Here is a 57,671-nt window from a genome sequence, read left to right as displayed (position 1 = left end):
CCGATGCTGCCAATGCTGCCCAGAGCCGCAATGGCGCAACCTTCGACGTGCAGAGCGCTGCCGACGAAACCGGTCTGCCAATGCTGGTCGTGCGCGGTCCGTTCAACCAGGTCTGGCAGCGTCTGCCTGCAACCCTTGAGCGCGTTGGCATGAAAGTGACCGACAGCACCCGTTCAACCGGTAGTATGGCGGTGACCTATAAACCGCTGTCTGACAGCAGCTGGGAAGAGCTGGGCGCACGCGATCCGGGTCTGTCATCTGGCGACTACAAGCTTCAGGTCGGCGATCTGGACAACCGTAGCAGCCTGCAGTTCATCGATCCGAAAGGTCACACCCTGACCCAGTCGCAGAACGATGCGCTGGTCGCTGTTTTCCAGGCGGCATTCAGCAAATAAAATTGAGGGCTGGTGAATCCAGCCCTTTTTATTTTCGTGCTACGCAAACGTGTGCGTGGCATAATATCGCCAGTTTTGTACAAAAATCATCACACCAGGAGTAATGAAGATGCAGAAGCAAGCTGAGTTGTATCGTGGCAAAGCGAAAACCGTATACAGCACGGAAAACCCGGATCTGTTGGTGCTCGAGTTCCGCAATGATACGTCAGCAGGAGATGGCGCGCGCATTGAACAGTTCGATCGTAAAGGGATGGTGAACAACAAGTTCAACCACTTCATTATGAGCAAGCTGGAAGAAGCGGGTATCCCGACGCAGATGGAAGCGTTGCTGTCCGACACCGAATGTCTGGTGAAAAAGCTGGATATGGTACCGGTTGAATGTGTCGTCCGTAACCGCGCCGCAGGCTCTCTGGTGAAGCGTCTGGGTATTGAAGAGGGCATCGAACTCAGCCCGCCGCTGTTCGACCTGTTCCTGAAAAACGACGCCATGCACGATCCGATGGTCAACGAATCTTACTGCGAAACCTTCGGCTGGGTGAGCAAAGAGAACCTGGCGCGCATGCAGGAGCTGACTTTTAAAGCGAACGACGTGCTGAAAAAGCTGTTTGATGATGCGGGTCTGATCCTGGTCGACTTCAAACTGGAATTCGGATTGTATAAAGGTGAGGTGGTTCTGGGTGATGAATTCTCCCCGGACGGCAGCCGCCTGTGGGATAAAGAGACGCTGGATAAAATGGACAAAGACCGCTTCCGCCAAAGCCTGGGCGGCGTGATCGAAGCGTACGAAGCCGTTGCCCACCGTCTGGGCGTTAAACTCGACTAATCCCGCCTTATCGCCAGGGGAACGGCCGTTCCTCTGGCATCTCACCCTTGTTTGCAGTGGTAATCTTGCCCCGAACCGCCTACGATCATATTTATTATTATGATGATATTTTCGAGGTGGTTATGCGCTGGCAAGGGCGTCGTGAAAGTGACAATGTGGATGACAGACGTAGCAGCGGGGGCCCGTCAATGGGCGGTCCGGGTTTTCGGTTGCCGGGAGGCAAGGGCGGCATCATTATTCTGCTGGTGGTTGTGGTGGCGGGCTACTACGGCGTCGACCTGAGCGGGTTGCTGACCGGGCAACCGGTGCAGCAGCAGCAGTATCAGTCGCCGCGCTCCATCAGTCCGAACGAAGATGAAGCCGCGAAGTTTACCTCGGTGATCCTCGCCACGACGGAAGATACCTGGGGCCAGCTGTTCGATAAAATGGGCCGGACCTACCAGCAGCCGAAGCTGGTGATGTACCGCGGTGCCACGCGTACCGGCTGCGGGACCGGACAATCGGTGATGGGGCCGTTCTACTGTCCTGCCGATTCTACCGTCTATATCGATCTCTCCTTCTACGATGACATGAAACGTAAGCTGGGCGCCGATGGCGACTTTGCCCAGGGCTACGTCATTGCCCATGAAGTGGGCCATCACGTGCAGAAACTGCTCGGTATCGAACCGAAAGTGCGTCAGCTGCAGCAGAACGCCAGCGAGAAAGAGGTCAATGCGCTGTCGGTGCGTATGGAGCTGCAGGCCGACTGCTTTGCCGGCGTCTGGGGCCACAATATGCAGCAGGAAGGGGTGCTGGAAGCGGGCGATCTGGAAGAGGCCCTTAATGCTGCTAACGCCATTGGCGATGACCGTTTGCAACAGCAAAGCCAGGGCCACGTCGTACCGGACAGCTTTACACACGGGACTTCGGAACAGCGCTACAGCTGGTTCAAAAAAGGTTTTGACGGCGGCGATCCGGCACAATGCAACACCTTCGGTAAGGCCATGTAATTCTCGATGTCAGGGATGAATTTATCAGGATTGTCTGAACAACTGGCGCGGGAAGGGCACCGGCGGCTGCTGGTGCTGAGCGGGGACGAGACCTGGACGCAGCAGCAGGCGCTGCTGCTGAAAGAACACTGTCCCGGCGACTGGCTGTGGATTGGCGATGATGCCCCCCAGCTCCCGTCATGTTCACCCCAGGCGCTGAACCAGCTCCTGGGCCGCGAGTTTCTCCACGCCATCTTCGATGCCCGCTACGGCTTTGACGTCTCGGCCTTTGCGGCTGCGAGTGGCACCTTGCGGGCCGGGAGTATACTGGTGTTACTCACGCCCGCTCTGGCGCAGTGGCCGCAGCAAGCCGACCGGGATTCGCTGCGCTGGAGCGACCGGCCAGAACCGATCCCTACACCACGCTTTATTGAACATTTCTGCCGCCATATCACGCGCGATCCGCAGGTCATACGCTGGCAGCAGGGCGCGCCATTTCCCCTTTTGCACCCTGTATCTGCGCCCGACTGGCACCCTGCCAGCGGGGAGCCGCAGCGCGAGCAGGCCGCGCTCCTCGACCAGCTGACAACGATGCCCGCAGGCGTCGCTGCCGTGACCGCAGCGCGCGGGCGCGGAAAGTCAGCGCTGGCGGGCATGCTGCTGCAACGTATTGCAGGCCGCGCCATTGTGACGGCCCCCGCCAGAGCGGCGACGGAAGTCATCGCCCGTTTCGGTGGCGACCGCTATCACTTTATGGCCCCTGACGCGCTGCTGGTCTCGGACGAGCGTGCCGACTGGCTGATCGTCGATGAGGCAGCAGCGATCCCCGGCCCGCTGCTGGCGCGGCTGGTGACGCGCTTCCCCCCGGGTGCTGCTGACCACCACGGTGCAGGGCTATGAGGGCACCGGCAGAGGATTCCTGCTGAAATTCTGCGCCCGTTTTGCCGGGCTGCGTTACTTCACCCTGAGCGAGCCGGTGCGCTGGGCGGCGGGCTGCCCGCTGGAGCGCATCATCGCCGAGGTGCTGCTGTTTGATGACGAACCTGACGAGCGCCTCCCTCAGGGGAAGATCGTCTGTACACCGCTGGAGCAGGAGGCCTGGAGCCGCAACCCTGAAACCCCGGCGGCGGTCTACAAACTGCTCTGCGCCGCCCACTACCGGACCTCACCCCTCGACCTGCGGCGCATGATGGACGCCCCCGGGCAGCATTTTGCCGTTGCCCGTACGGACGATGCCGTCTGCGGCGCGCTGTGGCTGGTGGAGGAGGGCGGTCTGAGCCCAGCGCTCAGCCAGGCGGTATGGGCGGGCTACCGTCGTCCGCGCGGCAATCTGGTGGCGCAGTCGCTGGCGGCTCACGGCGGCTCACCGCTGGCCGCCACCCTTACCGCCCGGCGGGTGACGCGCGTTGCCGTCCATCCCGCCCGCCAGCGCGAAGGCATTGGCAGGGCGCTGGTTGCCAATGCCCGCCAGCAGGTCAATATCGACTACCTTTCCGTCAGCTTCGGCTACACCGACGAACTCTGGCGCTTCTGGCAGCGCTGTGGCTTTGTGCTGGTGCGCATGGGCAGCCATCGCGAGGCCAGCAGCGGCTGCTACACGGCGATGGCGATGCTGCCGCTCAGCGCGGCGGGAGAGGCGCTGTGCCAGCGTGAGCATCAGCGCCTCTGTCGCGATGCGGCGGTGATTGAACGCTGGAACGGTGAAAAGATCCCGGTGGCCCCCACAGGTGAGGCTACCCTTAATGATGATGACTGGCTGGATCTGGCCGGGTTTGCTTTTGCCCACCGCCCCTTAACGGCGGCGGTGGCCAGTCTGACGCGGCTGTTGCAGGCGACGAATCTGCCGCTAACAGGACTGCGGGGCAAAGTTGAGCAGGGGCTGGATGATAACGTCCTGAGCCGTGCGTTGGGTCTCAGCGGACGTAAAGCCCTGCTGAGCCATCTGCGCACCGAGACGGACCAGGCGCTGGCGCAGCTGGACAGCGAACATTGCCAGAGGCTGAAGCACACCGTTTTGCAATGGCAATTTTTTCAATGACTTCATCAGTAAACTGGCATGTTCATTCTGCCTGTCAGGCGTAGAATCCCGCTTATCAATCAAGGAGACTGCCATGAAACATGACCATTTTGTTGTCCAGAGCCCCGTTCATCCGGCTAAACAGCTGCTGCTGCTGTTTCATGGCGTCGGCGATAACCCGGTCAATATGGGGCAGATTGGCAGCTGGTTTGCGCCGCTGTTTCCCGATGCGCTGGTGGTGAGCGTGGGCGGCGTTGAGCCCTGCGGTCCGAATGGCCGCCAGTGGTTCTCGGTGCAGGGCGTGACCGAAGAGAACCGTCAGGAACGCGTGGATGCAATCATGCCGACCTTTGTCGACACGGTGCGTTACTGGCAGCAGCAAAGCGGTGTTGGCGCCAATGCGACTGCGCTGATCGGCTTTTCTCAGGGCGCGATCATGGCGCTGGAGAGCGTGAAGGCTGAGCCGGGGTTAGCCTCGCGGGTGATTGCGTTTAATGGCCGCTATGCGACCTTGCCTGAGCGGGCGACGACCGAGACCACTATCCACCTGATCCACGGCGGGGAAGATCATGTGATTGAGCTGTCCCATGCTGTTGCCGGACAGGAAGCGCTGATCCGCGCGGGCAGCGATGTGACGCTGGATATTGTCGACGATCTGGGACACGCCATTGACGATCGCAGTATGCAGTTCGCGCTGGATCACCTGCGTTTTACCGTGCCGAAGCACTACTTTGATGAAGCATTGAGCGGCGGCAAGCCGAACGACGACGATATTGTTGAGTTTTTCTGAGGGGGGGCTCTTCGTTCCACCAGGAAGAATTTTCGGTTATTTCTTTGTACTTGAAGCAATAAAATAATTCAGGTGAATGATTAACTGACAGCGATTCCCTGGTCCGGCTGAAAATCGCCGAAGCGTTTCCGGAAGGCCGGGGCGAGGCGCAGGGACGCGCCGAGAGGGCATAGCCTGCAAGGATGCAGGCTGGTGCCCGACCCGAAAGCCTGAAGGAATAAGCTGAGGGCACCGCAAAGCGGCGATTTTCTTGCCGGTAGCCCGGGTTGCCAGGGTGGTGGCGATTGAGCCACCCTGGCACGTTCACCGGTTCCGTTGTAACCGAGAAGCACGGCTCTGGAAGTGAACGGAATTACCACCAGTGCGGTATGTTCCCCCCTCACCCCAGCCCTCTTCCTCAAGGGAGAGGGAGAATCCGTAACATAGACAGAGGTTAAACCATTACTTCTTCTGGTCCTTCTTCGGCCAGTCGTCTTCATCGTCCCACTTGTCGTTGAAGTCACGATGTGGAGGGAGTTCAGGTTTGTTGGCGAGGAATTTCTTATGGTCAACGCGCTTGAGATCCTTGATCACGTTCAGCAGCACGCCTACCAGAAACACCAGTACCAGGATCCACCAATATTTAGCCAGCCAGTCCATTTGCTTATCCTTCTTTGGGGCAACCGTCAGGCGACGAGCTGCTCCATGATACGTTGATACATACGGGCCAGCAGTTGCAAATCAGCTGCATTCACGCATTCATTGATTTTATGAATCGTGGCATTCACTGGCCCAAGTTCCACCACCTGCGCACCCATACGGGCAATAAAGCGTCCGTCGGATGTGCCGCCCGTGGTCAGCAGTTGCGGTTTAATTTCATTATAGTGCGCGATAGCGTTAACTACCGCATCCACCAGCTTACCGCGCCCGGTCAGGAACGGCTGGCCGGAAATCCACCAGTCAACGCTGTAGCGCAGCTGGTGTTTCTCCAGCAGCGCCGCGACGCGGGCTTTGATCATTTCGTCGGTCAGCTCGGTGCTGAAGCGGAAGTTGAACTGCACAAACAGATCGCCCGGGATGACGTTGTTGCTGCCGGTGCCGGCCTGGATATTGGCAATCTGCATGCTGGTTGGCGGGAAATAGTCGTTGCCCTTGTCCCACTCGATCCCCACCAGCTCGTTGAGCATCGGCGCGGCGCGGTGCACCGGATTATCAGCCAGATGCGGATAAGCTACGTGACCCTGGACGCCATGAATGGTCAGGTTACAGGTCATGGAGCCGCGACGGCCATTTTTGACCACGTCACCCACCACCTCGGTACTGGACGGTTCGCCCACCAGGCAGTAATCCAGGCGTTCGTTACGCGCCATCAGCGTTTCTACTACCTTCACGGTGCCGTTTTTGGCGCTGGCCTCTTCGTCGGAGGTGATCAAAAACGCCAGGCGGCCTTTATGGTTAGGGTATTGCGCCACGAAACGTTCAGCGGCAACCACCATTGCTGCCAGAGAACCTTTCATGTCCGCCGCGCCGCGACCAAACAGCATGCCGTCGCGGATCGTCGGTTCGAAAGGAGGATTGATCCAGCGGTCAGCGTCACCGGCTGGCACCACATCAGTATGTCCGGCAAACGCCAGCGTTTCGCCCTGACCACGCCAGGCCCAGAAATTTTGCGTATCGCCAAAATCCATAGGTTCGACGGTAAAACCAATCGCCCGCAGGCGTTCGATCATCAGCGCCTGACAACCCGCATCGTCCGGGCTCAGGGAGGGGCGGCGAATAAGCTGCTGAGTCAGCTCAATGACCGGGCATGACATAGACTACACCTCAATAAAATAGGTTTGGTATTGGTTTTCGTTGAAACCCAGCAGCATAGGCTTACCGGGCGCCCAGAGCAATGGGCGTTTGATGATTGCTGGCATTTCAACCATTAAGGCGGCGGCGCTGTGCGCATTGTTGATGCTGGCGCGCAGCGTCTCGTCCAGTTTGCGCCAGGTGGTGCCGCGGGTGTTCAGCAGGGCTTCCCAGCCCAGCTCAGCGATGAATTTCTGCATTAAATCTGCATCAAGTCCGTCGGCGCGATAGTCGTGAAAACGGTAGTCGACGTTGTTTGCCTCCAGCCAGCGGCGTGCCTTTTTGATGGTGTCGCAATTTTTGATGCCGTACAGGACGATCATGGTGAATCCTTTTGTCTTAACAGAGAGCAATTGCTCAGTAATTTCGATGTTTAAGCGATTGCGAAAATATAACACATTTGTTTTATTACTTAATTTTATATTCAGGCCTGGCATAAATAATGTACAGCGCATGAATATTATTTCATCTTTAACGCATAGAAGTCCAGGTGCTAAAAAGTCGTGTAAGAACAGTCGCTAATTAAATTTTTCATCCTTAACCAGGGTTATTTCAAAATATTGCAGTTGGTCACATAAAATTTATCGGACTGGACCCATATTATCTACAAGCCAGTCGTACCAACGGGGGTAGAGCAGTATCACTGATTAAAAAGTCTTCACAATGATGATATATTCTCGTAGAATGGCCATAATAATAAGAGAGGTAGTTATGATTGAACGTGAACTGGGGAACTGGAAAGATTTTATCGAAGGCATGCTTCGTAAATGACATTCAGGAAGAAATGCAAGAGCACTTAATTAGCTAAATAACAATAATGTGAAAATAAACACATAAAAAAGGCGGCCGGTAAGGACGCCTTTTTCATTTTCAATATCTTATTTCTGTCGTTCCTTTAACGGGAAACGTCGGCGGATCAGCACAAAGAACAGTGGAACAAAGTAAATGGCAAGGATGGTCGCGGAGATCATCCCGCCCATGACCCCGGTTCCCACCGCGTGCTGGCTGCTCGATCCCGCGCCAGAGCTGGTCGCCATCGGCAGCACGCCGAAGACAAATGCCAGCGAGGTCATCAGGATCGGACGCATGCGCTGGCGACAGGCATCAAGGGTCGCAGCCATCAGCTCCTGGCCTTTCTCATTCATCTCGTTAGCAAACTCGACAATCAGAATGGCGTTCTTCGCGGACAGACCAATGACCGTTAACAGTCCGACCTGGAAGTAGACGTCATTCTCCAGCCCGCGCATCCAGGTCGCGAGCAGGGCGCCAATCACCCCCAGCGGCACCACCAACATCACCGAGAACGGCACCGACCAGCTCTCATACAGGGCGGCCAGACAGAGGAACACCACCAGCAGCGACAGGGCGTATAGCGCTGGTGCCTGAGCACCGGAGAGGCGCTCCTGATAGGACATCGCCGTCCACTCGAGGCCAAACCCGGCAGGCAGTTGCTGCACCAGGCTTTCCATCACATCCATCGCGGTACCGGTACTGACTCCAGGCGCGGCCTCACCGACAATCTCTACCGCTGAATAGCCGTTGTAGCGTTCCATACGCGGGGAACCGGTCTCCCAGCGCGAGGTGGCGAAGGCCGAGAAGGGCACCATGCCGCCGTCTTTGTTGCGCACGTACCACATGTTGATATCGTCCGGCAGCATGCGGTATTTAGCCGCCGCCTGCACGTAGACCTTTTTCACGCGGCCCCGATCCATAAAGTCGTTCACGTAGCTCGAACCCCATGCGGTTTGCAGGGTATCGTTGATATCGTCAATATCCACGCCGAGCGCCTGCGCCTTGCGCTGGTCGATATCAATCTGCAGCTGCGGGCTGTCATCCAGGCCGTTGTGGCGCACGCGGGTGAGGGAAGGATCTTCTCCGGCCAGCTCCAGCAGGCGGTCGCGGGCGGCCATCAGGGCATCATGCCCGGCCCCGGCGTGATCCTGCAGTTCCATATCAAAGCCCGCCGAACTGCCGAGCCCGCTGATGGCCGGTGGGCTGCTGGCGAAGACCCGCGCCTCTTTAATATGGCTGAAGGCTTTAGTGGCGCGTTCGATAATGGCAAACGAGCTGCCGGTTTTGGCATCGCGCTCGTCCCAGTCTTTCAGGCGCACGAACATACGCGCCACGTTCTGCCCGTTACCGCCCGGGCCAGAGCCCACGGTGGCAAAGACCGACAGCACGGTATCTTTCTCTTTGGTGAAGAAATACTGCTCGACCTGCTGGACCACCTTCAGGGTCTGCTGCTGGGTTGAGCCGCTGGGCAACTGCACCGAGGTGATAAACATGCCCCGGTCTTCCAGCGGCAGGAACGAGGTCGGCAGACGCAGGAACAGGAACACCATGCCGCCCAGCAGCAGAACGTAGATCAGCATCCAGCGCAGGCTGCGCTGCAGGATCCGCCCGACGCCCGCCTCATAGCGCGCGGCGTTGCGGTTAAACATGCGGTTGAACCAGCCGAAGAACCCTTTCTGGCCATGCTGTTCGCCCTTATGCAGCGGTTTAAGCAGGGTGGCGCACAGCGCCGGGGTGAGGATCATCGCCACCAGCACCGACAGCACCATGGCTGAGACGATGGTGATGGAGAACTGGCGGTAGATCGCGCCGGTGGTGCCGCCAAAGAAGGCCATCGGCACGAACACCGCCGACAGCACCATGGCGATGCCCACCAGCGCCCCCTGGATCTGCTTCATTGATTTTCGCGTCGCTTCGCGCGGAGAGAGCCCCTCTTCGCTCATGATACGTTCGACGTTCTCCACCACCACGATGGCGTCATCCACCAGCAGGCCTATCGCCAGCACCATCGCAAACATGGTGAGGGTGTTAATGCTATAGCCAAAGGCGTAGAGCACCGTGAAGGTGCCCATCAGCACCACCGGTACGGCGATGGTCGGGATCAGCGTGGCGCGGAAATTTTGCAGGAACAGGTACATCACCAGGAACACCAGGGCGATGGCTTCCAGCAGGGTTTTCACCACATCCTCGATCGAGGCCTTCACGAAGGAGGTGGTTTCGTAGGCGACTTTATACTCCAGCCCGTGGGGGAAGTACTGCGACAGTTCATCGAGGCGTTTGATGACCTGTTCAGCCGTGGCCATCTCGTTGGCACCGGAAGCCAGTTTAACCCCCAGCCCGGAGGCCTGCTTACCGTTGAAGCGGCTCAGGTAATCGTATTTCTCCGCGCCCATCTCGACGGTGGCGACATCGCCCAGCCGCACTTCCGACCCGTCCTGGTTGACGCGCAGGGTGATATCGCGGAACTGCTGCGGGGTCTGCAACAGCGACTGGGAGTTGATGGTGGCGTTCAGCGCCTGTTTATCGATGGACGGCGTACCGCCCAGCTGGCCGACCGCAATTTGTGCGTTTTGTGATTCGATGGCGTCGGTGACGTCTTTCGCCGTCATCTGGAAACTGTTCAGCTTCGCCGGATCGAGCCAGATACGCATCGAGTATTGCGAGCCGTAGGCGTCGATATCCCCCACGCCGTTGATGCGGCTCAGCGGATCCTGAATGTTACTGGCGACATAGTCGGCGATATCCTGCTTATCCATCGAGCCGTCGTTGGAGACAAAGGCGATGGTCAGAATGTTGGTGTCCCCGGTCTTACGCACCGTTACGCCCTGATTCTGTACCGCCTGCGGCAGCTTACGCAGCGCGGACTGCAGCTGGTTCTGCACCTGCTGCACCGCTTCATCCGGGTCGCTCCCTGCGGTAAAGCTCAGCGTGACCGTCGCCTGGCCGGTGGCGCTGCTCTGGGAGGACATATACATCAGGTTGTCGAGGCCGGTCATGTTCTGCTCGATTACCTGAGTGACGGTGTTCTCCAGGGTTTGTGCAGAGGCCCCCGGATAGTTCGCCGTGATCCGCACGTTAGGCGGGGCCAGATCCGGGTACTGCTCAACAGGAAGGGAAAAAATGGCCAGCGTGCCGGTGAGACACAACAGAATTGCCAGCACCCAGGCAAAAATGGGGCGATCGATGAAAAAATTCGCCATTAAAATAAGACCTCGTTTTGCTGCGCGTCGTCATTGTACATTGCCCGCATAACTCTAGCGGCAAGGCGGATGTCAAACGTGGAGAAATAAAGGAGATAATGTAAATTATCATGCGCTTTATTCGCGTCGTTGCCCCGGGGGTTGCGGTGAGTATTGCCCATCCCCATGGCTGAGCGGTGACATTCCCCCTGATTTTACCGTTATTTACCCTCGGTAGCGGCTGACGAGCGGAAACAGACGCTGACCTGCGTCCCACCGCCGGGCGGCTGCGAGAAGTGCAGGGTGCCCCCCCAGCCGGTCGGCGCGCTCGCGCATGATATTCAGACCGTAATGACCCGGCGGCTCGCTGGCGTCGCCGATCCCGATGCCGTCGTCGCGAATGCTTACCCTATGGCTGCCGTCCGGGGCGGTCACGCAGCTGACCTGAATGTCGCTGGCCTGGGCGTGCTTGATGGCGTTCAGCACCGCCTCGCGCACAATCTGCAGCAGGTGGACCTGCATCTGGGCATCCAGTGCCAGGGAGGAGAGCTGACAGTCAAGGCTCAGCGTTGCGCCGGTCTGCTTCTGGAGATCGTCCAGCGTCTCCTGCAGCGCGGCGGGCAGGTTGGCCTGATTCAGCGTCAGGCGGAAGGTGGTAAGCAGCTCGCGCAGCTGGCGATAGGCGGCATTCAGCGCCCGGGAGAAGTCGGTAATGATGGTCTGCGCCGCCTCGTTCTCCTCCGGCACCGCACGTTTAAGCAGCGTCAGCTGGATGCGCAGATACGACAGCACCTGCGCCAGCGAGTCGTGCAGCTCCCGGGCGATGGTGGCGCGCTCCTCCATCAGCAGCAGCTGGTGGTAGTGCTTCTGCGCCTGGTTGGAGAACAGGCCACGCCCGAGCATGGTCGCCACGCTTTTCATCAGCGGGATCGGGACGACGCGCTGCTCGCTTTGCCAGCGCAGCTCACCGAAGCGGGTCTCCAGCATAATGACCGGCAGCACCTGCGTCTCAAGGTGGTCGGCAACCTCGCCCTCCTGCATTTTCCAGCCGTCGCTGGTATGCAGCGCCAGCCAGCCGATCCCGGTGTATTCGCGCACGGTTTGCAGGATATGACGGAAACAGTGGCTGTCGATCTTGCTGGTGTTCATCTCCTGCGAACAGGTAAACAGCATCTCCAGCTGCTGATGGGCCTCGTGCAGATGGTGCGTCTTCTCTTCAACCGAAATTTCCAGCGAGCGATAGAGGGTGTGCAGCTCGGTCGCCATATGGTTAAAGGTGCGGGAAAGCAGGCCGAGCTCGTTCGGCAGATCGGTATCCGGCACCGGGGTGTCAAACCGGCCCTGCTCGATGTGCAGGCTGGAGGCGACCAGATGATTGAGCGGGGCGACCACCTGCCGGCGGATCCGCCGCAGCGTGCTGAGCGCCAGCAGGATGATGCCGATCGCCCCGGCAAAAGAGATGGCGAACACCAGCTGGATTTTATGTTCGGCGTAATGCTGCAGGGAGAGGACAAAGGCGTCGATACGCGCCACATACTCATCCATATGGTTCTGATACCAGGCGTAATCGCCCTGATCGAGCTTCTCGCTTACACCCTGCCATGCCAGCTGTAGCTGGTGATAATGCTGTTGTACCTCATCCGGCACGTACCAGCTTTTCAGGGTGAGCAGCGCGGGGGCATTCAGCGTTTGCTGCCAGGCCTGGCGATGGGGCAGCAGATCGGCGCTGCCCCGCTGCATATCGTAACCCAGGCGATAGCTCTGCATCCGCAATGACCCCGCCAGGTTGATCGCTTCGGCATCGCGCTGGCTGCTGGCGAGGGTAAAGAGCGCGATGGCGCTGGTCAGCAGCGACAGGGCAATGATGGCGAAAAAGGCCCGGGCAAGACTGCGTGAAACCGGTTGTTTAACTATCACAAATCGCTTCCTGAGCTAATACGAAACAGACCTGAACAACGTTTCCGCGGAGGGAATGAAACGTAGTTTCATCAGGAATGAAATTAATTGATCTGACACAGGTTCAGGCGAAATAGTTCGCGTTTCTGGGCAATTGAACATTGCCTGAACCCGTTGCGGTGGGTAAATACGTTATTCATACAAAGAATAAGGTTATTCAGCCCAGCAGGGGAACCGTGATGAATCATTTTATTATGGCTAATAGCCAACAGTGCATTGGATGTCGTGCCTGCGAAGTAGCGTGCGTCATGGCGCATCATAATGAACAGCATGCCCTCAGCGCGCGCCATTTTACCCCTCGTATCACCGTGGTGAAAGAGGGCAATAAACACAGCGCCGTGACCTGTCACCACTGTGAAAACGCCCCCTGCATCCGGAGCTGTCCGAACGGCGCCATCAGTCAGACGGGCGACAGCGTGCAGGTTGAAGCGAAGAAATGTATCGGGTGTAAAGCCTGCGTGGTGGCCTGCCCGTTTGGCACCATGGAGATCGTCACCACGACTGCCCAGAAGTGCGATCTGTGCCTGGATCGCCCCGAGGGCCCGGCCTGCGTGGCGAACTGCCCGGCGGATGCCTTATCAAGGGTCACGGCCGATACCCTGAACCAGCTGGCCCGCACGCGGCGGGTGCGCACGGCGCGTCATGAGGCGCAGCCGTGGCAGACCGGGGCGGCGCTCGCTCCCCGGGAGGTCAGCAAACGCGAGCGGATGTTTGCCCTGGCCGCGCGCGGCGAGCCGGATAAACTGGCGCCCGAAGCGCGGGCGGGTAATTTCGACGAAATCTATCTGCCGTTGCGCCCGGCGCAGGCCCAGCGTGAGGCCGACCGCTGCCTGACCTGCGGGGAGCATTCAGTGTGCGAATGGACCTGCCCGCTGCACAACCACATTCCCCAGTGGATTGAGTGCGTCAAGGCCGGGGATATCGACGCCGCGGTGGAGTTATCCCATCAGACCAACTGCCTGCCGGAGGTAACCGGCCGGGTCTGTCCTCAGGACAAACTGTGCGAAGGGGCCTGCACGGTACGCGACATGGCCGGTTCGGTGACCATCGGCAATATCGAACGCTATATCTCCGACCAGGCGCTGGCCAAAGGCTGGCGGCCCGATCTGAGCCAGGTCACGCCCGTCAATAAGCGGGTCGCTATTATCGGGGCCGGCCCCGCCGGGCTGGCCTGCGCCGATGCGTTAATCCGCCGCGGCGTCAGCGTCACGGTCTTCGATCGTCACCCGGAAATCGGCGGCCTGCTCACCTTCGGCATTCCGGCCTTTAAGCTGGATAAATCCCTGCTGGCCCGCCGTCGGGAGATCTTCACGGCGATGGGCATCCGCTTCGAGCTGAACTGCGAGGTGGGTAAAGATATCCCGCTGGCGCAGCTGCTCAGCGAGTACGATGCCCTGTTTGTTGGCGTGGGCACCTATCGTTCGATGAAGGCGGGCATTCCTCATGAAGATGCGCCCGGGGTTTACGATGCCCTGCCGTTCCTGGTGGGCAACACCCGGCAGCTGATGGGGCTGGCACCCTCGGTGGAGGAGCCCTTTGTTGATACCGCCGGGCTGAACGTGGTGGTGCTTGGCGGCGGCGATACGGCGATGGACTGCGTGCGCACCGCGCTGCGTCACGGGGCCGCGAACGTCACCTGCGCCTACCGCCGGGATGAAGCCAACATGCCGGGCTCGAAAAAAGAGGTCAAAAATGCCCGGGAAGAGGGGGGCCGCATTTGAATTTAACGTGCAGCCGGTGGAGCTGACCCTCGACGAGACCGGGCGGGTTAACGGCATCCGCCTGCTGCGCACCCGGCTGGGCGAGCCGGATGCCCAGGGCCGCCGCCGTCCGGTGCCTGTCGAGGGCAGTGAGTTTGTTATGCCTGCCGACGCGGTGATCATGGCCTTTGGCTTCAACCCGCATGCCATGCCCTGGCTACAGGCGCAGGGGGTGGAGGTGGATGACTGGGGACGGATCGCCGCCAGCGTTGAGACGCGCTACCGCTATCAGACCAGCAACCCGCAGATCTTTGCCGGTGGCGATGCCGTGCGCGGTGCCGATCTGGTGGTCACGGCGATGGCGGAAGGACGGCATGCCGCCCAGGGCATCGCGGACTGGCTTGGGGTCGAGGCACCCGCCGCGCATTAACCTGACGGACGACAACGCGGGCTTCTCAGCGTAGTATGACCAGCATGATTTGCGCTACGGAGCCCGTATAAACTTGAAAATTGAACTGATTAAAGACAAGTGCCTCTCGGATAACTATTTCATTCTGCGCAACCTGACGTACGATTTGACGCGGCGTAACGGCGAAGTGGTGCGCCACAAACGTGAAGTCTACGATCGGGGTAACGGCGCCACTGTCCTGCTCTATAACCCTGAGAAGCAGAGCGTGGTGCTGATCCGCCAGTTCCGCATCGCCACCTGGGTAAACGGCAATCCCGACGGACGACTGATTGAAACCTGTGCCGGACTGCTGGATGACGATGAGCCGGAAGTCTGCATTCGCAAAGAGGCGATTGAAGAGACCGGTTTTGTCGTCGGTAACGCGCGCAAGGTGTTTGAGCTGTACATGTCTCCCGGCGGCGTAACGGAAATTGTCCATTTCTTCGTGGCGGAATACAGTGACGCCCAGCGCGCGGGCAAGGGCGGCGGGATTGAGGACGAAGAGATCGAGGTACTGGAGCTGCCCTTTAGCGAAGCGTTGGCGATGGTACAATCGGGTGAAATACGGGACGGCAAAACGGTGATACTTTTACAGTATTTGCGCAGCTCCGGGTTAATGGATTGATCTTATTATTCTTAATAAGATGTATTTCATATAAATCTATCCGATAAATCTGATTGAGTAACCCCGGCCTGAGCAGGAAGATACGGTCTGTTTGTCTGTCTTTGCTTCCGGGATCCTGCTATTCATGCGTCACAGCCTTTTTCTTATCTTTATGCTCAGCGTGCTGCCCGCGGCTCTGGTTCAGGCGGCACCTGCACAACAGTCGTTTACTGACTGGCAGGTGACCTGCAACAACCAGAACTTTTGTATCGCGCGTAATACCGGTGAGCATAACGGGCTGGTGATGACGCTGAGCCGCAGCGCCGGGGCGAAAACCGATGCGGTACTGCGCATCGATCTCGGCGGGCTGGCCACGCCCGATCCCAAACAGCCGGCCATCGCGCCTCGCCTGTTGCTCGACGGCGAGCCGCTGCAGCTGGCTCCCCCGCACTGGCAGGTGACTCCCTGGCGTCTGACCACCGATCATCCCGCGACTATTACCGCCCTGCTGACCACCCTTCAGCAGAAAAAGGCCATCACCCTTGCGGATGGCAAGCAGGTTATCTCCCTTGATGGACTGAAAGAGGCGCTGCAGTTTATCGACGCCCAGCAAAAGCGTGGTGGAAGTGAAACCGCGTGGATCAACAAAGGGGCGCAGCCGCCGCTGAGCGTACCCCCCGCGCCGGCGCTGAAAGAGGTGGCCGTGGTCAACCCGACCCCGACGCCGTTAACCCGCGATGAACGCAGCGATCTGACCGACTATGGCACCTGGCGTATCAATAACAGCCAGTGTTCGCTCGACCCGGCGCGTCGTGAGGTGCGGGTCACCGCTTTAACCGATGACAAAGCGCTGCTGATGATCAGCTGCGAGGCCGGGGCCTATAACACCGTCGATCTGGCCTGGCTGGTGTCGCGTAAGAAGCCGTTTGCCTCCCATGCGGTGCGCCTGCGCCTGCCGTTTGTGCCGTCGAGCGACAGCAGCGAGATGGAGCTTATGAACGCCAGCTTCGATGAGAAGAGCCGCGAGCTGACCACCCTTGCGCTGGGGCGCGGTATTGCCGATTGCGGGATCCAGACCCGCTGGCGTTTTACCGGCCAGCGTTTCCGCCTGGTGCGTTATGCGGAAGAGCCGAGCTGCGATAACTGGCATGGCCCCGATTCCTGGCCGACCTTGTGGATCACGAGGTAAAAGCAGTCCTCCCTCTCCCTGTGGGAGAGGACATCAGGCCGCACAGCCTTATATATGCCGGGTGGCGCTGCGCTTACCCGGCCTACAAAACCAAAAAACGGCAACCGAATGGTTGCCGTTTTGTTTTGACCTGGTAGGCCCGTGCAAGCGTAGCGCCGCCGGGCAATGCACTTACAGCAGGGCCTGCGCCTTCTCCACCACGTTCTCAACCGTAAAGCCGAAGAACGGGAACAGCTTCTCGGCAGGCGCCGATTCACCATAGCCGGTCATCCCGACAATTTTCCCCTTCAGCCCGACGTATTTGTACCAGTAGTCCGCGATTCCCGCTTCGACCGCCACGCGCGCCGTCACGTCCGACGGCAGCACCGACTCGCGGTACGCCTCATCCTGCGCATCAAAGATATCCGTTGAAGGCAGAGACACCACCCGCACCGCATGACCTTCCGCAGTCAGCTTCTCCGCCGCCTTGACGGTGATCTCCATCTCCGACCCGGTAGCAATCAGAATAATATCCGGCTTGCCGCCGCTGTCTTTAAGGATGTAGCCTCCGCGGGCAATATTTTTCACCTGCTCCGGGGTACGCTCGATCTGCGCCAGGTTCTGGCGGGAGAGGATCAGCGCCGTCGGGCCGTTATGACGCTCTATCGCCAGCTTCCAGCCCACCGCCGCTTCGACCTGATCGCACGGCCGCCAGGTGCTGAAGTTTGGCGTCAGACGCAGGCTGGCCAGCTGTTCCACCGCCTGGTGAGTCGGACCATCTTCCCCCAGACCGATGGAGTCGTGGGTATAGACCATGATCTGCCGGGCCTTCATCAGCGCCGCCATACGCGCGGCGTTACGCGCATATTCGACAAACATCAGGAAGGTGGCGGTGTAAGGCACAAACCCGCCGTGATGGGCGATACCGTTGGCAATGGCGGTCATGCCGAACTCACGCACCCCGTAGTGGATGTAGTTCCCGGCGATATCTTCCTTGAGCGAGGTTGAGCCCGACCAGATGGTCAGGTTGCTCGGGGCCAGATCCGCCGAGCCGCCCAGCAGCTCCGGCAGGATCGGACCAATGGCGTTGAGGGTATTCTGCGAGGCCTTACGGGTGGCGATCTTCGCCGGGTTGGCCTGCAGGTTCTCAATCAGCGTCTGCGTGGCCTCTTCCCAGTTCTCGGGCAGGCCGCCGCTCATGCGACGGCTGAACTCGGCCGCCAGCTCCGGGTGTGCTTTCTGATAGGCGGCAAATTTGTCGTTCCAGGCCGCCTGCGCTTTTTCGCCCTCTTCGCGGGCATCCCAGGCTTTGTAGATCTCTTTCGGGATCTCAAAGGCCGGGTATTTCCAGCCCAGCTTCTGCCGGGTCAGGGCCACTTCCTCTTCACCCAGCGCCGCGCCGTGCGACTCTTCCTTGCCGGCTTTGTTCGGGGAACCGAATCCGATGACCGTGCGACAAATTATCAGCGACGGTTTATCGGTCACGCTTTGCGCTTCCTGAATGGCCGCTTTCAGCGCCTCGGGATCGTGGCCGTCAATCTCATGCACCACGTGCCAGTGGTAGGCCTCAAAGCGTTTAGCCGTGTCGTCAGTGAACCAGCCCTCGGTCTCGCCGTCGATGGAAATACCGTTGTGATCGTAGAAACCAATCAGCTTGCCCAGCCCCAGCGTGCCCGCCAGAGAGCAAACCTCATGGGAGATCCCCTCCATCAGACAGCCGTCGCCCATAAAGACATACGTGAAGTGATCGACAATCTCGTGATCCGGCCGGTTAAACTGCGCCGCCAGCGTGCGCTCGGCAATTGCCAGCCCGACCGCGTTCGCCAGCCCCTGACCCAGCGGGCCGGTGGTGGTCTCCACCCCAGGGGTATAACCCAGCTCCGGGTGGCCCGGGGTTTTGGAGTGCAGCTGGCGGAAGTTTTTCAGCTCCTCAAGCGGCAGGTTATAGCCGGAAAGGTGCAGCAGGCTGTAAAGCAGCATCGACGCGTGACCGTTGGAGAGAATAAAGCGGTCGCGGTCGTACCACGTCGGATCGTTAGGGTTGTGCTTCAGGAAATCATTCCACAACACTTCTGCGATATCGGCCATACCCATTGGTGCGCCTGGATGACCGGAATTGGCTTTTTGCACGGCATCCATGCTGAGGGCGCGAATGGCATTGGCTAACTCTTTACGGGACATAGTTCACTCCATGGCAAGGTTACAGTTTGGCGGCGAGCAGATCTTCGAGTTTGCGTTGGTCGACCGCGAAAAGACGGATCCCTTCTGACAGCTTATCGACCGCCATGGCGTCCTGATTATGCTCCCAGCGGAATTCGGCTTCGGTCATTGGTTTTGGTTTTGGCAATACGGTTGAGGAAGGCACCAGGCGGCGGATCACCTCTTCCTCTTTCTCCTGCAGCTCCTGCAGCAGGTTAGGGGAGATGGTCAGGCGGTCGCAGCCGGTGAGGGCAAGGATCTGCTCGGTGCGGCGGAAGCTGGCCCCCATCACGATGGTCTCGTAGCGGTGCTGCTTATAGTAATCGTAGATATTGCGAACGGATTTCACGCCCGGATCTTCCTCTACCACGTAGGGGTCCATCGGCTGGCGGGCCTGGTACCAGTCGTAAATACGCCCGACGAAGGGTGATACCAGGAACACCCCGGCCTCGGCGCAGGCGCGTGCCTGAGCAAAGGAGAACAGCAGCGTCAGGTTGCAGTTAATCCCCTCTTTTTCCAGCACCTCGGCGGCGCGGATCCCCTCCCAGGTGGAGGCCAGCTTGATCAGAATGCGCGATTTCTCGACATCCTGCTCCTCGTAGAGCTTCACCAGATGGCGCGCTTTAGCGATGCTTTTCTCCTGGTCAAAGGAGAGGCGTGCGTCCACTTCGGTAGAGACCCGTCCCGGAATGCTTTTCAGAATTTCGCTACCAATATTGACCGCCAGCTTATCGCTGGCCTCAGCAACCTGTTGCTCTTTGGTTTTCCCCCGCCCTTTACCGTACGCAATGGCGTCGTCAATCAGGTGCGAGAAGTGTGACAGCCCGGCGGCTTTCAGCAGCAGCGACGGGTTGGTGGTCGCATCCTGTGGCTGGTAGTGGCGGATGGATTCGATATCACCGCTGTCAGCCACGACCGTGGTGAATTGTTTGATGCCGTCTAGTTGGTTCATAAATAATTACTCCTTGGAAATAAAAGAGTTGGTGGAGTGTGTTAGATCACACTTCTGCGAAATTCGCGATGTACTTAACAAAAAAGCATAGCAGACGGACATGGTCTTGCTTTGATGGGCAGGTAACATGATTGTTATAAATTGATAACAATTTTTGTTTTTTGATGGTCAGAGTTTGGCAGCCTTCAAAGTTTGAACGGCGGGCAGCAGCGATACTATCCGCCACCCTGGGTGAGCTCAGACCATAACAACATCACCCATTTTGAACGATACGTGAAAGGAACATTACAATGGACGAGCAGTTAAGACAGAGTGCCCTCGATTTTCATGAATTCCCCGTACCAGGCAAAATTCAGGTCTCTCCCACCAAGCCTCTCGCCACCCAGCGCGACCTGGCGTTAGCCTATTCGCCGGGCGTTGCTGCCCCGTGCCTCGAAATCGAAAAAGATCCGCTGGCGGCCTACAAATACACCGCCCGCGGCAACCTGGTGGCGGTGATCTCCAACGGCACCGCGGTGCTGGGGCTGGGCAATATCGGAGCGCTGGCCGGGAAACCGGTGATGGAAGGTAAGGGCGTGCTGTTCAAGAAGTTCGCCGGCATCGACGTGTTTGATATTGAAGTGGACGAGCTGGACCCGGACAAATTCATCAACGTGGTGGCCGCGCTGGAGCCGACCTTTGGCGGCATCAACCTCGAAGACATCAAAGCCCCGGAATGTTTCTATATCGAGCAGAAACTCCGTGAACGCATGAACATTCCGGTGTTCCACGACGACCAGCACGGGACGGCGATCATCAGCACCGCCGCCATTCTGAACGGCCTGCGGGTGGTGGAGAAGAACCTCTCTGACGTACGCATGGTGGTCTCCGGCGCGGGCGCGGCAGCCATCGCCTGTATGAACCTGCTGGTGGCGCTGGGGATGCAGAAGCACAACATCGTGGTCTGCGACTCCAAAGGCGTGATTTACAAAGGCCGCGAAGCCAATATGGCGGAGACCAAAGCCGCCTACGCCGTGGACGACGACGGCAAGCGCAGCCTGGCGGATGTGATGGACGGCGCGGATATCTTCCTCGGCTGTTCGGGCCCGAAAGTGCTGAACGAAGAGATGGTGATGAAGATGGCGCGCGCGCCGCTGATCCTCGCCCTGGCGAACCCGGAGCCGGAAATTCTGCCGCCGCTGGCGAAAGCGGTCCGCCCGGATGCCATTATCTGTACCGGCCGTTCCGATTACCCGAACCAGGTGAACAACGTGCTCTGCTTCCCGTTCATCTTCCGCGGGGCGCTGGACGTTGGCGCCACCGCCATTAATGAAGAGATGAAGCTGGCGGCGGTGCACGCCATTGCCGAGCTGGCCCACGCGGAGCAGAGCGAAGTGGTGGCCTCGGCCTATGGCGATCAGGATCTGAGCTTCGGCCCGGACTACATCATTCCAAAACCGTTCGATCCGCGTCTGATTGTCAAAATCGCCCCGGCTGTCGCCAAAGCGGCGATGGACTCCGGCGTGGCGACGCGTCCGATCGCCGACTTTGATGCCTATGTCGATAAGCTGACCGAATTCGTCTACAAAACCAACCTGTTCATGAAGCCGATCTTCTCCCAGGCGCGTACGGACGCCAAACGCGTGGTGATGGCAGAAGGGGAAGAGGCTCGCGTCCTGCACGCCACTCAGGAGCTGGTGAGCCTGGGGCTGGCGAAGCCGATCCTGATTGGTCGTCCGAGCGTGATCGAGATGCGTATCCAGAAGCTGGGGCTGCAGATCAAGCCGGGCGTGGACTTTGAGATCGTCAACAATGAATCCGATCCGCGCTTCAAGGAGTACTGGAGCGAGTACTACGCCATCATGAAGCGCCGGGGGATCACCCAGGAGCAGGCCCAGCGGGCGGTAATCAGCAACACCACGGTGATTGGGGCGATCATGGTCCACCGTGGTGAAGCCGACGCGCTGATCTGCGGCACCATCGGTGATTATCACGAGCACTTCAGCGTGGTGCAGGAGATCTTCGGCTATCGCGACAACGTGCATACCGCCGGGGCGATGAACGCGCTGCTGCTGCCAAGCGGCAACACCTTTATTGCCGATACCTACGTCAACGACGACCCGACCCCGGAGCAGCTGGCGGAGATCACGGTGATGGCCGCAGAAACGGTGCGTCGTTTCGGTATCGAGCCGAAGGTGGCCCTGCTGTCGCATTCCAACTTTGGCTCCTCCAAATCGGCGGCCGCCTGCAAAATGCGTCAGACCCTGGAGCTGGTGCGCGAGCGCGCGCCTGAGCTGATGATCGACGGGGAGATGCACGGCGACGCCGCGCTGGTGGAGAGCATCCGTAACGAGCGGATGCCGGACAGCCCGCTGAAAGGCTCAGCTAACGTGCTGATCATGCCGAACGTTGAAGCGGCGCGTATCAGCTACAACCTGCTGCGGGTCTCCAGTTCGGAAGGGGTGACCGTCGGGCCAGTACTGATGGGGGTGGCGAAACCGGTGCATGTGTTAACCCCGATTGCCTCCGTGCGCCGGATTGTGAACATGGTGGCGCTGGCGGTGGTTGAGGCGCAGACGCAGCCTCTGTAGTAGGGATTTGTCGGGTGGCGCGTTCGCTTACCCGACCTACGGGACTCGTAGGCCGGATAAGCGCAGCGCCATCCGGCATTTAAACCCAATCGCGAACCTGAATAAACTCACGCAAGGCAGCCTCCGGGCTGCCTTCTTTTGGTTCGTAGCTGTACTCCCAGCGCACCAGCGGCGGCATCGACATTAAAATCGACTCCGTGCGCCCGCCGGTCTGCAGGCCGAATAGCGTGCCGCGATCCCACACCAGATTGAACTCCACGTAACGCCCCCGGCGATAGAGCTGGAACTCGCGCTCGCGCACGCCGTAATCGTGGTTTTTACGCCGCTCGACGATTGGCAGGTAGGCATCGGTATAGCCGTTGCCCACCGCCTGCATAAAGCTGAAGGCGGTATCAAAATCCGGGGTGTTCAGATCGTCGAAGAACAGGCCGCCAATGCCGCGCTGCTCGTCGCGGTGCTTCAGATAAAAGTACTCGTCGCACCACTTCTTGTATTTCGGGTAAACGTCCTCGCCAAAGGGCAGGCACAGGTCGTGCGCGGTCTGGTGCCAGTGGACAGCGTCTTCTTCAAACCCGTAGAAAGGGGTTAAATCGAAGCCGCCGCCAAACCACCACACCGGGTCGGCACCCGGTTTTTCAGCGATAAAAAAGCGCACGTTGGCATGGCTGGTCGGCACGTATGGATTATGCGGATGCACCACCAGCGAGACCCCCATCGCTTCGAAGCTACGACCCGCCAGCTCCGGGCGGTGCGCGGTAGCCGAGGCGGGCATGGCATCGCCGTGGACGTGGGAGAAGTTGACCCCGGCCTGCTCGAATACGCCGCCGTTGCGCAGCACGCGGCTGCGCCCACCGCCACCGGCTTCGCGCTGCCACTCATCCTGCTGAAACTCACCGCCGTCGACGGCGCTCAGCTGCTGGCAAATCGTGTCCTGCAGCTGCAGAAGAAAGGTTTTGACCGTTTGCGCGTTAGGTTTCATCAGCGTTTCCTGGCGTGGGCTTTTTGATTATCGAACCAGTTAAAGTAACTGATGATCCCTGAGGCAATCGCGTTAGCGATTTTCTGCCGGAACGCGGTGGTTCCCAGCAGGCGCTCTTCGTTCGGGTTGGTAATAAAGGAAGTTTCCACCAGCACCGACGGAATGGACGGCGATTTCAGCACCACGAACGCCGCCTGTTCCGTCCCTTTACTGTGCAGTTTATGCACCGGTTTAATTTTTTTCAGAATGTGCGACCCGAGGGTCAGGCTGTTCTTGATGGTGTCGGTCTGCACCAGGTCAAACAGCACCTGCTGGAGCAGATGATCTTTGGCGGTGGCCTTCTTGCCGGCCACTTCATCGGCACGGTTCTCGCGATCCGAGAGGTATTTTGCCATCGCGCTACTCGCGCCGCGGTTGGAGAGGGCAAACACCGAGGCACCTGCGGCGTCCGGGTTGGTAAAACCGTCGGCGTGGATCGACATAAAGAGATCGGCGCCGTGCTGGTGGGCAATCTCCACCCGGTCGTACAGCGGAATAAAAGTGTCGCCGGAGCGGGTCAGGCGGGCGTCAATGCCGTTGCTGCGTAAAATCGACCGGACGTTTTTTGCAATCGCCAGTACAACATGCTTTTCTTTAGAGCCGTTGCGGCCAATGGCACCAGTATCGATGCCGCCGTGACCCGGATCGAGCATCACGATGCGCTTTGCGCCGGGTTTTTTGGTTTTCGGCTTGCTGTGGCCGTTGCTGGTTTTAAGCGTGCTCTCTTCTTTTGCCTGGGCCTGCTTTGCGATGCCCGTTAACGTTAAGGCCGCCAGCCCCGCTTTGAGAACCTGACGACGCGATGTGAGTGTTTTTAATGGTTTGAATGTGCTCATGCGGCCTGAAGTGTAAAAAATGAGTGTCCTGGTGTTATATCGTATCGTCTTTTCCGTTACGACAGTCCATGTGGCGAATTGTTTTACTTTTCATTTCAATACGTGACAAAGTGCCATTATGCCAAATTTTCAGGCGTTTTTCGCTGGATATTGGCGAAAGAGGGCGTTCGCGTCATAATCACTGTTTTTAAACCCAAAAAGGCGGTTAATACCATGGAGATACGCGTTTTTCGCCAGGCAGACTTCGAAGAGGTGATCACCCTTTGGGAGCGCTGCGATCTACTGCGACCGTGGAACGATCCGGAGATGGACATCGAGCGCAAGCTCAATCATGACGTCAGTCTGTTTCTGGTTGCGGAAGTGAATGGTGAAGTGGTGGGCACGGTGATGGGCGGCTACGACGGGCATCGCGGCTCGGCGTACTACCTGGGCGTCCACCCGGAGTTTCGCGGGCGTGGCATTGCCAACGCGCTGCTCAATCGTCTGGAAAAGAAACTCATCGCCCGCGGCTGCCCGAAAATTCAGATCATGGTGCGGGAAGATAATGACATGGTGCTGGGCATGTACGAGCGTCTCAACTATGAACATGCCGACGTGCTGACGCTGGGCAAACGCCTGATAGAAGATGAAGAGTATTGATTTTCACCCCGGTGATTACGACAGCCACGGCCGGGTTCGCCTGCCGTTTCTGTTCTGGTGCGTGCTGCTGCTCCAGGCGCGCACCTGGGTATTGTTTGTGCTGGCCGGGGCCTCCCGCGATCAGGGCAATACCCTGCTGAATCTGTTTTACCCCGACCATGATAACTTCTGGCTCGGGCTGCTGCCGGGGATCCCGGCGGTGCTGGCCTTTTTACTGAGCGGGCGGCGTCATCTCGTGCCGCGCCTGTGGCGCGCGCTGCGCTGGCTGCTGATCCTCGCCCAGATCGTACTGCTGGGCTGGCAACCCCTGCTGTGGCTGAACGGTGAGGCCGTGAGTGGGATCGGGATTGCGCTGCTGGTGGCCGATATCGTGGCGCTGCTGTGGCTGCTGACCCATCCCCGTCTGCGCGCCTGTTTTACGCCAGAGAAAGATTAAACGGCACTTTTTAGCGATGCTGTACTCCAACAAGCGTCAAATTAACCAGAAAGGAACTCCCGATGAAATCGCTGCGTTTACTGTTATGCGCGCTTCCCGTTGTCCTGACGGGCTGTTCAACGCTCTCCGCCGTGAACTGGTCTGCGGCTTACCCCTGGAACTGGTTCGGGTCGTCCACCGAAGTGACCGAGCAGGGCGTGGGCAATCTCACCGCCGCCACGCCGCTGGAACAGAGCGCTATCGAATCGGCGCTGGGCGGTGATTACCGTCTGCGCAGCGGCATGAAAACGCAAAACGGCACCATCGTGCACTACTTTGAAGCGCTGAAAGATGACCAGCTGGCGCTGGTGATTAACGGTGATAAATCCAGCGTCGGGCGCATTGAGGTGCTGGACCCCGGGATCGAAACTGAAAAAGGGGTAAAGGTCGGTACGCCGTTCAGCGACCTGTATCAGAAAGCCTACGGCAACTGCGTCAGCGTGCCGGGTGACGACAGCGTAACGGTGGAGTGTAAGGCCGACGGCAGCCAGCATATCAGCTACCAGTTCAGCGGATCCTGGAGCGGCCCGGACGGGTTAATGCCGTCCGACGACACGCTGAAGAACTGGAAAATCAGCAAAATTATCTGGCAGCAGTAAATTGCGCCTGGACAAGCCGCCTCGCTGAAAAAGCGGGTATAATCGCCGCCAACAATGCCACGACGTCGTGGCATCTTTTTTTTCAGGAGGAGCGATGTCTCAGGTTCAGAGTGGCATTTTGCCAGAACATTGCCGCGCGGCGATTTGGATCGAAGCCAATGTCAAAGGGGATATCGATTCCCTGCGTGCGGCCAGCAAAGTTTTTATCGATAAACTGGCCACCTTCCAGGTCAAATTCCCGGACGCCCATTGCGGCGCGGTGGTGGCCTTTGGTCACGACGTCTGGCGTCAGCTGAGCGGCGGGGAAGGGGCCGAAGAGCTGAAGGATTTTGTCCCTTATGGCAAAGGTCTGGCTCCGGCCACCCAGTACGACGTGCTGATCCACATTCTCTCCCTGCGTCACGACGTGAACTTCTCCATTGCCCAGGCCGCGATGGCCGCCTTTGGCGACTGCGTTGAGGTTAAAGAAGAGATCCACGGTTTCCGCTGGGTGGAAGAGCGCGATCTGAGCGGCTTCGTTGACGGTACCGAAAACCCGGCAGGGGATGAAGTGCGTCGTGACGTGGCGGTGATCAAAGAGGGCGTGGACGCGGGCGGCAGCTACGTGTTCGTTCAGCGCTGGGAGCACAACCTCAAACAGCTTAACCGCATGAGCGTTCACGATCAGGAGATGATGATTGGCCGCACCAAAGAGGCCAACGAGGAGATCGACGGCGACGACCGCCCGGCCACGTCTCACCTGAGCCGTGTGGATCTGAAAGAGGACGGCAAAGGGCTGAAGATTGTGCGCCAGAGCCTGCCGTACGGCACCGCCAGCGGTACGCACGGTCTCTACTTCTGCGCCTACTGCGCGCGTCTGTATAACATCGAACAGCAGCTGCTGAGCATGTTCGGGGATACCGACGGCAAACGTGACGCCATGCTGCGCTTCACGAAACCGGTGACCGGCGGCTACTATTTTGCGCCGTCCGTTGAGCGTCTGCTGGCACTGTAATTGCCTTTCTCCCTCTCCCTGTGGGAGAGGGGTGGGGTGACGGCATCAGGCCGCACCCTTATTCCCTTTTCTGCTTGCAAATCACCAAACGGTATATAAAACCGTTACTCCTTTAGTACTCGTTATAAATATGATGACCCTAAGAAAATCTTCACAACGCTTAGGGTGCGCAATGGCCGTTACTGTACTGAAAAAAGGATCTCTGATGCTGGCAGCTTCAGTGTTGCTGGTCGCTCAGGCGCAGGCAACCGAGCTGCTGAACAGCTCTTACGACGTCTCCCGCGAGCTGTTTGCCGCCCTGAACCCGCCGTTTGAACAGCAGTGGGCAAAAGACAATAACGGCGACAAGCTGACCATCAAACAGTCTCACGCCGGTTCCTCCAAACAGGCGCTGGCGATCCTGCAGGGGCTGAAAGCGGATGTGGTGACCTACAACCAGATTACCGATGTGCAGATCCTGCACGACAAAGGCAAGCTGATCCCGGCCGACTGGCAGAGCCGCCTGCCGAACAGCAGTTCGCCGTTCTACTCCACCATGGGCTTCCTGGTACGTAAGGGCAATCCGAAGAACATTCACGACTGGAACGACCTTGTGCGTTCTGACGTTAAGCTGATTTTCCCGAACCCGAAAACCTCCGGCAACGCCCGCTATACCTACCTGGCAGCCTGGGGCGCAGCGGACAAAGCTGACGGTGACGATAAAGCGAAAACCGAACAGTTCATGACCCAGTTCCTGAAAAACGTCGAAGTGTTTGATACCGGCGGCCGCGGTGCGACCACCACCTTCGCGGAGCGCGGTCTGGGCGATGTGCTGATCAGCTTTGAATCCGAAGTGAACAATATCCGTAAACAGTATGAAGCCCAGGGCTTTGAAGTGGTTATCCCGAAAACCAACGTGCTGGCGGAGTTCCCGGTCGCCTGGGTGGATAAAAACGTCGAAGCCAACGGAACAGAGAAAGCAGCGAAAGCCTATCTGAACTATCTCTACAGCCCGCAGGCGCAGACCGTGATCACCGATTACTACTATCGCGTGAATAACCCGGACGTGATGAACAAGCTGAAAGACAAGTTCCCGCAGACCGAGCTGTTCCGCGTGGAAGACCATTTTGGCTCCTGGCCTGAGGTGATGAAAACGCACTTTGCCAGCGGCGGTGAGTTAGACAAACTGTTGGCGGCGGGGCGTAAGTAATGTTTGCAGTTTCCTCCAGACGTGTGCTGCCGGGCTTTACCTTAAGTCTCGGAACCAGCCTGCTGTTCGTCTGTCTGATTTTGTTATTACCGCTCAGCGCGCTGGTGGTCCAGCTCTCTGAGATGAGCTGGTCCCAGTACTGGGAAGTGATCAGCAACCCGCAGGTGGTGGCGGCCTATAAGGTGACGCTGCTGTCGGCCTTTGTCGCCTCCATCTTCAACGGCGTGTTCGGCCTGCTGATGGCGTGGATCTTAACCCGCTACCGCTTCCCGGGCCGCACGCTGCTGGATGCGCTGATGGACCTGCCGTTTGCGCTGCCTACCGCGGTGGCCGGTTTAACCCTGGCCTCGCTGTTCTCGGTGAACGGCTTTTACGGCGAGTGGCTGGCGAAGTTTGATATCAAAGTGACCTACACCTGGCTCGGCATTGCCGTGGCGATGGCCTTTACCAGCATCCCGTTTGTGGTGCGTACCGTGCAGCCGGTGCTGGAGGAGTTAGGTCCGGAATACGAAGAAGCGGCAGAAACTCTCGGCGCGACGCGCTGGCAGAGCTTCCGCAAAGTGGTCATGCCGGAACTCTCTCCGGCGCTGCTGGCGGGGGTGGCGCTGTCGTTCACCCGTAGCCTCGGCGAGTTCGGTGCGGTCATCTTTATCGCTGGTAATATCGCGTGGAAAACGGAAGTCACCTCGCTGATGATTTTTATCCGTTTACAGGAGTTTGATTATCCGGCGGCGAGCGCCATTGCCTCGGTGATCCTCGCAGCGTCGCTGCTGCTGCTGTTCTCAATTAACACTCTGCAAAGTCGCTTTGGTCGACGCGTGGTAGGTCACTGATGGCGGAAATCACTCAATTGAAACGCTACGACGCGCCCCGCATTAACTGGGGAAAATGGCTGCTGATTGGCACCGGCGTGCTGGTATCGGCCTTCATTCTGGTCGTGCCGATGCTGTACATCTTTGTCCAGGCGTTCAGCAAGGGGATTATGCCCGCGCTGCAAAACCTGGCCGACCCGGACATGCTGCATGCAATCTGGCTGACGGTCATGATCGCACTCATTACCGTGCCGGTGAACCTGGTGTTTGGCATCCTGCTGGCCTGGCTGGTGACGCGCTTTGACTTCCCGGGTCGGCAGCTGCTGCTGACCCTGCTGGATATTCCGTTTGCGGTGTCGCCGGTGGTGGCCGGTCTGGTCTATCTGCTGTTCTACGGCTCCAACGGTCCGCTGGGCGGCTGGCTGGATGAACATAACTTACAGATCATGTTCGCCTGGCCGGGCATGGTGCTGGTGACGGTCTTTGTGACCTGTCCGTTTGTGGTGCGTGAGCTGGTGCCGGTGATGCTCAGCCAGGGCAGCCATGAGGACGAAGCGGCGGTACTGTTGGGCGCCTCGGGCTGGCAGATGTTCCGCCGCGTGACCCTGCCAAACATCCGCTGGGCGCTGCTGTATGGTGTGGTGCTGACCAACGCCCGTGCGATTGGTGAGTTTGGCGCGGTGTCGGTGGTTTCCGGCTCGATCCGCGGCGAAACCCTGTCGCTGCCGTTACAAATTGAATTGCTGGAGCAGGACTATAACTCCGTCGGTTCCTTTACCGCCGCAGCCCTGCTGACGCTGATGGCTATTTTGACCCTGTTTTTAAAGAGTATGGTGCAGTGGCGTTTAGAGAATCAGGCCAAACGCCAGCATCAGGAGGGAAATCATGAGCATTGAGATTGCCAATATTAAGAAGTCCTTTGGTCGCACCCAGGTGCTGAACGATATCTCGCTGGATATCCCTTCCGGACAAATGGTGGCGCTGCTGGGGCCCTCTGGCTCCGGTAAAACCACGCTGCTGCGTATTATCGCCGGCCTGGAGCATCAGACCAGCGGGCATATCCGTTTCCACGGCACCGACGTCAGCCGCCTGCACGCGCGCGATCGTAAGGTGGGCTTTGTGTTCCAGCATTACGCCCTGTTCCGCCATATGACGGTGTTCGACAACATCGCCTTCGGCCTGACGGTGCTGCCGCGTCGTGAACGTCCGGACGCTGCCACCATCAAAGCGAAAGTGACTAAGCTGCTGGAGATGGTGCAGCTGGCGCACCTGGCGGACCGTTATCCGGCCCAGCTCTCCGGTGGACAGAAACAGCGCGTGGCGCTGGCCCGTGCCCTGGCGGTTGAGCCGCAGATCCTGCTGCTGGATGAACCCTTCGGCGCGCTGGATGCTCAGGTGCGTAAAGAGCTGCGTCGCTGGCTGCGTCAGCTGCACGAAGAGCTGAAATTCACCAGCGTCTTCGTCACCCACGATCAGGAAGAGGCGATGGAAGTAGCCGACCGGGTGGTGGTGATGAGTCAGGGGAATATCGAACAGGTCGATGAGCCAGAACAGCTCTGGCGCGAACCGGCTACCCGCTTTGTGCTGGAATTTATGGGCGAAGTAAACCGCCTGCACGGCACCGTTCGCGGCGGCCAGTTCCACGTCGGAGCCCATCGCTGGCCGCTGGGCTACACCCCAGGCTATCAGGGCCCGGTGGATCTCTTCCTGCGCCCGTGGGAAGTGGACGTCAGCCGTCGCACCAGCCTCGACTCGCCGCTGCCGGTTCAGGTACTCGAAGCCAGTCCGAAAGGTCACTACACTCAAATGGTGGTTCAGCCGCTCGGCTGGTATGACGAACCGCTGACGGTGGTGATGCGCGACGAGGAGCCGCCATACCGTGGCGAACGTCTGTTTGTCGGCCTGCAACATGCGCGCATTTATCACGATAAGGATCGCATCGAGACGCGGGGAGATCTTGCTCTGGCGGAATCTGCCTGATAGGTTAAGTCCACGTAGTTTTGCCGGGTGGCGCTGCGCTTACCCGGCCTACAATATGCTCTCTGTAGGCCCGGTAAGCGTAAGCGCCACCGGGCTTTTTATTGGACAGCGATCATGAACACATTAGAACAAACCATCGGCAACACCCCTCTGATCAAACTGCAGCGCATGGGGCCGGACAACGGCAGCGAAATCTGGATCAAACTGGAGGGCAACAACCCGGCGGGTTCGGTCAAAGACCGTGCCGCTCTGTCGATGATTGTCCAGGCGGAAAAGCGCGGTGAAATCAAACCCGGCGATGTGCTGATCGAGGCGACCAGCGGTAACACCGGCATTGCGCTGGCGATGATTGCCGCCCTCAAAGGCTATCGCATGAAGCTGCTGATGCCGGACAACATGAGCCAGGAGCGCCGTGCCGCGATGCTGGCTTATGGCGCCGAGCTCATTCTGGTGAGCAAAGAGCAGGGGATGGAAGGGGCCCGCGATCTGGCCCTTGAGATGGCGAACCGCGGCGAAGGCAGGCTGCTGGATCAGTTCAACAACCCCGATAACCCTTACGCGCATTACACCACCACCGGCCCGGAAATCTGGCAGCAGACCGCAGGCCGCATCACCCATTTCGTCTCCAGTATGGGCACTACCGGCACCATCACCGGCGTCTCCCGCTTTCTGCGCGAGCAGGAAAAGGCGGTCACCATTGTCGGCCTGCAGCCCGAAGAGGGCAGCAGCATCCCGGGTATTCGCCGCTGGCCTGCAGAGTACATGCCGGGGATCTTTAATGCCTCGCTTGTGGACCAGGTGCTGGATATTCATCAGCGCGAGGCGGAAAATACCATGCGTGAACTGGCCGTGCGCGAAGGGGTCTTCTGCGGCGTCAGTTCTGGCGGCGCGGTAGCTGGCGCCCTGCGTGTTGCCGCGGCAACGCCGGGGGCTGTGGTGGTGGCGATTATCTGCGATCGCGGCGATCGCTACCTGTCTACCGGCGTGTTTGGTGAGGAGAGCTATGCGCAGGGCGCAGGGATCTAAAGGCTATGGAAATGATTTTATTCCGGGACAAAACCCGGGCGCAGCAGACCGATATTGTGGCAGTGCAGTCCCAGGTGGTGTACGGCAGCGTCGGTAACAGCATTGCAGTGCCCAATATTCGCCAGCATCACCTCAACGTGACGGCGATCCCGACGGTGCTGTTCAGCAATACCCCGCACTACGACACCTTTTACGGCGGGGTAATTCCCGACGAATGGTTCAGCGGCTACCTGAAAGCGCTGGACGAGCGCGACGTGCTGCGCGAGCTCAAAGCGGTCACTACCGGCTATATGGGCAGTGTCAGCCAGATTGCCCTGCTGGCGGAGTGGCTACGTGCGGTAAAGGCGCAGCATCCTGATGTGCTGATCCTGGTGGACCCGGTGATTGGTGACACCGACAGCGGGACCTACGTCAAACCGGAGATCCCGGAAGCCTATCGCCAGCACCTGCTGCCGCTGGCGCAGGGAATTACCCCGAACGTCTACGAGCTGGAAGTCCTCAGCGGCAAATCGTGCCGGGACAACGCCAGCGCCATTGCTGCTGCCAGAGGGCTGCTTTCCGATACTCTGCAGTGGGTGGCAATAACCAGCGCGCCGGTTGCCGGTGATGCTGACAGCATCCACGTGGTGCTGGTCTCTCACGACAACGTGACGGTCAGCGCTCATCCACGCATCCAGGCCGATCTGAAAGGCACCGGGGATCTGTTCTGCTCTGAGCTGGTGAGCGCTCTGGTACAGCGCGAAAGCGTGGCCGCGGCGATAAGCCGGGCAGGGGACAGGGTGACGCAGGTAATGCAGCACACCCAGGAAAAAGGTTACGACGAGCTGGTTCTGCCGGCCTGACAAACGAAAATGGCGCCCGAAGGCGCCATTTTTCTGTGCGGCAAGAAATTACTTCTTGATGCGGATAACCGGGGTTTCACCCACGGTAACGCTGCCGGACAGTTTGATCAGTTCTTTGATTTCGTCCATGTTGGAGATAACAACCGGAGTCAGGGTAGACTTGGCTTTCTCTTCCAGCAGTGGCAGATCGAATTCAATAACCGGGTCGCCAACTTTAACGCGCTGGCCTTCTTCAGCGATACGCTTGAAGCCTTCGCCTTTCAGCTCGACGGTGTCGATACCGAAGTGAACGAACAGCTCAATACCGCTATCAGATTCAATAGAAAATGCGTGGTTGGTTTCAAAAATCTTACCGATGGTACCATCAACCGGTGCAACCATTTTGTTACCGGTCGGTTTGATAGCAATGCCATCACCAACAATTTTCTCTGCAAACACGACATCCGGCACGTCTTCGATATTGACGATTTCACCAGACAGCGGAGCAACGATCTCAATAGTTCCGGTGTCGCTGTTGCCTTTGTCACCGAACAGTTTACTAAATAACCCCATTAGCCATCTCTCCTAAGCAGTAAATTGGGCCGCATCTCGTGGATTAGCAGATTGTTTTTTCTTCAATGAACTTGTTAACCAGCGTCATTAACTCGTCCGTTGTCGGTTGAGCAAGAGCCTGCTCTGCTAATACCTTCGCATCTTCGAAGTTCGTGTTACGGATAATCTTCTTGATGCGAGGGATGGAAATGGCGCTCATTGAGAACTCGTCCAGACCCATACCCAGCAACAGAAGTGTAGCACGTTCGTCGCCTGCAAGCTCACCACACATACCAGTCCATTTGCCTTCGGCATGAGAAGCATCAATAACTTGCTTGATAAGCGTCAGCACGGACGGTGACATTGGCTGGTAAAGATGTGAAATCATATCATTACCACGGTCAACTGCCAGGGTGTACTGGGTTAAATCGTTGGTACCAATACTAAAGAAATCGACTTCTTTCGCTAAATGACGGGCAATCGTTGCTGCGGCTGGGGTTTCCACCATGACGCCAACTTCGATTGCTTCGTCGAAGGCTTTACCTTCGTCGCGCAGTTCCTGTTTGTAGATTTCGATCTCTTTCTTCAGTGCACGCACTTCTTCAACAGAGATGATCATCGGGAACATGATGCGCAGTTTACCGAAAGCGGAAGCACGCAGGATGGCACGAACCTGGTCACGCAGGATCTCTTTACGATCCATGGCGATACGCACTGCACGCCAGCCCAGGAACGGGTTCTCTTCTTTCGGGAAGTTCATGTATGGCAGCTCTTTGTCGCCGCCGATGTCCATGGTACGGACGATAACCGCCTGTGAGCCGCATGCTTCAGCAACCGCTTTATAAGCAGCAAACTGCTCTTCTTCGGTTGGCAGGGCGTCACGGTCCATGAACAGGAATTCGGTACGGTACAGGCCTACACCTTCTGCGCCGTTGCGCTCTGCGCCATCAACGTCACGCACGGTACCGATGTTGGCACAGACTTCAACCTGATGACCATCCAGCGTGATAGCCGGCAGATCTTTCAGTTTCGCCAGTTCGGCTTTCTCGGTCGCAACCTGTTCCTGAACGGCACGCAGCTGTTCGATTTGCTCGTTGGTTGGGTTGACGTAAACCAGATTGTTTACGGCATCCAGAATCAGATAGTCGTCGTTTTTAACCTGAGAGGTGACGCTACCGGTACCCACGATGGCAGGCAGTTCCAGAGAACGCGCCATGATAGAGGTGTGGGAGGTGCGGCCACCGGCGTCAGTAATGAAACCCAGCACCTTGTTCAGGTTCAGCTGTGCGGTTTCTGACGGGGTCAGGTCAGCAGCAACCAGGATTACTTCATCCTGAATCGCGCTCAGATCGATGATGGCCAGGCCGAGGATGTTGCGCAGCAGGCGCTTACCGATATCACGCACGTCAGCCGCACGCTCTTTCAGGTATTCATCGTCCAGCTCTTCCAGGGCAGTCGCCTGACCTTCGATAACTTCATGGGCAGCCGCGTCGGCCGTCATGCCTTTATCTTTAATCAGGGCTATGATTTCCTGCTCCAGCTCCTCATCTTCGAGCAACATGATGTGCCCTTCGAAGATGGCTTCTTTTTCTTCACCGAAAGTTTCGCCAGCTTTAGTTTTGATCGTTTCCAGCTGCGCAGATGCTTTTGCACGGCCACTCAGAAAACGTTCAACTTCCTGATTTACCTTATCAGCAGAAATTTTTTTCCGGTCGATGACGATCTCGTCTTCTTTCAGCAGCAGTGCTTTGCCGAAAGCGATACCCGGGGATGCTAAAATGCCTGAAATCATAACCCTACCTTACTTGTGACTGATTTTTACAAAGAACCCGGAAACTTACTCGAGCTCAGCCATCAGTTTTACCAGATGCTCAACTGCTTTCTGCTCGTCTTCGCCTTCTGCGGAGATGGTCACAACAGTGCCCTGAGTCAGACCCAGAGTCTGCAGTTTGAACAGGCTTTTTGCGCTGGCGCTTTTGCCGTTGGAAGTCACAGTGATCTCAGAAGTGAAGCCTTTCGCTTCTTTAACAAACTGAGCAGCAGGGCGGGTGTGCAGACCGTTCGGAGCGGTAATGGTAACTTCTTGCTGGAACATTGTATTTCCCCAACTTATTGGTTTAGTGTTGTGGAACTAAAGTCTAGCCTGGCGGCAGGACTTTAGCCTGTATTGTTAGCACCGGCTTAACGGCACGAGGCACAGATGTGTCAAACGTATTCCGGTACTGGCATGTCAGGCTGCTGACGTCTCGTTCGACATTAAACATTATGCCGCGAAAGCAAGACTTGAACCAAATCATAAAATCGATTCAGCAGCGGGAATTCGTGTATCGATTAATTTCGAGCTTCAAAATAATTGTCAGCTTAAATACCAGAGCTAACAGGGTGAAGCAATGCCAGACGAGATAAAACTTTGAAGCAGGCCACAAAAAAAGCACCCGGATGGGTGCTTTTTTTACGCGATATTTACATTCTGGCACTACTGTTGCAATTCTTTCTCTGTGAAGAGATCGGCAAACAGTGCAGTACTTAAATAACGCTCACCCGAGGATGGAAGAATAACCACGATATTCTTATTGGTAAAGGTTTCATCTTCGAGTAATTGCAGCGCCGCGGCTACAGCAGCACCGGAAGAGATCCCGGCCAGGATACCTTCTTCTTCCATCAGACGACGGGCGGTAGAGATGGCTTCATCGTTAGTGATAGCCACGACTTTATCAATCAGTTTCAGATCCAGGTTGCCCGGAATGAAGCCTGCACCGATACCCTGAATTTTATGCGGGCCAGGTTTCAGCTCTTCACCGGCCAGCGCCTGAGCAATGACCGGGGAGTCGGTTGGCTCAACGGCAACGGTAATCAGATCTTTTTTACCTTTTGTGCCTTTAATATAGCGAGACACGCCGGTCAGCGTGCCGCCGGTACCCACGCCAGAAATAAAGACATCAACCTGACCGTCGGTATCTTCCCAGATTTCCGGGCCGGTGGTCTTCTCGTGAATTTCCGGGTTAGCCGGGTTGCTGAACTGCTGGAGCAGCAGATATTTTGCCGGATCGCTGGCAACAATTTCTTCAGCTTTCTGGATAGCGCCCTTCATCCCTTTTGCGCCTTCGGTTAACACCAGGTTCGCACCCAGCGCTTTCAGCAGCTTACGACGTTCAATACTCATGGTTTCTGGCATGGTCAGCGTCAGCTTGTAACCGCGTGCGGCGGCGACGTAGGCCAGAGCAATACCGGTGTTACCGCTGGTTGGCTCAACCAGCTCAACGCCCGGTTTCAACACGCCACGCTTTTCCGCATCCCAAATCATATTGGCACCGATACGGCATTTTACGCTGAAGCTTGGGTTACGAGATTCTACCTTCGCCAGAATGCGTCCATTACCGATACGGTTCAGTCGAACCAGGGGCGTGTGACCGATAGTCAGCGAGTTGTCTTCAAAAATCTTACTCATGGCCTGTCCTTAACTGTTTGAAATTGGGATACCGACCCAGCATACCTGTTGAATAAGTATGGGGAAGTAAGGAATTCGCATATCTATATGCTGCGTGGAAATAATGGGGATCAGTATGGAATAAGGGATGGCATAAGCCATCCCTCGTTTACACATTTTTGCATTATTTCCATAAGGCGTGTTTATCACGGTAACAGTCGACCCACATCGCCGTTGCGCCGCAAACCGCAACCGGCATGATGAACAGGTTCAGGAACGGGATCATGGTGAACAGGCTGGTAAGCGCGCCAAACTGCATATTGATCATTTTGCGGGCACGCAGGGAGGTACGCATCTCTTTGAACGGGACTTTGTGGTTATCGAACGGGTAGTCGCAATACTGGATTGCCAGCATCCACGCGCTGAACAGGAACCAGAGCACCGGGGCAACCGTCTGCCCGATACCCGGGATAAAGTAGAGGATCAGCAACACGATGGCGCGAGGCAGGTACCAGGCGAACTTCTGCCATTCACGCTTCATAATGCGCGGCAGATCTTTCATGATGCCCAGCACGCCGGTGTCCGGCGGCGTAGCCCCCGTCAGCCGCGCTTCCAGCTGTTCTGCCAGCAGGCCGTTAAAGGGCGCGGCTATCCAGTTCGCCAGGGTTGAGAAGAAGTAGCCGAACACCAACAACACCGAGACGATCGCTACTGGCCACAGCAGGTAGCTCAGCCACTGCAGCCAGTCGGGGACGTGGCTCATGAGCGCCGGGATCCAGGTGTCCAGGCGGGTAAACAGCCACCAGAAGGCACCTCCCATCAGCAGAATGTTAATCAGCAGCGGGAGGATCACAAAGCGCCGGATGCCCGGCAGCGAAACCAGTTTCCAGCCCTGAGAAAAGTACCAGACGCCGCTGCGGGGAGGGGAAGATGTTGATGAAACCATAACCAGGTTGAGCTCCTTTTATCACAACCAGTAAAGTTGCCTGCCTATATTAGCCAGTTGCGGCGCGTTGACCAGTTCGGAAATGTTCGAAAAAACAGCAAAAAGCACGATTTAGTTCATCTTTATGCTGCGAATGCTCCGCATACACTTGCACTTGACGTAATCGGCAAATACTCTTAGTGAGTAAATGTTTGCCGTGGTGGCAAGGTGTTAGAACAACAGAGAATATAATGATGCAGGATTTGCGTCTGATATTAATCATTGTTGGCGCGATCGCCATAATCGCTTTACTGGTACATGGTTTCTGGACCAGCCGTAAAGAGCGCTCTTCTATGTTTCGCGATCGCCCACTGAAGCGCATGAAGTCTACTCGTGACGACGATAGCGATGACGATATCGAAGAAACGGAAGACGAGGGTGTGGGTGAAGTACGCGTTCATCGGGCCAATACTGCGCCCGGCGCAGGCCATGGGGAGCAAGAAGCGCCTCGTCAGCCTCCGCAGCATCAGTACCAGCCGCCTTACGCATCTGCTCAGCCACGTCCCGCTGCGCCGCAGCCGGTGGTCGAGCCGGTACACCAGCCGCAACCGCAGCAGCATGAGCCTGTGCGCCAGCAACCGGTGCAGCAACCCCAGTATGCCGCTCAGCCTGAACCGCAGCCGGTCGTGCAGCAGGCGCCTCAGCCTGTCGCTTCCGCGCCGCAGCCGCAGCCGGCCCCCGCGCCTGCACCTGTTGTCGAGCCGGAGCCGGTCGTCGAATCTGCGCCAGTGGTTGAAAAGCCGCAGCGTAAAGAGACGGTCATTGTCATGAGCGTGGCGGCCCATCATGGCACCACGATTAATGGCGAAGTGCTGCTCAACAGCATCCACCAGGCGGGCTTTAAATATGGCGATATGAATATCTTCCATCGCCATCTGAGCCCGGACGGGAGCGGCCCTTCGCTGTTCAGCCTGGCAAACATGGTTAACCCGGGCACCTTTGATCCGGAGATGACCGGTGATTTCACCACCCCGGGCATTACCATCTTTATGCAGGTGCCGTCTTATGGCGATGAACTGCAAAACTTCAAGCTGATGCTGCAGTCTGCTCAGCATATCGCGGACGAAGTTGGCGGTATGGTGCTCGACGATCAGCGTCGAATGATGACGCCGCAGAAACTGCGCGAGTATCAGGACCGCATCCGCGAAGTTAAAGAAGCTAACGCGTAAACTTCCGCGTTTTGTTTCACACCTCCTCAACCCCCGCATGTCGGGGGGTTTTTCTCATTAATGGTGCGACACATGGACTCAATCGAACAACAACTTACCGAACTGCGAACCACGCTTCGCCACCATGAATATCTCTATCATGTGATGGATGCGCCCGAAGTACCGGACGCGGAATATGACCGTTTGATGCGTGAACTGCGCGAGCTGGAAGCGCAGCGTCCCGATTTAATTACCCCGGACTCACCCACCCAGCGTGTCGGCGCTGCGCCGCTGGCCTTTTTCAGCCAGGTGCGTCATGAAGTGCCGATGCTGTCGCTCGATAACGTCTTCGATGAAGAGAGCTTCCTCGCCTTCAACAAGCGTGTTCAGGATCGCCTGAAGCAGACCGATGCCCTGAGCTGGTGCTGCGAGCTGAAGCTGGATGGTCTGGCCGTCAGCATTCTGTATGAAAACGGGGTGATGACCCGGGCAGCCACGCGCGGCGACGGCACCACCGGCGAAGACATTACCAGCAACGTGCGCACCATCCGCGCTATCCCGCTTAAGCTGCATGGCGAGAACATTCCGGCACGCCTGGAAGTGCGCGGGGAAGTGTTCCTGCCGCAGGCGGGCTTTGAAAAAATTAACGAAGAGGCGCGCCGCACCGGCGGAAAAATCTTCGCCAATCCGCGCAATGCTGCCGCAGGCTCGCTGCGCCAGCTGGACCCGCGCATTACCGCGAAGCGACCGCTGACCTTCTTCTGCTACGGCGTAGGCATCCTGGAGGGGGGCGAGCTGCCTGATACCCATCTGGGTCGCCTGCTGCAGTTTAAGGCCTGGGGGCTACCGGTCAGTAACCGTGTCCAGCTGTGCGACTCCCCGGAAGCGGTACTGGCATTTTATCGCCAGGTCGAAGCCGATCGTCCTGTGCTGGGCTTTGATATCGACGGGGTGGTGATCAAAGTCAACTCCCTCGCGCTGCAGGAACAGCTGGGCTTTGTCGCCCGCGCGCCGCGCTGGGCGGTCGCCTTTAAGTTCCCGGCCCAGGAGCAGATGACTTTCGTGCGCGACGTGGAGTTCCAGGTGGGGCGTACCGGGGCGATAACGCCGGTTGCGCGTCTGGAGCCCGTCCAGGTCGCCGGGGTGCTGGTCAGCAATGCGACCCTGCATAACGCCGATGAGATCGACCGACTTGGGCTGCGTATCGGCGATAAAGTGGTTATCCGCCGCGCCGGGGACGTGATCCCGCAGGTGGTTAACGTGGTGGAGTCAGAACGTCCCGAGGATACGCGCGCGGTCGAATTCCCGACCCACTGTCCGGTGTGCGGTTCAGACGTTGAGCGCGTCGAAGGCGAGGCCGTGGCCCGCTGTACCGGCGGTTTAGTCTGCGGCGCCCAGCGCAAAGAGTCTCTGAAGCACTTCGTCTCACGCCGGGCGATGGACGTCGACGGCATGGGCGACAAAATCATCGACCAGCTGGTGGAGAAAGAGTACGTTCATACGCCAGCTGACCTGTTCCGCCTGACGCCAGGTAAGCTGACCGGGCTGGATCGCATGGGGCCAAAATCCGCGCAGAACGTGGCCGACGCGCTGGAAAAATCCAAAGACACCACCTTTGCCCGTTTCCTCTACGCGCTCGGTATCCGCGAAGTAGGGGAGGCGACCGCGGCAGGGCTGGCGGCGTACTTTGGTACGCTGGAGGCGCTAGAGAAAGCCACCATTGACGAGCTGCAAAAGGTGCCGGACGTCGGCATCGTGGTGGCGACTCACGTCTTTAACTTCTTCTCGGAAGAGAGCAACCGCGAGGTTATTGGCCAGCTGCTTAATGAAGGCATTCGCTGGCCGGCGCCGCAGGTGATCAATGCCGAAGAGATCGACAGCCCGTTCGCCGGGAAGACGGTGGTGCTGACCGGCAGCCTGAGCCAGCTCTCACGCGATGACGCCAAAGCGCGTCTGGTGGCGCTGGGGGCTAAAGTGGCTGGCAGCGTGTCGAAGAAAACCGACCTGGTGATTGCCGGTGAAGCGGCGGGCTCCAAGCTGGCGAAGGCGCAGGAGCTGGGGATTGACGTCATTGATGAAGCAGAGATGCTGCGTCTGTTAGGAGAGTAACGTGGATAAAGCGCAGCTTATCGAGATAGCCAATACCGAGATGCCGTTCGGTAAGTACAAAGGCCGTCGGCTGATTGATGTGCCGGAAGAGTATTTGCTGTGGTTTGCCCGTAAGGATGAGTTTCCTGCCGGGCATCTTGGCGAGCTGATGGCGCTCACGTTACTGATTAAAACCGAAGGACTGACCCAGCTGGTTCAGCCCCTGCGTCGTCCTTAAACCTTTGCCGTGCGGGCCTGCTCCCGGGCCTGCAACTCATCGGTCTGGCGTTTGTAGCGACGCGCCATGACCGCGCAAATCATGAGCTGCAGCTGGTGGAAGATCATCAGCGGCAGCACCATCATCCCAATCACCGAAGTCGGAAACAGAATGTTGGCCATCGGGATCCCGTTTGCCAGGCTCTTTTTCGAACCGCAGAAGACAATGGTAATTTCATCGGCTTTGTTGAACCCGAAGCGGCGCGCGGCAAACACGTTGATAGCAATGACGAGTGCCAGAAGAACCAGGCTCACCACCACGATAAACAGCAGCGACCCGACCCCGACTTTATGCCAGATGCCATTGACCACGGCTTCGCTGAAGGCGGAGTAAACCACCAGCAGAATCGATGATTGATCGGTTTTGGCAATCCACTTCTTATGCTTCGCCACAAAGGCTCCGATCCACGGACGGGAAAGATGCCCCAGCACAAACGGCAGCAGCAACTGCAGCATGATTTTACCCACCTGCTCCAGACTGCCTTCCGCCCCGTGCATGTCCATCACCAGCCCAACCAGCAGCGGCGAGAGGAAAATCCCCAGCAGGCTGGAGGCAGACGCCGAGCAAACGGCTGCCGCCACGTTGCCACCCGCCATCGACGTAAAGGCGATCGCTGACTGCACCGTGGCGGGCAAAATGCAGAGATACAGGAAGCCGGTATAGAGTGCCGGGTCGACGTTGACCGGCGCCCACCAGGCAAAAAGCACACCCAGCACCGGGAAGAGGACAAAGGTGCTGCACATTACCCACAGATGCAGTCGCCAGTGGCTACCGCCTGAGATAATCGCTTCCCGGGAGAGTTTTGCCCCGTGCATAAAGAACAGCAGCGCGATGGCGGCGGTGGTGAGACCTTCAAAAAAGGGCACAAAGCCACCCCGGGCGGGGAAGAAGGAGGCGAGCAGAACAACGACGATAAGGGTGATGGTGAACGGATCGAGAATACGAAAAAGTTTCATAAACACTCCTGAAATCAGATAGCGCTATTGTGCTTTCTTCCTTTTGAGAAATAAAATTGATTTATTACATCTATTCATGAGTAAAACAGATGAATTACTCGTTACGACAGTTGCGTGTTTTTGTCACAGTCGCGCAGGCGAAAAGTTTTAGCCGTGCAGGTGAGATTATCGGCCTGAGCCAGTCGGCGGTCAGCCACAGCGTGAAAGAGCTGGAGCAGCAGACCGGCGTGCGGCTGATCGACAGAACTACTCGGGAAGTGATGCTGACGGAGGCGGGCCATCAGCTGGCGGCCCGGCTGGAGCGGATCCTCGATGAGCTCTCAAGCACTCTGCGGGACGTGGGGCGGGTAGGGCAGCAGCTCTCCGGAACGGTACGCGTGGCCGCCAGCCAGACCATTTCAGCGCATCTTATTCCGCACTGCATCGCGCAAAGTAATCACCAGTACCCGGATATTAATTTTGTGCTGCACGACCGACCGCAGCAGTGGGTGCTGGAGAGCATCCGCCAGGGGGAGGTGGATTTCGGGATTGTTATTGATCCGGGGCCGGTCAGCGATCTCGAGTGCGAAGAGGTGCTTTCGGAGCCCTTTTTGCTGCTCTGTCGTGATGACGATCCCCTTGCCGCCCGGGAGCAGGTCACCTGGCAGGCGCTGCAGGGGGGCAAAGCTGGTATTACAGGATTACGCTTCCGGCAGCCGGCCGCTGATTGATGCGGCCCTTGCAGAACAGCAGGTGAGGGCGACGATCGTGCAGGAGATTGGGCATCCCGCGACGCTCTTTCCGATGGTGGAAGCCGGAATCGGCATCAGCGTCCTTCCGGCGCTGGCGCTGCCGTTGCCCCAGGGGGAGCCGCTTAACGGTCAAACGCTTCACACCGATCGTCGAGCGCAAGCTGATGCTGGTTCGCCGCAAGAATCGCTCGCTGTCAGGGGCGGCACAGGCGCTGTGGGAGGTGGTGCGTATGCAGGCGCAGCGGCTGACCGAGGCCCGCATACGGGATCCCCTGTTTACTTCCGGGGAACGTTAAACGTAGATATCAATCTGGTGATCGGCAGACGGGGAGTTAACGCCTTCCACTTTCCCCTGCTGTTTATCCTGCTTCTGCTGCGCTTCTTCTGCCTGACGGCGCTGCAACTGCTCCAGCTGCGCCTGCAGCATTCTGATCTGCGCCTGCAGCAGGTCCTGCTGGGTCTGTTTCTCTTCAGCCGTGCCGCTGCCGTTGGCAACGTCTTTCAGCTGTTTGGTCAGTTTAGTGATTTGCGAGGTCAGGCGGCTGATCTGCGACGCAATGTCGCTGCCACCCGCGCTGCTGCTGCCGCTGCTTTGGGTCTGTACGGACGGTGTGGATGTCTGAATGGTTGTCATATCGATAGTCTCTTGCCAAATAAGAGATATCGGCAGGGAATAGAAGTACTTGAGTACACCTACCTGTATTGGCAGGAATAGCAGATAGCAAAAAGGCGCCTTTAGGGCGCCTTTTTACATTGGTGGGTCGTGCAGGATGACTCGCTTCGCTCGCCCTTCGGGCCGTCGCCGTACGGCTCCGGTGCCTCACTGCGTTCGGCTCGAACCTGCTGCAGGTTCGAATCGTCCATATCGCAGATAGCAAAAAGGCGCCTTTAGGGCGCCTTTTTACATTGGTGGGTCGTGCAGGATTCGAACCTGCGACCAATTGATTAAAAGTCAACTGCTCTACCAACTGAGCTAACGACCCGAAATGGTGGGCGATGACGGGCTCGAACCGCCGACCCCCCTCCGTGTAAAGGAGATGCTCTACCAACTGAGCTAATCGCCCATTTCGGAACTGCTATCGATAAGGTGAGAATGGTGGGCGATGACGGGCTCGAACCGCCGACCCCCCTCCGTGTAAAGGAGATGCTCTACCAACTGAGCTAATCGCCCATTCTCAATTCTTATCTACACTGCGGCATCTATCGAAGTAGATGGTGGGTGATGACGGGCTCGAACCGCCGACCCCCTCCGTGTAAAGGAGATGCTCTACCAACTGAGCTAATCACCCCCGCTGTGTGGAGTCGCATTATAGGGAGAGTTGAAAATGAGTCAACGGCTTTTCTAAAGATTTTGTTCGTTCGTCGTAAAATTAAACAAAACGATCGCGAAAGCATCAGTGGCGCATGATTTCTAAACAAAAACGGCTATGAACAACGATCTGACAGCAACAAGATTGAGGAATCAGGCTGGAGTGATAGAATATTGCCCACTTTCGTTTCCAGGATATGCCGGTTGTCGGCATCTTTATCACTGTAAGGCCACTTCATGAAAATCAAAACTCGCTTCGCGCCAAGCCCGACCGGCTATCTGCACGTCGGCGGCGCGCGTACTGCTCTCTATTCCTGGCTGTTTGCTCGCAACCAGGGCGGTGAGTTTGTGCTGCGTATCGAAGACACCGATCTCGAACGCTCCACGCCGGAAGCAATCGAAGCCATTATGGATGGTATGAACTGGCTTAATCTGGAGTGGGATGAAGGCCCGTATTTCCAGACCAAACGTTTCGATCGCTACAATGCGGTTATTGATGAAATGCTTGAAGCGGGCACGGCATATAAGTGCTACTGCTCGAAAGAGCGTCTGGAAGCCCTGCGCGAAGAGCAGATGGCGAATAATGAAAAGCCACGTTACGACGGCCGCTGCCGCCACGATCATCAACATCACGCCGCGGACGAGCCGTGCGTGGTGCGTTTCGCAAACCCGCAGGAAGGTTCGGTCATCTTTGACGATCAGATCCGCGGCCCGATCGAATTCAGCAACCAGGAGCTGGACGATCTGATCATCCGCCGTACCGACGGTTCTCCAACCTATAACTTCTGCGTTGTGGTTGATGACTGGGATATGGCGATCACCCACGTGGTGCGTGGCGAAGACCACATCAACAACACCCCACGTCAGATCAACATCCTCAAAGCGCTGAATGCACCGGTTCCGGTTTATGCGCACGTGTCGATGATCAACGGCGACGACGGTAAAAAGCTGTCCAAACGTCATGGCGCAGTCAGCGTGATGCAGTACCGTGACGACGGCTATCTGCCGGAAGCACTGCTTAACTATCTGGTGCGTCTGGGCTGGTCCCACGGCGATCAGGAGATCTTCAGCCGTGAAGAGATGATCCAGCTCTTCACCCTGAGCGCGGTAGGGAAGTCTGCCAGTGCGTTCAATACCGATAAACTGCTGTGGCTGAACCATCACTACATCAATACCCTGCCGCCAGAGTACGTTGCGACCCAGCTGCAGTGGCATATTGAGCAGGCGAATATCGACACCCGCAACGGCCCACAGCTGGCCGACCTGATTAAACTGCTGGGTGAACGTTGTAAGACCCTGAAAGAGATCGCGGAAAACTGCCGCTACTTCTATGAAGAGTATGACGAGTTCGACGCCGACGCGGCGAAGAAGCACCTGCGTCCGGTTGCACGTCAGCCGCTGGAAGTGGTTCGCGACAAGCTGGCCGCCATTACCGACTGGAGCGCTGAGAATGTGCACCATGCCATTCAGGCGACGGCGGATGAGCTGGAAGTCGGGATGGGTAAAGTCGGCATGCCGCTGCGCGTAGCCGTGACCGGTGCCGGCCAGTCTCCGGCGCTGGACGTTACGGTCCACGCGATTGGCAAAACCCGCAGCGTGGCGCGTATCAACAGAGCGCTGGACTTTATTGCTGAGCGCGAAAGCCAGCAGTAATCAAATAGCTAAAAAACAAAACGGCAGGTTTCCCTGCCGTTTTTTATTCCTCTGGCTGATGAATGCTCAGCCGCATGAGAAAACCCTGTATCCCTTCCCGCGTAAGCAGCGTTTCAAGCCGCTCTTGCTCCGCTAAGGTCATATTCTCCAGCGCGTTGACGATCCCAGGCAGCACGGCAACGGGTTTCGCATCACCGTAGCTGGCCGCGGTCTCTGCCAGCTGGTAAAACGCCTGGCGTTTACGAATGGCCGGAATATTCATAATGTGCCCACGCACCTGCGCATCTATATGGATGAGGCGCGCCCGTCCACCTTTTACACCATTAATGCCTTCCGTCTTCCAGCCATTCTTGCGCACCCAGCGGTTTACGGTCTGCCTGGCGACACCCAGCGTCTCCGCCAGCTCCTCGGTGGTCATTTTGCTACGTAATTTTTTCATATCAGTTCTGATCGCGAATCCCTAAGCGTTGTAACAATCCGGTGATCCCTTCCCGGAGTAATAAAGAGGTCAGCTGTTTCTGCTCTGTCGGCGTCATCTCATTGGCCAGCGTTATTAGCAGGGCCTGCAGGGAGTTATCCGCCGGGGCTTCCGCTAATGTTGCCGCCTCCGGGGCACGACGCGCATTGCGTATAAATTCCCGTACTTTCTCATTAACATGGACCAGACGTGCCTTACCACCCTGAACGCCGGGTTTTGGCGACGTGGACCATCCCTCTTTACGCACCCATTTATTGATGGTCTGTCGGCTATAACCAGTGAGCCGGGCCAACTCTTCTGGCGTCATTCGTTCCTTGATCATGCAATTTCCTGAGTAAGAGTGTGGGTAATTAATGGTTCATTTTATAACACCGTTTTACTGGAAAACGTGACAAGATTAACTCATGGCTGCGAGCATCCTCGCAATGTGATTCATTTGCATGAATTTTCAGCGGTTGAACGCCAGAGTGAGAATTTGCCGTTGACACTCAGCAATGGAATTCATATTATGCCGCCCGTCAACACGACACGCTTTACGCGATGGGGCTATAGCTCAGCTGGGAGAGCGCTTGCATGGCATGCAAGAGGTCAGCGGTTCGATCCCGCTTAGCTCCACCAAACTCTGAACCCAACAGAGTCTGGTGCGTAAACAAAACTGTGGGGCTATAGCTCAGCTGGGAGAGCGCTTGCATGGCATGCAAGAGGTCAGCGGTTCGATCCCGCTTAGCTCCACCAAAATTTGAACCCTCGCCGAATGGCGGGGGGTTTTTTTATGCCTGCAATAAATCCTTTACTATCACCGCCTTGACAAATAATTAGCTTTTTTTTGATAAAAACTTTACTTTATGTAATGACTTTTCCTGACCTGGAATGTTGTATCACGGTTTTAAAGATTCTATTATTAATATGAATTTAATATCGCCAGGTAAACAGTTAAATAAACTTAATGAAAAGCATAATTAATATTAACGGCAAGAGCTTCCTGCTTGCTCTGGCGTTATGCATGATTGTCGTGCCTTTTTCCCGACTTATTTCCCCCAAATCTGTTGTCGATGGCTTTGAGGTTTATCTTGCATGGATGCCACTGAGCGTCATGCTGGCGATCGTATTATTATTTGGTCGTCAGGCCATCCTGCCGATTATTATCAGTTTTGCCATACTTAACGAATGGAATTTACAGCTGTCGGCAAAGCAGGATGTTATCCTGCTTTTTTGCCAGGTATTTAGTACTTTAGCGGTATGCGCTATCCTCCGTTGGCAGGTGGGGCCGCGCTGGCGGTACCATGTGCCCAGCCGGTTTATGGCGGCGCGTATTTCTTGGCTGGGGTTTGCCCTTCCGCTGGCAATAAAACTGTCGATGTACCTGGCAGGCTATTTCTGTGATTTTCCTGTTACCCTCGCCAATTTCACGGACAGAGGCTCGGTGATTTATCATGTTGTCGATATTCAGAGCCTGGTTTGCGCCGTTATTATCTTTACGATGTTATTCTATTACCCATTAAGAATGATTATTAATCCGAATTATGCGCGTGCCTTCTGGCGAAGAAATATGCATAATTCCTTCTCATCCCGAAACCTGTTATTTACATCTGCTTTACTTCTTTGCCTTGTTTTTGTGCTTTTTCTGCTCTGTATACCCTTTACGTCAGATATTATTGCCGGCTATCTGGTTCCTGTTATTTTCATTTTATTCACAATTGGCATCAGTCGCTTTCGCTATCCCCTGATTGTTCTGGGCTGGGCGGTGAGCGCGTTATTACTGCTGACCTATAACAGCAACTTTCTGCAGGGGGTACAGAACGGCTACTCGCTGGCGTTTGTACTGTCGGTACTCATCTCCTTCGCCATCTGTCTGGCTTACATGTCGCGCATTTATCAGCGCAGCGAATGGCTTAAGCGCGGCTGGCAGGAGAGGGCGCTGGTCGATCCGCTGACCGGCTTGCGCAACCTGCGCGCTCTGGAGACGTTTCTGGCGGACAACAAGGGCACCACCCTGTGCTGTTTGCGGATGGATAATCTGGAGTTCCTGAGCCGTCATTACGGCCTGATGATGCGCGTGCAGTGTAAACGCGCCATCATTCGCCAGCTGCAGCCGCTGCTGATGCGTAATGAACAGGTTTTCCAGATCCCCGGTAACGAACTGGTCATCGTGCTCAGCGGCCCGGAACCCGGGGCGCGGTTACAGCACATCGTTGATCACCTGAACAGCCGTAAAATTTACTGGAACAACACCGGGCTGGATATTGAGTTTGGCGCCGCCTGGGGAGGCGTGGAGTACAAGTGCGGCGAAAGTCTCTACCATACGCTCGGCCAGCTCAGCTGGCTGGCGGAAAAAGTCCTGCCAGGCGCATCAGGTCCTGTCGCTGAATAACAGCCAGGAGACAGTCTCCGGGCAGACGACGGAGCGCGTCCTGATGCTTAGCCGTGTTAAGCAGGCGCTGGATGAGGGCGGCTTACGCCTGTATGCCCAGCCTATCCAGAGAGGAGACGGCGGAGGCTATCACGAAATCCTTTCGCGTCTGGAGAGCGACGGAGAGATCCTGACGCCCGATAAGTTTCTGCCGCTGGTGGCGCAGTTTAACCTGAGCCGACGCTTCGATATCAGCGTGGTAGAGGCGCTGCTGGCATGGTTGCGGGATCACCCCACAGACGCGCTCTGCGCGCGTTTCTCGGTGAACCTGATGCCCTTAACGCTGATGCAAAAAGAGGTTGCGGCGGAGATCATCGCCCTGTTTGAACGCTACAGGGTAAAACCGCAGACGGTGATCATAGAGGTGACCGAAGAGCAGGCGTTCTCCAATTCGGAAGTCAGTATCGCCAACATTCAGCAACTGCGTCACTACGGCTTCAAACTTGCCATCGACGACTTCGGTACTGGCTACGCCAATTACGAACGCCTCAAGCGCCTGCAGGCGGATGTCATCAAGATTGATGGCTGCTTCGTGAAGGATATTTGTAGCGACACAATGGATGCGATGATTGTGAAGTCGATCTGCAATCTGGCGAAGACCCGCTCTCTGTGTGTGGTGGCGGAGTATGTAGAAACGGAGGAGCAGCGAGAGATGTTGCTCGCCTCGGGAGTGGACTATCTGCAGGGGTATTTAGTGGGTAAACCGCGCCCGCTCAGTGAATTACAGGCGTAAAAAAACCGGGGAGGATAAGTCCCCGGTTTTTTTTGCTGATTACAGAACCAGTGCAGCGATAGACGCAGACAGGACGCTGACCAGCGTAGAACCGTAAACCAGTTTCAGACCGAAGCGGGAAACCACGTTACCCTGCTCTTCGTTCAGGCCTTTAATCGCACCCGCGATGATACCGATAGAAGAGAAGTTGGCGAAGGAGACCAGGAAGACAGAGAGAATGCCTTCGGCGCGCGGGGAGAGGGAACCAGCGATTTTCTGCAGATCCATCATGGCGACGAATTCGTTAGAAACCAGTTTGGTTGCCATAATACTGCCCACCTGCAGCGCTTCGCTTGCCGGCACACCCATTACCCAGGCAATCGGGTAGAAGATGTAACCCAGGATGCCCTGGAAGGAGATACCCAGTACGGCAGCAAACAGGGCGTTCAGCGCGGAGATCAGGGCGATAAAGCCGATCAGCATCGCTGCAACGATAACCGCCACTTTGAAACCTGCCAGAATGTACTCGCCCAGCATTTCGAAGAAGCTCTGACCTTCGTGCAGATTCGCCATCTGCAGGTTCTCTTCACTTTCATCCACGCGGTACGGGTTGATCAAGGACAGAACGATAAAGGTGCTGAACATGTTCAGAACCAGCGCAGCAACCACGAATTTTGGCTCCAGCATGGTCATATACGCGCCCACGATAGACATGGAAACGGTAGACATTGCAGTGGCCGCCATGGTGTACATGCGGTTGCGGGACATTTTGCCGAGGATATCTTTATAAGCGATAAAGTTCTCAGACTGACCGAGGATCAGGGAGCTTACGGCGTTGAAAGATTCCAGTTTGCCCATGCCGTTCACTTTCGACAGCACGGTACCGATAGCGCGGATCACAATCGGCAGAATGCGAATGTGCTGCAGAATACCGATCAGAGCAGAGATGAAGACGATAGGGCACAGAACTTTCAGGAAGAAGAATGCCAGACCTTCGTCGTTCATTTTACCGAACACGAAGTTGGTCCCTTCATTAGCAAATCCGAGCAGTTTTTCGAACATCTCAGAGAAGCCCTTCACAAAGCCCAGACCAACGTCTGAGTTCAGGAAGAACCAGGCAAGCAGCACTTCAATGACGAGCAACTGAATAACATAACGAATACGGATTTTTTTGCGATCGCTGCTGACCAGCAACGCAAGCACGGCAACGACAACAAGTGCCAGGACAAAATGTAGGACGCGGTCCATATTTGCTCCAAATATGAGGCAGGTTTAATTTCGCTGCACATTCTATGAAACAAGCGTAAAGAAAACGAGATCAAAGCCACACTATAGTCACGTCCTGTGACGAGACTCAAAAATAGTGACATGAGATACATTTTTGTTATGTTGTGTAAAAGCGTTAAAAGTTAAGTTTGTGTGCTACGCTTCACAAAGGTTGCGTATTTTTTACGCCCGCCAGCTTATTCATCATTCCAGCCTGCTGATTGTTCTTCGCTATCACTGTAATCACGATAACCACTTTAAATGAACTTGATAATCATTCGCATTTTGGTAGCATTAAACATAGCAAAGGCTATATTCCTGAGGCAAAAATGAGCAACAGTCGCGTTGATGAGAGTAGCAGTGGCAGAGCAGCACGCAAAATGCGGTTTGCATTAATGGGACCTGCGTTTATTGCCGCTATTGGCTATATCGATCCCGGTAACTTTGCCACCAACATCCAGGCCGGGGCCAGCTTCGGCTATAAACTGCTGTGGGTGGTGGTATGGGCCAACCTGATGGCGATGATGATCCAGGTGCTGTCGGCAAAACTGGGCATCGCCACCGGTAAAAACCTCGCCGAGCAGATCCGCGACCACTATCCGCGTCCGCTGGTCTGGTTTTACTGGGTGCAGGCAGAGATTATCGCTATGGCGACCGACCTTGCGGAATTTATTGGTGCCGCGATCGGTTTTAAGCTGATCCTGGGGGTATCGCTGCTGCAGGGCGCGGTGTTAACCGGTATCGCCACCTTCCTGATCCTGATGCTGCAACGTCGCGGGCAGAAGCCGCTCGAAAAAGTGATCGGCGGCCTGCTGCTGTTCGTGGCGGCAGCCTATATTGTTGAACTGATCTTCTCTCAGCCTGACTTCGTAGAGCTTGGCAAAGGGATGGCTATTCCGAGCCTACCCACCACCGAAGCGGTGTTCCTGGCGGCCGGGGTACTGGGGGCGACAATTATGCCGCACGTGATCTATCTGCACTCCTCGCTGACTCAGAATCTGCACGAGGGGTCGCGGCATGAACGCTATTCCGCGACCAAATGGGACGTGGCGATCGCCATGACCATCGCCGGGTTTGTGAATCTGGCAATGATGGCCACCGCCGCGGCGGCATTCCACTTCAACGGTCATACCGGTATTGCCGATCTGGATCAGGCCTATCTGACGCTGGAACCTTTACTCAGCCACGCGGCGGCCACCATTTTTGGCCTGAGCCTGGTGGCGGCGGGTCTCTCGTCGACGGTGGTGGGCACCCTGGCGGGGCAGGTGGTGATGCAGGGCTTTGTACGCTTCCATATTCCGTTGTGGGTGCGTCGCTCCGTCACCATGCTGCCGTCCTTTATCGTGATCCTGATGGGGTTGGATCCGACCCGCATTCTGGTGATGAGCCAGGTGCTGCTGAGTTTTGGTATTGCACTGGCGCTGGTGCCGCTGCTGGTATTTACCAGCGACAGGAAGTTGATGGGCGATCTGGTGAACAGCGTGATGGTCAAACGGGCAGGGTGGGCGATAGTGGTGCTGGTGGTGGCGCTGAACCTGTGGCTGCTGATCGGCACAGCACTGGGCTTATAAAAAAGGCGCCGCGAGGCGCCTTTTTCCTGTTAGTGACGGTGACCGTGTCCGCCATGACCGTGACCTTTGCGGCCGCGGTGGTCATCACGATCGTTCCAGCCTTCGCGGTAGCCACGCTCGTAAGCGTTGCGTTTATCCCAGCCACGATGATAGCCGTTATCATGTTTGTGCCAGCGGTTGCCACGCCATTCATAATTACGATGCCAGTAGCCGCGATCACGCCAGCCGCCACCGTCCCAGTAGTTACCGTAATTATCGCGATCGCCAATTTGTAATTTTATCGATGGCAACAGGGTGATTTCGCCAGCATTAGCGACCAGCGGGGCTGAAGCCATTAATACTGCTGCCAGAATCAGGGACCTGAACATTATTATTCTCCTTCACGATCGGAGCCGTAATCGGCTTGTTAATGCAATTTTAAGGGGCGGTAAAGCCCCGGATAATCGCTTTAACTCCTAATTCAGAAGGCGTAGCACTTTTTGCTAAAAGTGCTTTTATTCTGCGCTGTTCAGGATCGATTCTATTTCGCTAAGTTCCTCTGGCGTGAAGTGACGATTCGCCAGCATGCCCACCGCATCGTCGATTTGCGCCGTTTTGCTGGCACCGATCAGCACCGAGGTGATGGCCTCGTGATGTAATACCCAGGCCAGCGCCATCTGCGACAATTTCTGATTCCTACGTTCGGCCAGCGCATTGAGTTTGCGCACCTTAACCAGCTTCTCTTCCGTGATCTGATCCGGGTTAAGGAAGCGGCTGCCGCTGGCGGCGCGGGAGTCTGCCGGAATGCCGTTCAGATAACGGTCGGTCAGCTGGCCGCCGGCGAGCGGCGAAAAGGCAATGCATCCCACCCCTTTCTTTTTAAGCACATCCAGTAATCCCTCTTCAGGCGTGCGTTCCAGCATCGAGAATTTTGGCTGGTGGATCAGGCAGGGGGGTACCCAAATCATCGAGGATCTCAATGGCCCGTTGCGCCAGCTCTGCCGGGTAGTTGGACAGTCCGACGTACAGCGCCTTGCCCTGACGCACGACGTGGTCGAGCGCTTTCATGGTCTCCTGCAACGGCGTTTCCGGATCCGGGCGGTGGTGATAGAAGATATCAACATACTCCAGCCCCATGCGTTTCAGGCTTTGATCGAGGCTGGCGATCAGGTACTTACGTGAGCCCCAGTCGCCGTACGGCCCGTCCCACATGGTATAGCCCGCTTTGCTCGAGACGATCAGCTCATCGCGCAGGCCGCTGAAATCTTCCTGCAGGATCCGCCCGAAGTTACGCTCAGCCGATCCCGGCGGCGGACCGTAGTTGTTGGCAAGGTCGAAATGGGTAATGCCCAGATCGAAGGCGCGATGTAAAAGTTGACGGCTGTTTTCAATCAGGGTGGCGTCGCCAAAGTTGTGCCACAGCCCGAGGGAGATGGCAGGTAGCTTAAGACCGCTTTGCCCACATCGTTGATAATTCATTGACTGATAACGATTTTGATCCGCCTGGTAAACCATGAGTTTTATCCCTCTGCGTCAGAAAGTCATTCAGTGTATACGTTTACACCACGACTGAGGCAAACAGATTACCGCGCAAAAATACGTAAAGCATGGTTTCCAGGATCTGATTATCGCCATTCCTGGACAGCTATCACGCTTCTTCAATACTCAAAGTGAAGTCAACATTATAAGGATAATAGTCATGCTTACCCCCTACACCGTCGCCGATTACCTGCTGGACCGCCTTACAGATTGTGGTGCCGATCATCTGTTTGGTGTGCCAGGCGACTACAACTTGCAGTTCCTCGATCACGTTATCGCCAGCCCGGATATTGGCTGGGTGGGTTGTGCTAACGAATTAAACGCGGCCTACGCTGCAGATGGCTATGCGCGCTGCAAAGGGTTTGCCGCGCTGTTGACCACCTTTGGGGTGGGCGAGCTCAGCGCCATGAACGGTATCGCGGGCAGTTTTGCCGAGCACGTTCCGGTTCTGCATATCGTGGGTGCGCCGGGAAGTGCCTCGCAAAAAAGAGGGGAGCTGCTGCACCATACCCTCGGTGACGGCGAGTTTCGTCACTTCTATAAAATGAGTGAACCCGTTACCGTCGCGCAGGCGCATCTTACCGAACAAAACGCCTGCTATGAAATTGACCGCGTATTGACCGAAATGCTCCGGGAGCGCCGTCCCGGCTACATTATGCTGCCGGCCGATGTGGCAAAAAAACCTGCCAGCCCGCCTGTAAGCGCTCTCATTGACCGGCTGTATGAAAGCGACAGTTTCCGCCTCGATGCCTTCCGCCAGGCGGCGGAGAAAAGACTGGCTGCGAGCGAGCGCACCGCGGTGCTGGCCGATTTCCTTGTCCTCCGTTACGGCCTGAAAAATCAGCTCCAGCGCTGGGTGGAGCAGACGCCAATGGCGCACGCCACCCTGCTGATGGGGAAAGGGATTTTTGACGAGCGCAAACCGGGCTTCGCGGGCACCTACAGCGGCTCCGCCAGCGCCGGTGATATCAATGAAGCTATTGAAGGCGCCGATACGGTGATCTGCGTGGGGACGCGCTTTACCGATACGCTTACCGCCGGATTTACCCACAAGCTCACGCATCAGCAGACCATTGACGTTCAGCCGCACGCCTCGCGGATCGGCGACGTCTGGTACACCGGTATTCCAATGACCCAGGCGATCGAGGTGCTCGCCAGCCTGTGCCATCAGTACGTTAATACCACCACGGCGGCCCGCCCGGCACGGCAGTTGCATGCGGTCCATCCTGGCTCGTTGACGCAGGATAGTTTCTGGAAAACGCTGCAAACCTTTATTCGCCCGGGGGGATATCATTCTGGCCGATCAGGGGACATCGGCCTTTGGTGCCGGCGCGCTGCGGTTACCTGAAGACGTGAACTTTATCGTTCAGCCAATCTGGGGCTCGATTGGCTATACCCTCGCCGCCGCCTATGGCGCGCAGACGGCCTGCCCGGACCGCCGCGTGATTGCGATCACCGGCGACGGCGCGGCGCAGCTCACCATCCAGGAGCTGGGCTCGATGCTGCGGGACAAACAGCGCCCGGTGATCATGGTCCTGAACAACGAAGGCTACACGGTAGAGCGCGCCATTCATGGTCCGAATCAGCGCTATAACGACATTGCGCTGTGGAACTGGACGCAGATCCCGCAGGCCCTCAGCCTGGACTGTCAGGCCGAGTGCTGGCGGGTGAGTGAGGCGGTGCAGCTGGAAGAGGTGCTGGAGAGAGTGGCGCACCCGGAACGGCTTTCACTGATTGAGGTCATGCTGCCGAAAGCCGATGTTCCGCCGCTGCTGAGCGGCATCATTCAGGCGCTGGAAGCGCGCAAAAGCGCCTGATTACTTCTCATCGTTCCAGGCAGCCAACATGGGTCTGCCCGCCAGCAACAGCCAGGCGGGCAGCATCACGATACAGAGCAGCGGCAGCAGGGTGGTGTCTGGCACCACCACTGCTGCCATAAACAGACTCAGCCAGGCATCCCGGGTGACAACCAGCACCAGCCCCAGAATCGAACAGGAGATGGTGATCGCTGCTGGCACCGCCTCGACGTGCTCATGCAGCATCAACCCCAGCGCGGCACCGACAAACACCGCCGGGAAGATCCGCCCACCGCGAAAACCGCAGGCCGCTGCCACCACCAGCGCCGCCAGTTTGATCAGCGCAAAGAGCAGATAATCTGAGACGCTGAACAGCTGACCAAAGGCCATCTGCTGCATCTCATCCAGCCCTTTAAACAGCGTAATGTTACCCCCGATAGCCCCGAGGATCCCCAGAATCAGACCACCCACACCGAGAATCAGCACCGGGTGCTTCAGACGATGCATCAGCCGGTGCAGACGCGGCAGGCACCAGACCGCCACCATCCCCAGCGCAATGGCAATGGCGACGACAATTGCCCCGCTAAAGATATCCACCAGCTGCATCTGGCTGTAGTGGGCGATGGGTAACGAGAAGTGGGGATGGAAAAAGAGGCTGGTGGTCAGGGCCCCCGCGGCGGCGGATAACAGCGGGGCGAACAGGCGGTCCCAGAGGGGGATCTCGGTGTTGCCGCTCAGGGTCTGGGAAAATATCAGCGCCGCCGCGACGGGCGTGCCAAATAGCGCGCCGATGGTGCCCGCCGAGGCGAGAATGGTCCAGTCCAGGGCGTTCACCCGGGGGGAAGATGCGCGAACCCACGGCAACGGCGAGGGCGATATTCACCGCCATCACCGGATGCTCGGGCCCGAGACTGACCCCGCCCGCCAGGCCGATAATCAGGGCGATAATTAACCCCGGCAGGGCTGCGGCATCCACCGGAGCCCCAATCAGCGGCTCGGTCGCCGGGTCCGGCCCGGCATGACCCGGGCTATAGCGGATCACCAGACCCACGGCAATACCGGTCAAGGTCAGGGTCAAAATCACCCAGGTCGGGGAACTCGCGCTGAGGCCGACCGTGGAAGGCAATGACGTCCACAGTATTGACTGTAATACTGAGGCGACTTTCATAATCACAATCAGAATCAGGCTGGAGGCGACGCCAATAATCAGCGCGGGCGGGGCCAACAGCAGCATCGTTCTGGCTCGCGGATGGAGCATGATGATTTCCTTGTAAAAAATGGCGGTCTTTACTTTGCACGCTCAGACTGATGCTAATAGTGCAAATGGTGCTGAAACGGTAAAGTGAATCTGTGACGAAGATCGATAATCCTGGGGTGCTTTTATTCAGGTCGTTGTTGTTATCGGGCCTTGAATTTAGAGTGTGCCAAAGAGTTATTTTGACTTTAGCGGAGCAGTAGAAGAATGACAAAGTATGCTTTGGTAGGTGATGTAGGAGGCACTAACGCGCGTCTGGCGTTATGTGACGTCAATACGGGGGGAGATCTCCCGCGCCAAAACCTATTCCGGGCTGGATTATCCCAGCCTTGAAGCGGTGGTTCGTGTCTATCTGACCGAGCATGATGTCAGCGTGGAGGATGGCAGTATTGCCATTGCCTGCCCGATTACCGGTGACTGGGTGGCGATGACCAACCACACCTGGGCGTTTTCCACGGCGGAGATGAAAGCGAACCTCGGTTTTGCGCATCTGGAAATTATTAACGACTTTACCGCGGTGTCGATGGCGATCCCGATGCTCAAGCCGGAGCATCTGATCCAGTTCGGCGGCACCCAGCCGGTGGAAGGTAAGCCGATCGCCGTCTATGGTGCCGGTACCGGTCTTGGCGTCTCCCATCTGGTACACGTCGATAAGCGCTGGATCAGCCTGCCGGGCGAAGGCGGCCACGTCGATTTCGCGCCTAACAGCGAAGAAGAGGGCATTATTCTCGAAGAGCTGCGCGCGGAGCTGGGCCACGT

General features: G+C 57.2%; 42 protein-coding genes, 6 tRNA genes, 1 other RNA gene and 9 pseudogenes (2 of these 58 cut by a window edge). 31 read left to right on the top strand and 27 right to left on the bottom strand.

The window, feature by feature from the left end; all coding sequences use genetic code 11:
* The 5 genes and pseudogenes from bamC to ypfH all read left to right on the top strand — a co-directional run.
* Positions 1–395, top strand: the final stretch of a protein-coding gene (bamC, locus tag AAHB66_RS16820; RefSeq protein WP_347113696.1) for an outer membrane protein assembly factor BamC. It extends 640 nt beyond the left edge of the window; only the last 395 of its 1,035 coding nucleotides appear in the window; its start codon lies beyond the left edge, outside the window; its stop codon occupies positions 393–395.
* 109 nt (positions 396–504) lie between these two features.
* The gene (gene purC / locus AAHB66_RS16815; protein WP_333855564.1) at positions 505–1,218 is read left to right on the top strand and encodes a phosphoribosylaminoimidazolesuccinocarboxamide synthase; all 714 of its coding nucleotides are present in this window, start codon (positions 505–507) and stop codon (positions 1,216–1,218) included.
* Positions 1,219–1,340: 122 nt separating this feature from the next.
* Complete coding sequence (locus AAHB66_RS16810; protein ID WP_347113694.1) at positions 1,341–2,207, top strand: neutral zinc metallopeptidase; 867 nt, start codon at positions 1,341–1,343, stop codon at positions 2,205–2,207.
* Between the two features lie 6 nt (positions 2,208–2,213).
* A pseudogene (locus AAHB66_RS16805) lies at positions 2,214–4,224 on the top strand (GNAT family N-acetyltransferase).
* A 73-nt stretch (positions 4,225–4,297) separates the two neighbouring features.
* On the top strand, positions 4,298–4,993 hold the full coding sequence (gene ypfH / locus AAHB66_RS16800; RefSeq protein WP_347113692.1) for an esterase: 696 nt from the start codon (positions 4,298–4,300) through the stop codon (positions 4,991–4,993).
* A gap of 441 nt (positions 4,994–5,434) precedes the next feature.
* On the opposite strand, the gene AAHB66_RS16795 is transcribed toward ypfH, so the two are convergent.
* Genes AAHB66_RS16795 through AAHB66_RS16785 form a run of 3 tightly spaced genes read right to left on the bottom strand, consistent with a single transcriptional unit; the run spans position 5,435 to position 7,146 of the window.
* A complete protein-coding gene (locus AAHB66_RS16795) occupies positions 5,435–5,632 on the bottom strand; it encodes a YpfN family protein (RefSeq protein ID WP_039029679.1) in 198 nt (65 codons plus the stop codon).
* Positions 5,633–5,658: 26 nt separating this feature from the next.
* Positions 5,659–6,786 (bottom strand): succinyl-diaminopimelate desuccinylase, encoded by a 1,128-nt coding sequence (dapE, locus tag AAHB66_RS16790; protein WP_142486658.1) that lies wholly within the window; start codon positions 6,784–6,786, stop codon positions 5,659–5,661.
* Positions 6,787–6,789: 3 nt separating this feature from the next.
* On the bottom strand, positions 6,790–7,146 hold the full coding sequence (locus AAHB66_RS16785) for an ArsC family reductase (protein WP_347113690.1): 357 nt from the start codon (positions 7,144–7,146) through the stop codon (positions 6,790–6,792).
* 388 nt (positions 7,147–7,534) lie between these two features.
* Here AAHB66_RS16785 and ypfM point away from each other — a divergent pair, with 388 nt between their 5' ends.
* Entirely contained in the window at positions 7,535–7,594 is a 60-nt protein-coding gene (gene ypfM / locus AAHB66_RS16780) for a protein YpfM (protein WP_015572204.1), read from the top strand.
* A 107-nt stretch (positions 7,595–7,701) separates the two neighbouring features.
* On the opposite strand, the gene acrD is transcribed toward ypfM, so the two are convergent.
* Together acrD and narQ are read right to left on the bottom strand one after the other, a co-directional pair.
* On the bottom strand, positions 7,702–10,815 hold the full coding sequence (gene acrD, locus AAHB66_RS16775; protein WP_347113688.1) for a multidrug efflux RND transporter permease AcrD: 3,114 nt from the start codon (positions 10,813–10,815) through the stop codon (positions 7,702–7,704).
* 200 nt (positions 10,816–11,015) lie between these two features.
* A pseudogene (gene narQ / locus AAHB66_RS16770) lies at positions 11,016–12,711 on the bottom strand (nitrate/nitrite two-component system sensor histidine kinase NarQ).
* Positions 12,712–12,929: 218 nt separating this feature from the next.
* Here narQ and aegA point away from each other — a divergent pair.
* The 3 genes and pseudogenes from aegA (at position 12,930) to AAHB66_RS16755 (ending at position 16,691) form a co-directional block, all read left to right on the top strand.
* A pseudogene (gene aegA / locus AAHB66_RS16765) lies at positions 12,930–14,880 on the top strand (formate-dependent uric acid utilization protein AegA).
* 67 nt (positions 14,881–14,947) lie between these two features.
* Positions 14,948–15,523 (top strand): GDP-mannose pyrophosphatase NudK, encoded by a 576-nt coding sequence (gene nudK / locus AAHB66_RS16760; protein WP_347116509.1) that lies wholly within the window; start codon positions 14,948–14,950, stop codon positions 15,521–15,523.
* 124 nt (positions 15,524–15,647) lie between these two features.
* Complete coding sequence (locus tag AAHB66_RS16755; protein ID WP_347113686.1) at positions 15,648–16,691, top strand: DUF1176 domain-containing protein; 1,044 nt, start codon at positions 15,648–15,650, stop codon at positions 16,689–16,691.
* A gap of 171 nt (positions 16,692–16,862) precedes the next feature.
* Here AAHB66_RS16755 and tkt read toward each other — a convergent pair whose 3' ends face one another.
* Complete coding sequence (gene tkt / locus AAHB66_RS16750; RefSeq protein WP_347113685.1) at positions 16,863–18,851, bottom strand: transketolase; 1,989 nt, start codon at positions 18,849–18,851, stop codon at positions 16,863–16,865.
* A 19-nt stretch (positions 18,852–18,870) separates the two neighbouring features.
* The gene (tal, locus tag AAHB66_RS16745) at positions 18,871–19,821 is read right to left on the bottom strand and encodes a transaldolase (protein ID WP_347113684.1); all 951 of its coding nucleotides are present in this window, start codon (positions 19,819–19,821) and stop codon (positions 18,871–18,873) included.
* 290 nt (positions 19,822–20,111) lie between these two features.
* Between tal and maeB the strand changes: the two genes are divergently transcribed.
* Entirely contained in the window at positions 20,112–22,391 is a 2,280-nt protein-coding gene (gene maeB, locus AAHB66_RS16740; RefSeq protein WP_347113683.1) for an NADP-dependent oxaloacetate-decarboxylating malate dehydrogenase, read from the top strand.
* Between the two features lie 79 nt (positions 22,392–22,470).
* Here maeB and hemF read toward each other — a convergent pair whose 3' ends face one another.
* Positions 22,471–23,370: an oxygen-dependent coproporphyrinogen oxidase gene (gene hemF, locus AAHB66_RS16735; RefSeq protein WP_347113682.1), complete on the bottom strand. Its 900-nt coding sequence runs from the start codon at positions 23,368–23,370 to the stop codon at positions 22,471–22,473.
* Positions 23,370–24,245, bottom strand: coding sequence for an N-acetylmuramoyl-L-alanine amidase AmiA (amiA, locus tag AAHB66_RS16730; RefSeq protein ID WP_347113681.1), 876 nt, complete (start codon positions 24,243–24,245; stop codon positions 23,370–23,372). Before amiA ends, hemF begins: the two co-directional genes overlap by 1 nt.
* Before the next feature lie 213 nt (positions 24,246–24,458).
* Between amiA and AAHB66_RS16725 the strand changes: the two genes are divergently transcribed.
* From AAHB66_RS16725 to pdxK, 10 genes are all read left to right on the top strand, one after another.
* On the top strand, positions 24,459–24,884 hold the full coding sequence (locus tag AAHB66_RS16725) for a GNAT family acetyltransferase (RefSeq protein ID WP_106994657.1): 426 nt from the start codon (positions 24,459–24,461) through the stop codon (positions 24,882–24,884).
* A complete protein-coding gene (locus AAHB66_RS16720; protein ID WP_347113680.1) occupies positions 24,871–25,320 on the top strand; it encodes a DUF2919 domain-containing protein in 450 nt (149 codons plus the stop codon). The genes AAHB66_RS16725 and AAHB66_RS16720 overlap by 14 nt, the downstream gene beginning before the upstream one ends.
* A gap of 62 nt (positions 25,321–25,382) precedes the next feature.
* On the top strand, positions 25,383–25,958 hold the full coding sequence (locus tag AAHB66_RS16715) for an RpoE-regulated lipoprotein (protein WP_347113679.1): 576 nt from the start codon (positions 25,383–25,385) through the stop codon (positions 25,956–25,958).
* Between the two features lie 94 nt (positions 25,959–26,052).
* Positions 26,053–26,952 carry a Dyp-type peroxidase gene (locus AAHB66_RS16710; protein ID WP_347113677.1) on the top strand — a complete coding sequence of 300 codons (900 nt, stop codon included), beginning with the start codon at positions 26,053–26,055 and terminating at the stop codon, positions 26,950–26,952.
* 172 nt (positions 26,953–27,124) lie between these two features.
* Positions 27,125–28,141, top strand: coding sequence for a sulfate ABC transporter substrate-binding protein (locus tag AAHB66_RS16705; RefSeq protein ID WP_347113676.1), 1,017 nt, complete (start codon positions 27,125–27,127; stop codon positions 28,139–28,141).
* Entirely contained in the window at positions 28,141–28,974 is an 834-nt protein-coding gene (cysT, locus tag AAHB66_RS16700; protein WP_347113675.1) for a sulfate/thiosulfate ABC transporter permease CysT, read from the top strand. The genes AAHB66_RS16705 and cysT overlap by 1 nt, the downstream gene beginning before the upstream one ends.
* The gene (gene cysW / locus AAHB66_RS16695; RefSeq protein WP_347113674.1) at positions 28,974–29,849 is read left to right on the top strand and encodes a sulfate/thiosulfate ABC transporter permease CysW; all 876 of its coding nucleotides are present in this window, start codon (positions 28,974–28,976) and stop codon (positions 29,847–29,849) included. Before cysT ends, cysW begins: the two co-directional genes overlap by 1 nt.
* A complete protein-coding gene (gene cysA / locus AAHB66_RS16690; RefSeq protein ID WP_347113673.1) occupies positions 29,839–30,933 on the top strand; it encodes a sulfate/thiosulfate ABC transporter ATP-binding protein CysA in 1,095 nt (364 codons plus the stop codon). Before cysW ends, cysA begins: the two co-directional genes overlap by 11 nt.
* A 114-nt stretch (positions 30,934–31,047) precedes the next feature.
* On the top strand, positions 31,048–31,959 hold the full coding sequence (gene cysM, locus AAHB66_RS16685; protein ID WP_337014063.1) for a cysteine synthase CysM: 912 nt from the start codon (positions 31,048–31,050) through the stop codon (positions 31,957–31,959).
* Between the two features lie 5 nt (positions 31,960–31,964).
* Complete coding sequence (pdxK, locus tag AAHB66_RS16680) at positions 31,965–32,801, top strand: pyridoxine/pyridoxal/pyridoxamine kinase (protein ID WP_347113672.1); 837 nt, start codon at positions 31,965–31,967, stop codon at positions 32,799–32,801.
* A gap of 48 nt (positions 32,802–32,849) precedes the next feature.
* Here the strand turns inward: pdxK and crr are convergent, their stop codons facing one another.
* The 5 genes from crr to cysZ form a co-directional block, all read right to left on the bottom strand.
* Positions 32,850–33,353, bottom strand: coding sequence for a PTS glucose transporter subunit IIA (gene crr / locus AAHB66_RS16675; RefSeq protein ID WP_032612978.1), 504 nt, complete (start codon positions 33,351–33,353; stop codon positions 32,850–32,852).
* Between the two features lie 43 nt (positions 33,354–33,396).
* Positions 33,397–35,124 (bottom strand): phosphoenolpyruvate-protein phosphotransferase PtsI, encoded by a 1,728-nt coding sequence (gene ptsI, locus AAHB66_RS16670; protein ID WP_347113671.1) that lies wholly within the window; start codon positions 35,122–35,124, stop codon positions 33,397–33,399.
* 45 nt (positions 35,125–35,169) lie between these two features.
* On the bottom strand, positions 35,170–35,427 hold the full coding sequence (gene ptsH / locus AAHB66_RS16665) for a phosphocarrier protein Hpr (protein WP_000487600.1): 258 nt from the start codon (positions 35,425–35,427) through the stop codon (positions 35,170–35,172).
* 381 nt (positions 35,428–35,808) lie between these two features.
* Positions 35,809–36,780: a cysteine synthase A gene (gene cysK / locus AAHB66_RS16660; protein WP_106994669.1), complete on the bottom strand. Its 972-nt coding sequence runs from the start codon at positions 36,778–36,780 to the stop codon at positions 35,809–35,811.
* 163 nt (positions 36,781–36,943) lie between these two features.
* Positions 36,944–37,705, bottom strand: coding sequence for a sulfate transporter CysZ (gene cysZ / locus AAHB66_RS16655; protein WP_347113667.1), 762 nt, complete (start codon positions 37,703–37,705; stop codon positions 36,944–36,946).
* Between the two features lie 230 nt (positions 37,706–37,935).
* On the opposite strand from cysZ, the gene zipA reads away from it, so the two are divergent.
* The 3 genes from zipA to AAHB66_RS16640 all read left to right on the top strand — a co-directional run bounded on the left by zipA (position 37,936) and on the right by AAHB66_RS16640 (position 41,218).
* The gene (gene zipA, locus AAHB66_RS16650; protein ID WP_347113666.1) at positions 37,936–38,913 is read left to right on the top strand and encodes a cell division protein ZipA; all 978 of its coding nucleotides are present in this window, start codon (positions 37,936–37,938) and stop codon (positions 38,911–38,913) included.
* Positions 38,914–38,985: 72 nt separating this feature from the next.
* Positions 38,986–41,001, top strand: coding sequence for an NAD-dependent DNA ligase LigA (gene ligA, locus AAHB66_RS16645; protein ID WP_347113664.1), 2,016 nt, complete (start codon positions 38,986–38,988; stop codon positions 40,999–41,001).
* A gap of 1 nt (position 41,002) precedes the next feature.
* Entirely contained in the window at positions 41,003–41,218 is a 216-nt protein-coding gene (locus AAHB66_RS16640; RefSeq protein ID WP_032612964.1) for a DUF3820 family protein, read from the top strand.
* Here the strand turns inward: AAHB66_RS16640 and AAHB66_RS16635 are convergent.
* Positions 41,215–42,213, bottom strand: a complete 999-nt coding sequence (locus tag AAHB66_RS16635) for a bile acid:sodium symporter family protein (RefSeq protein ID WP_347113661.1) — start codon at positions 42,211–42,213, stop codon at positions 41,215–41,217. The two genes, AAHB66_RS16640 and AAHB66_RS16635, sit on opposite strands and share 4 nt — an antisense overlap.
* A gap of 89 nt (positions 42,214–42,302) precedes the next feature.
* Between AAHB66_RS16635 and AAHB66_RS16630 the strand changes: the two are divergent.
* Positions 42,303–43,240: pseudogene (locus tag AAHB66_RS16630) on the top strand (LysR substrate-binding domain-containing protein).
* Here the strand turns inward: AAHB66_RS16630 and AAHB66_RS16625 are convergent.
* The 6 genes from AAHB66_RS16625 to AAHB66_RS16600 all read right to left on the bottom strand — a co-directional run bounded on the left by AAHB66_RS16625 (position 43,237) and on the right by AAHB66_RS16600 (position 44,233).
* The gene (locus AAHB66_RS16625; protein WP_347113659.1) at positions 43,237–43,578 is read right to left on the bottom strand and encodes a FlxA-like family protein; all 342 of its coding nucleotides are present in this window, start codon (positions 43,576–43,578) and stop codon (positions 43,237–43,239) included. The pseudogene AAHB66_RS16630 and the gene AAHB66_RS16625 sit on opposite strands and share 4 nt — an antisense overlap.
* A gap of 120 nt (positions 43,579–43,698) precedes the next feature.
* Positions 43,699–43,822, bottom strand: a non-coding RNA gene (locus AAHB66_RS16620) — RtT sRNA.
* 29 nt (positions 43,823–43,851) lie between these two features.
* A tRNA-Lys gene (locus tag AAHB66_RS16615) sits at positions 43,852–43,927 on the bottom strand.
* Between the two features lie 4 nt (positions 43,928–43,931).
* A tRNA-Val gene (locus AAHB66_RS16610) sits at positions 43,932–44,008 on the bottom strand.
* A 30-nt stretch (positions 44,009–44,038) separates the two neighbouring features.
* Positions 44,039–44,115, bottom strand: a tRNA-Val gene (locus tag AAHB66_RS16605).
* 42 nt (positions 44,116–44,157) lie between these two features.
* Positions 44,158–44,233 (bottom strand) — tRNA-Val (locus tag AAHB66_RS16600).
* 257 nt (positions 44,234–44,490) lie between these two features.
* On the opposite strand from AAHB66_RS16600, the gene gltX reads away from it, so the two are divergent.
* Entirely contained in the window at positions 44,491–45,906 is a 1,416-nt protein-coding gene (gene gltX / locus AAHB66_RS16595) for a glutamate--tRNA ligase (protein ID WP_106994676.1), read from the top strand.
* A gap of 43 nt (positions 45,907–45,949) precedes the next feature.
* Here the strand turns inward: gltX and AAHB66_RS16590 are convergent, their stop codons facing one another.
* Positions 45,950–46,345: a YfeC-like transcriptional regulator gene (locus AAHB66_RS16590; RefSeq protein WP_347113657.1), complete on the bottom strand. Its 396-nt coding sequence runs from the start codon at positions 46,343–46,345 to the stop codon at positions 45,950–45,952.
* Position 46,346: 1 nt separating this feature from the next.
* On the bottom strand, positions 46,347–46,706 hold the full coding sequence (locus AAHB66_RS16585; protein WP_347113656.1) for a YfeC-like transcriptional regulator: 360 nt from the start codon (positions 46,704–46,706) through the stop codon (positions 46,347–46,349).
* Between the two features lie 220 nt (positions 46,707–46,926).
* On the opposite strand from AAHB66_RS16585, the gene AAHB66_RS16580 reads away from it, so the two are divergent.
* From AAHB66_RS16580 to AAHB66_RS16570, 3 genes and pseudogenes are all read left to right on the top strand, one after another.
* Positions 46,927–47,002: transfer RNA gene (locus AAHB66_RS16580), tRNA-Ala, on the top strand.
* Between the two features lie 41 nt (positions 47,003–47,043).
* Positions 47,044–47,119 (top strand) — tRNA-Ala (locus tag AAHB66_RS16575).
* Positions 47,120–47,330: 211 nt separating this feature from the next.
* Positions 47,331–49,527, top strand: a pseudogene (locus AAHB66_RS16570) (EAL domain-containing protein).
* Positions 49,528–49,566: 39 nt separating this feature from the next.
* Here the strand turns inward: AAHB66_RS16570 and AAHB66_RS16565 are convergent.
* Positions 49,567–50,754 carry a NupC/NupG family nucleoside CNT transporter gene (locus AAHB66_RS16565; protein ID WP_347113655.1) on the bottom strand — a complete coding sequence of 396 codons (1,188 nt, stop codon included), beginning with the start codon at positions 50,752–50,754 and terminating at the stop codon, positions 49,567–49,569.
* Between the two features lie 347 nt (positions 50,755–51,101).
* Here AAHB66_RS16565 and AAHB66_RS16560 point away from each other — a divergent pair, with 347 nt between their 5' ends.
* The gene (locus tag AAHB66_RS16560; RefSeq protein ID WP_347113654.1) at positions 51,102–52,343 is read left to right on the top strand and encodes an Nramp family divalent metal transporter; all 1,242 of its coding nucleotides are present in this window, start codon (positions 51,102–51,104) and stop codon (positions 52,341–52,343) included.
* Positions 52,344–52,372: 29 nt separating this feature from the next.
* On the opposite strand, the gene ypeC is transcribed toward AAHB66_RS16560, so the two are convergent.
* Positions 52,373–52,711: a DUF2502 domain-containing protein YpeC gene (gene ypeC, locus AAHB66_RS16555; RefSeq protein ID WP_347113652.1), complete on the bottom strand. Its 339-nt coding sequence runs from the start codon at positions 52,709–52,711 to the stop codon at positions 52,373–52,375.
* A 126-nt stretch (positions 52,712–52,837) separates the two neighbouring features.
* A pseudogene (mgrA, locus tag AAHB66_RS16550) lies at positions 52,838–53,837 on the bottom strand (L-glyceraldehyde 3-phosphate reductase).
* Between the two features lie 184 nt (positions 53,838–54,021).
* Here mgrA and ipdC point away from each other — a divergent pair.
* Positions 54,022–55,678: pseudogene (gene ipdC / locus AAHB66_RS16545) on the top strand (indolepyruvate decarboxylase).
* Here ipdC and AAHB66_RS16540 read toward each other — a convergent pair.
* A pseudogene (locus AAHB66_RS16540) lies at positions 55,679–56,915 on the bottom strand (ion channel protein).
* A 204-nt stretch (positions 56,916–57,119) separates the two neighbouring features.
* Between AAHB66_RS16540 and glk the strand changes: the two are divergent.
* Positions 57,120–57,671, top strand: a pseudogene (gene glk, locus AAHB66_RS16535) (glucokinase); it runs 415 nt beyond the window's last position.

Origin of the sequence: Leclercia sp. S52 (assembly GCF_039727615.1) — a bacterium.
Lineage (GTDB): Bacteria > Pseudomonadota > Gammaproteobacteria > Enterobacterales > Enterobacteriaceae > Enterobacter > Enterobacter adecarboxylatus_B.
This window is presented reverse-complemented; position numbering and strand designations above follow the sequence as displayed.

Excerpts from the sequence above, each read along its gene's own strand:
- purC (WP_333855564.1), top strand. The coding sequence starts at position 505 with ATGCAGAAGCAAGCTGAGTTGTATCGTGGCAAAGCGAAAACCGTATAC.
- AAHB66_RS16810 (WP_347113694.1), top strand. The coding sequence starts at position 1,341 with ATGCGCTGGCAAGGGCGTCGTGAAAGTGACAATGTGGATGACAGACGT.
- ypfH (WP_347113692.1), top strand. The coding sequence starts at position 4,298 with ATGAAACATGACCATTTTGTTGTCCAGAGCCCCGTTCATCCGGCTAAA.
- AAHB66_RS16795 (WP_039029679.1), bottom strand. The coding sequence starts at position 5,632 with ATGGACTGGCTGGCTAAATATTGGTGGATCCTGGTACTGGTGTTTCTG.
- dapE (WP_142486658.1), bottom strand. The coding sequence starts at position 6,786 with ATGTCATGCCCGGTCATTGAGCTGACTCAGCAGCTTATTCGCCGCCCC.
- AAHB66_RS16785 (WP_347113690.1), bottom strand. The coding sequence starts at position 7,146 with ATGATCGTCCTGTACGGCATCAAAAATTGCGACACCATCAAAAAGGCA.
- acrD (WP_347113688.1), bottom strand. The coding sequence starts at position 10,815 with ATGGCGAATTTTTTCATCGATCGCCCCATTTTTGCCTGGGTGCTGGCA.
- AAHB66_RS16755 (WP_347113686.1), top strand. The coding sequence starts at position 15,648 with ATGCGTCACAGCCTTTTTCTTATCTTTATGCTCAGCGTGCTGCCCGCG.
- tkt (WP_347113685.1), bottom strand. The coding sequence starts at position 18,851 with ATGTCCCGTAAAGAGTTAGCCAATGCCATTCGCGCCCTCAGCATGGAT.
- tal (WP_347113684.1), bottom strand. The coding sequence starts at position 19,821 with ATGAACCAACTAGACGGCATCAAACAATTCACCACGGTCGTGGCTGAC.
- maeB (WP_347113683.1), top strand. The coding sequence starts at position 20,112 with ATGGACGAGCAGTTAAGACAGAGTGCCCTCGATTTTCATGAATTCCCC.
- hemF (WP_347113682.1), bottom strand. The coding sequence starts at position 23,370 with ATGAAACCTAACGCGCAAACGGTCAAAACCTTTCTTCTGCAGCTGCAG.
- amiA (WP_347113681.1), bottom strand. The coding sequence starts at position 24,245 with ATGAGCACATTCAAACCATTAAAAACACTCACATCGCGTCGTCAGGTT.
- AAHB66_RS16725 (WP_106994657.1), top strand. The coding sequence starts at position 24,459 with ATGGAGATACGCGTTTTTCGCCAGGCAGACTTCGAAGAGGTGATCACC.
- AAHB66_RS16720 (WP_347113680.1), top strand. The coding sequence starts at position 24,871 with ATGAAGAGTATTGATTTTCACCCCGGTGATTACGACAGCCACGGCCGG.
- AAHB66_RS16715 (WP_347113679.1), top strand. The coding sequence starts at position 25,383 with ATGAAATCGCTGCGTTTACTGTTATGCGCGCTTCCCGTTGTCCTGACG.
- AAHB66_RS16710 (WP_347113677.1), top strand. The coding sequence starts at position 26,053 with ATGTCTCAGGTTCAGAGTGGCATTTTGCCAGAACATTGCCGCGCGGCG.
- AAHB66_RS16705 (WP_347113676.1), top strand. The coding sequence starts at position 27,125 with ATGGCCGTTACTGTACTGAAAAAAGGATCTCTGATGCTGGCAGCTTCA.
- cysT (WP_347113675.1), top strand. The coding sequence starts at position 28,141 with ATGTTTGCAGTTTCCTCCAGACGTGTGCTGCCGGGCTTTACCTTAAGT.
- cysW (WP_347113674.1), top strand. The coding sequence starts at position 28,974 with ATGGCGGAAATCACTCAATTGAAACGCTACGACGCGCCCCGCATTAAC.
- cysA (WP_347113673.1), top strand. The coding sequence starts at position 29,839 with ATGAGCATTGAGATTGCCAATATTAAGAAGTCCTTTGGTCGCACCCAG.
- cysM (WP_337014063.1), top strand. The coding sequence starts at position 31,048 with ATGAACACATTAGAACAAACCATCGGCAACACCCCTCTGATCAAACTG.
- pdxK (WP_347113672.1), top strand. The coding sequence starts at position 31,965 with ATGGAAATGATTTTATTCCGGGACAAAACCCGGGCGCAGCAGACCGAT.
- crr (WP_032612978.1), bottom strand. The coding sequence starts at position 33,353 with ATGGGGTTATTTAGTAAACTGTTCGGTGACAAAGGCAACAGCGACACC.
- ptsI (WP_347113671.1), bottom strand. The coding sequence starts at position 35,124 with ATGATTTCAGGCATTTTAGCATCCCCGGGTATCGCTTTCGGCAAAGCA.
- ptsH (WP_000487600.1), bottom strand. The coding sequence starts at position 35,427 with ATGTTCCAGCAAGAAGTTACCATTACCGCTCCGAACGGTCTGCACACC.
- cysK (WP_106994669.1), bottom strand. The coding sequence starts at position 36,780 with ATGAGTAAGATTTTTGAAGACAACTCGCTGACTATCGGTCACACGCCC.
- cysZ (WP_347113667.1), bottom strand. The coding sequence starts at position 37,705 with ATGGTTTCATCAACATCTTCCCCTCCCCGCAGCGGCGTCTGGTACTTT.
- zipA (WP_347113666.1), top strand. The coding sequence starts at position 37,936 with ATGATGCAGGATTTGCGTCTGATATTAATCATTGTTGGCGCGATCGCC.
- ligA (WP_347113664.1), top strand. The coding sequence starts at position 38,986 with ATGGACTCAATCGAACAACAACTTACCGAACTGCGAACCACGCTTCGC.
- AAHB66_RS16635 (WP_347113661.1), bottom strand. The coding sequence starts at position 42,213 with ATGAAACTTTTTCGTATTCTCGATCCGTTCACCATCACCCTTATCGTC.
- AAHB66_RS16625 (WP_347113659.1), bottom strand. The coding sequence starts at position 43,578 with ATGACAACCATTCAGACATCCACACCGTCCGTACAGACCCAAAGCAGC.
- gltX (WP_106994676.1), top strand. The coding sequence starts at position 44,491 with ATGAAAATCAAAACTCGCTTCGCGCCAAGCCCGACCGGCTATCTGCAC.
- AAHB66_RS16590 (WP_347113657.1), bottom strand. The coding sequence starts at position 46,345 with ATGAAAAAATTACGTAGCAAAATGACCACCGAGGAGCTGGCGGAGACG.
- AAHB66_RS16585 (WP_347113656.1), bottom strand. The coding sequence starts at position 46,706 with ATGATCAAGGAACGAATGACGCCAGAAGAGTTGGCCCGGCTCACTGGT.
- AAHB66_RS16565 (WP_347113655.1), bottom strand. The coding sequence starts at position 50,754 with ATGGACCGCGTCCTACATTTTGTCCTGGCACTTGTTGTCGTTGCCGTG.
- AAHB66_RS16560 (WP_347113654.1), top strand. The coding sequence starts at position 51,102 with ATGAGCAACAGTCGCGTTGATGAGAGTAGCAGTGGCAGAGCAGCACGC.
- ypeC (WP_347113652.1), bottom strand. The coding sequence starts at position 52,711 with ATGTTCAGGTCCCTGATTCTGGCAGCAGTATTAATGGCTTCAGCCCCG.